This window comes from Shewanella sp. 10N.286.54.B9 (assembly GCF_041468565.1).
In the GTDB taxonomy this organism is placed as follows: domain Bacteria; phylum Pseudomonadota; class Gammaproteobacteria; order Enterobacterales; family Shewanellaceae; genus Shewanella.
This window is the reverse complement of record NZ_JBFRIY010000016.1, coordinates 1-44,055: the sequence shown is the minus strand read 5'-3', so window position 1 is coordinate 44,055 and position 44,055 is coordinate 1. Positions and strand designations below refer to the sequence as shown.

The following is a 44,055-nucleotide window of genomic DNA, read 5'->3' as shown; positions in this document are numbered from 1 at the left end:
ACCTAACACCTAGCATCTAGCACCTAGCACCTAGCACCTAGCACCTAGCACCTAGCACCTAGCACCTAGCACCTAGCACCTAGCACCTAGCAAACATCAACCTTCGGGGAATGATACCTACTGTGTGGCATATCTCTGCCATAAAAATAACAACTCCCCCTTCCCTGGCTCAAACACCTAGATCTATAAATCAGCATTTTTGTGATCTCGCTAACAAAAAGTTCTACACTCAAAGCGCAATATGTTTATTCTAAATACAGACTTAAGAAACATATTAATCACTATATAGGGGTAAATTATGAAATATTCACTAGGAGATCTTGTCTATCAGGGCGAAACATCTGGCGTACATAACTGGGATACCTTAGCCGGCACTTCATTTTACTGGCACCCAGATTGGCTACATATTGCTGAGAATATGACCGGCCATACACCCGCTATCCCGATGGAACCATCAGATAATAAACCAACTAAAGATGATGCAGCAGCCGCTATTGTTAAACATCTAAATAAGTAAAACCAGCGTTGCTACCGGCCTGAGGCGATGGCTTTTTTGGCTATTCTGTCTATCAGGCCAGGGGCAATGATCTTAAAGAACCGCCCTACTCGCCCCCTAAAAGAGGTGATCAATAATCGTTTTCGTTGAGCAATAGCTGGCAACATAAGCTCGACACACTTTTCTGCCGTCATGATTTTTGCTTCTTGCATCGGCGTATCACCCAGTGGTTTACCTTGAGCATCTAATGCTCGTTTGTGAGTTTGTGTTACCACAAAGTCCGGACAAATCACTGTCACAGTTACATTATCATCGCTAAGCTCAATACGTAGCGAATCAAAAAAACCTATCACAGCATGTTTTGAGGCAGCGTAAACCGATCTTGTTGGCACTCCCGTCAACCCCGTTATTGAAGCAACAGCCACAATCTGGCCTTGGCTGTTTTTTAAATGAGGGATAGCTGCGTGCGATAGGTAAGCAGGACCGAGATAATTCACCTGCATGATTTTCGATATTACACTTAAATCTTCAAGCTGATCAAAACGTGACCACATGGTCATGCCCGCATTGTTAACCAAGATATCTAACTGACCAAAGTGTTCGATACAGGCTGTCACCACCTGACTGCATTGCGATGAATCAGATAGATCTGCCACATGAATCAACGCTTCTGAACCGAGCGCCCTTACCTCTTGCTGTAATGAAGCTAAGCGGGATTCATTACGGGCTGTAAGCAATAACCGACAACCAAGCGGAGCCAATGCTAACGCAAGCGCTCGACCGATCCCTTCTGAAGCCCCAGTGACAATAATGACCTTATTCTTGAAGTAATCCATTTTGCAGCTCCCCTGCTCGTTTTCCCATTAAAAAGCCATTGCCTATAAATAGTTGATTATGCAACCACATCTAAAATATACACTTTTCATTATTAAGTACCACTTTGCGCAATTGTTATACTTTTGTGATTATTTGGCGATACTCAGGTGAGATCCGTTTGTCATGCTTAATCTATACAGACAACGGAGATAAATCATGAACATAAATAAACTCACTAAAGCCCTTTTCATCACTAGCCTTATGAGCCTACCTGCATCTGCAGCAGAGCTTGAAATCAGTGTTACTAACTTAACCCATGGTAACTACTTTACACAGTTACTGATTGCCGCACACGATATGGATAGCCATCTTTTCCAAGCGGGTGAAATGGCAACCCCAGCGCTACAAAAAATGGCTGAAGGTGGCGATATCGCCGATCTAGATGCTGCAGTCATGGGCGCAGGCGGAGTGACTGTTGCTAATCCAGCGATGGGGCTTTTAGCTCCTAGCGCTAAAGTTGACAGCATCATGCTAGATTCCGGTGACATGACTCACCTATCTATCACCGCCATGGTGCTGCCAACCAATGATGCCTTCGTTGGTTTAGATGCTTGGAAAATTCCAACTGAAGCAGGAACTTATACCTTTACTCTTAATGCTTACGATGCTGGCACTGAAGCCAATGACGAGATAATCAATGGTGGCGGAGCATCTGGTACTCCGGGGATCCCTGCTGCACCAGGTGGTGACGGCGGTATGAATGCCACAGGCATAATGGATAACAGCAGCAACGAAAAAGTACATATTCATCCAGGCGTATTGGGCGATACCGATATGAACGGTGGCGTGAGTGATCTAGATAGCCGAGTACATCGCTGGTTGAACCCTGTTGCTCGAGTGACTGTTATCGTGAAATAGGAGATAAACCATGAATTATCCAACTGATATTTTTAAACGAAGTGCATTAGCATTAGTCGCGTTTGCGACAATTGGTTTAGCAGGTTGCTCCGACAACGACAATGATTCGCCAGCACCTATAGAGCCGCCTGTTGTTGCACCAGTGATGCAAGATTACAGTGTCACTGTCACTAACCTAACGGCCAACCAACCTATGTCACCGATTGCGGTTGTTGCTCATAGCAATGACAGCACACTCTGGAGCACAGGCATGCCTGCCAGTGTTGCTTTAGAAACGCTTGCAGAGTCAGGCGACAGCAGCGGCTTGGTCGATGAGACTGGAGTCAATGAGTTGCTCAGTGGTGCAGGTATTTTAGTCCCTGGTGGGTCCGAGACTATCTCAGTAAGCCTTGAACAAGATAGTGTTGCCTCTCTGTCTGTAGTGACCATGCTGGTTAATACTAATGATGCATTTGCTGGTACCACGGGTTTTAACCTCGCGGCACTGGCGGTTGATCAAACAGCAGCACTGCGTGTCATCGCTTATGATGCAGGCACAGAAGCAAACTCGGAAGCTAAAGGCACCATTCCTGGGCCCGCTGATGGCGGTGAAGGTTTTAATGCTGCGCGTGATGACAATGACAAAGTTCATGCTCATCCCGGTGTGATCAGTATGGATGATGGCTTGATGGACTCAGTGTTATCCGTTTCTCATCGGTTCGATAACCCTGTTTTATTAATCAAAGTCACTCGTACTAAATAGTGTGAGTTCAAAATTGATTAAAAATTTATCGAAATAAAAGTTCCTAAAGGTAGGTCTTGTTAAAAAGGACCGCCTTTGGGAGCTTGGCATGAATGGATCAAGTAGTCATATTTCCACCATTTCGAACAAAACAATTTTGTTAATCGAAGATGAGCAAGACTTAGCCAAATTAGTCATGCTCAATCTTAAAAGCATGAACCATGCAGTTGTTCACTGCACAACGCTTGAACAAGCAAATCAAGTGATTGCCAGCAAACAAATTGATCTTATTCTTATGGACAGAATGCTACCCGATGGCGATGGCATAACGCTGTGTCAGCAGATCCGCGAAGCGGGTAATGAGCAGCCTTGCATGTTACTGACCGCCAAAGACTCTGAAGCCGATATCGTGCTCGGTCTCGAATCTGGTGCTGATGACTACTTAGTTAAACCATTTAGCGTGTTGGAACTAAGAGCCCGAGTGAAAGCACTGCTTAGACGTGGCAAGCAGATTCAACAGCAAGATGATGCGCTAGAATTTAATGGCATCACAATAAACTGCACCACCCGAGAGGTCATCGCTTTTAACGAAACTTTAGAGTTAACCGCGCGTGAGTTCGACCTGCTACTTTACTTGGCTCAACACCCAAAACAAGTGTTCAGTCGTATGCAACTATTAGAAGCGGTATGGGGTTACTCCTATTCCGGCTATGAACACACAGTAAATAGTCATATCAATCGCTTACGTAATAAGTTAGCTCGCAGCTCATACACCACAGATTTAGTAAAAACAGTCTGGGGTGTGGGTTATAAATTTGCCCCGCCAGCTAATCAGGCAGCCTCTTAAAAAGGAGCTAACCATATAACTGCGACGGATGCAGGAGATAGCAGCATGAAAAGTTTGTTCAGTCGTATATTACTCGCGGCTACCTTAGTTATTTTTATTCTATTTATCGCACTATGGCAGTGGTTACAGTTTAGCCAAGAGTTTAGCCGCAATCAGATCCAACAATCACTGCACCGTGAATTGGCGGAACATATGGCCCATATCAATCCGTTACTTTCTAAAGGCATCACCTCTGATGCAGCATTAAAAGAAGCCTTTCATGACTTCATGTTACTCGGCCCAAGCTTTGAAATTTATACCTTAGATAATCAAGGGCAAGTTATTGCCTACGACGCGAAAGAGGAGAAGATTAAACAACATAAGGTTGATACCAACATTATTGAGCAATTTATCCAGGGGGTTAATTTACCTATTTTGGGTACAGATCCGCGCTCAGAGCACAAAGACAAAATCTTCTCAGCCGCAAAATTACTCACGCCTAACGGACAGCAAACAGGTTATCTCTATGTCATCATTGGCGGCGAGGATTTTGATAGCTGGCAGACCATTGTTAGTGATCACCAAGCACCACAGTTTTGGACCACTGCGATATTGATTGCCATTGGTTTCGCAATTATCTTGTTTGTCCTGCTGCTTAAGCTGTTTACCGCACCGCTAAGTCGACTAGAAAATGATTTGCGTTTAGTCGCTGCCCAGCAACTAAACTCTGGAGTCACACTGCCAGGACAATATACAGGTAGCAGCGAAATCAACCAGCTCAGTAAGCATATCAATACCCTGCTTCAAGCGTTGAGTTTGCAACATCAAGCAATCAACAGGCAGCAAGAGGAGCGGCATGAATTTATGCTGCACTTGTCCCATGACTTGAAAACACCACTCACCTCTTTACAAGGTTATATCGATACTTGGCTACTAATGCCGCCCCATGAACGCAATAGTGACTTAATTGAGATCGCTGCAAATGCTGGCCAACATTTACAACAACTATTAGGACAAATGTTAGAGCTTGCAGCCTTAGAGAACGGTCAAGTTAAACCGCAGTGGCAACAAGTAAACCTTCAAGAAGTATTGGATGAATTGCAGCTGACATTCACACCACGCGCGAGTAAGAAGCGTATTCTGTTAGCTTTTGACGATAGACTAAACCTGTGTATACATACCGACAGGCAGTTGCTATTGCGCATTCTAAATAACCTTGTCGACAATGCGATACGCTACACTCCAGATCAAGGCGTCATCAGTATCAAAACACTCGCAGATAAATCTAACGCAACAACTTGGTTGCAAGTCAGTGATAATGGTTCAGGAATGCACAAGCATGAACTGGCCGCGTTGAAACAGATGACCCAAAAACCCATGGCAATGGCAAGCAAACAAAGTGCATTACCGCAACTTGGGGTAGGGTTGGCGATTGTTAGGCAGTTACTGGCCATTTTAAAATGTGGTATTGAGATTGACAGCCAGCCAGGCAAAGGTAGTCGTTTTAGAATTGAGCTGCAGACGCAACCCTTGCTTGTTGAACAACAAGGCAGTACAAACCGCCCCGTTAAAACCGATGACGGTTTTGAACATAGCGTCCATCAGGGATAGTTATTCACCCAAATAAAAAAGCCGACTGCTGATGGCAATCGGCTATTTAAGCCTTAGGAGCGTAACAGTAAAGCGACTGCCCATCAGTGCCAGAATAACTGTTAGAACACGCCTTTAAATATCTTTTTCAGCTTAGGGAAAGCAAGGCTTATAAACACACCGAACAAACTCATCCACATCAAGATCACCAATACCGCAGTCATATAGATGCCCATTTCAGTGTCGGCATTAGCAACGTAAAAGTAGTGGCTGCCCTGTAGCAAACCAATAAAAATAGCTAAACAGATAGCACTAAAAAGAATAGGTAATTTCATAAATGTCGCCTCTTAACTGTAGGTCTGTAATTGATGGTTCAATAATAAAACACTGCTATCGCGATTTGAAACTAGTAGCTATAGCCAATCCCGATACTTGCTAGCTTTATGATGTTCTTGGTTTAACCTAATGCATTTGGGCGAAGCTTAATAGTACTCAACCAATTTTTGCCAATAAAAAAGCGAGCCATTGGCTCGCTTTATTCAATACAACAAGTAGATTACTTGTGGTACTTACCTGACAACTCATGCACTGAGTTGATAAATGAACCCGCATGCTCTGGGTTCACATGCTGATGGATACCGTGGCCCAAGTTAAATACATGGCCAGTACCTTCACCGTAAGAAGATAGAATTTGATCGACTTCTTGATGGATACGCTCTGGAGAAGCGTAAAGTACAGATGGGTCCATGTTACCTTGCAGCGCAACTTTATTACCTACACGGCGACGTGCATCACCAATATCAACAGTCCAGTCTAGACCTAGTGCGTCACAGCCAGTTTCAGCCATAGACTCAAGCCATAGTCCGCCACCTTTAGTGAACAAAGTAACTGGAACTTGGCGACCGTCTGCATGGCGAGTTAGGCCATCAACGATTTTCTGCATGTAACGTAGCGAGAATTCACGGTATGCGTGGTGAGATAACGCGCCACCCCATGAATCAAAGATCATTAGAGACTGTGCACCGTTTGCAACCTGAGCGTTTAGGTACAAGATAACTGAGTCAGCTAGCTTGTCTAATAGCATGTGTAACGTTGCAGGCTCTTCATAAGCCATCTTCTTAATCTTTTCAAATGTCTTGCTTGAACCGCCTTCAACCATGTAAGTGGCAAGGGTCCAAGGTGAACCAGAGAAACCGATTAATGGTACTTCGCCTTTAAGCTCACGACGAATAGTGCTAACAGCACGCATTACGTAACCAAGTTCATCTTCTGGATCTGGGATACATAGCTTCTTGATTGAATCGATAGTATCTGTTGGACGCTCGAAACGTGGGCCTTCGCCAGTTTCAAAGTACAGACCTAGTCCCATTGCATCTGGAACAGTAAGAATATCAGAGAATAAAATCGCAGCATCTAGGTCATAACGACGTAGTGGCTGCAAAGTCACTTCACAAGCCAAGTCTTGGTTTTTACAAAGCGACATGAAATCACCGGCTTCAGCACGGGTTGCTTTGTACTCTGGAAGATAACGACCAGCTTGACGCATCATCCAGACAGGAGTTCTGTCGACAGGCTGTTTTAATAACGCACGTAAATAACGATCATTCTTTAATTCTGCCATTTGGCTTGATTCCTAAACTTATATTGATATCCGCTTGGGTCAGTAGTTTAGCATTTACGCTAGTAAAGTAACCTCTATCGGTGAAATTATGTGACCAGTAACTCGACAAATAGTCGCAACTAGGACGTAGTTAACACATTTATATTGCTAACAGTCTCATTTCTAAGCCCTTCAATGTCATGCCCATCCGACTTAAATATGCTGGATCCACTAAGAATGGGCGGAAATCTCATATCTTTAATAACTGCGATCTGTAACCATAACTTGACTTAACCTAGGCTGTATAACTCTCAATGTGACAGAAAAAAGTTGCACCTACTGGTCAGCTTTGGTATAAAAAGTCTGCGCTAGCAAGAACAATCAAGAAGCTCGTCGCATCGAGCCCGCAAAACTTTACTCGCCCAGCGATAGAATTCTATCGCTGGGCTTTTTCTTTTTTGGCTTTCTGCCAGCTGGTATGTCCATTTAGCAATTAGCCATAAATCGTCCGAAAACAGTTGATCAAAGTCGCCGTTCTCCCTACATTAGAAGTTAGGGATAGTTTCATAACGGGAAAGATCATGCTAAGAAAATTAGAAAAAGCCGAACAAAAATGGGGCGGTTCAAATACTCTTATAGATCAATGGCTAAACAACCGTCGTAACCTATTGATTAACTACTGCCAGATTGCCGGTATTCCACCTTATGAAATTACCGAAAATTCCTTACCGGCTTTTGACTCCGTCAAAGCATTCTGCGACCAGTTAATGGACTATGTTTCAGAAGGACATTTCGAGATCTATAACCAAGTCGTGACTGCTTGCGAGAAAAATGGCAGCTCAAGCCAAGAGCTTGCTCAACAGTTAGTGCCGCAGATCAGCGAAACCACAGATACCGCACTCGATTTCAATGACAAGTACACCGAAGCTGAAGACGAGAAAGTGCTTTTCCATCTCGATAAAGATCTGTCATCTTTAGGTCATGCGATGGAAACACGCTTTGCGTTAGAAGATAAATTATTAGAAGTGCTACACACTAAACATTCATAGTCAGTACTCGAGATTGCTCTTAGCAAGATGTTCACCTAAATCCCGAAGGTGTAACGTCTTCTGCCAATAGCTTTAGCAAACACAATCAGCGCGAAATACAGACAACAAAAAGGCCAGCTAATTAGCTGGCCTTTTTAGTACATCTCTTAATTACTTACACGGCAGATTGGAAGATAACTTCGTCTGCTTTTTCTGTGTACGAGGCAATTTGATCGAAGTTCAGGTAACGATAAGTGTCAGCTGCAGTTGCATCTAACTCTTTAGCGTATGTCTGATACTCATCAGGCGATGGTAGACGACCCAATAGTGCCGCAACAGCTGCAAGTTCCGCTGATGCTAAGTACACGTTTGCACCTGTACCTAGACGGTTCGGGAAGTTACGCGTAGAAGTTGAAACAACGGTTGAACCTTCAGCAACACGTGCTTGGTTACCCATACACAATGAACAGCCAGGGATCTCGATACGTGCACCGACACGGCCGAAGATGGCGTAGTAACCCTCTTCAGTCAGTTGGTCACGATCCATCTTAGTTGGCGGTGCAATCCACAAACGTGTTGGCAGAGTCGTAGCAAACTTGTCTAGCATCTTACCGGTGGCACGGAAGTGACCGATGTTAGTCATACAAGAACCAACGAAGACTTCGTCAATTTTAGTATCAACTACTGATGAAAGCAGAATCGCATCATCTGGATCGTTTGGCGCACAAAGAATAGGTTCTTTGATATCAGCTAAATCGATTTCGATAACTTCAGCGTACTCAGCATCGCTATCAGCTTCCATAAGCTCAGGGTTGGCCAACCACTCTTGCATAGCAGTAATACGACGCTCAATAGTACGGCGATCGCCATAACCTTCAGCAATCATCCACTTAAGCATGACAATGTTAGAGTTTAGGTATTCGATGATAGGCTCTTTGCCCAGCTTGATAGTACAACCAGCCGCACTACGCTCAGCAGATGCATCAGAAAGCTCAAATGCTTGCTCAACTTTAAGTTGCTCAAGACCTTCGATCTCTAGTACACGGCCAGAGAAAGCGTTGATCTTACCTTTCTTCTCAACCGTTAACAGACCCATTTCGATCGCTTTATGCGGGATAGCATGTACCAAGTCACGTAACGTCATACCTGGTTGTAGCTCGCCTTTAAAGCGCACCAAAATAGATTCAGGCATATCGAGTGGCATAACGCCCGTTGCTGCAGCAAATGCTACTAGGCCAGAACCCGCAGGGAATGAGATACCAATTGGGAAACGCGTATGTGAATCACCACCAGTACCAACAGTATCAGGTAGCAGCATACGGTTTAACCAAGAGTGAATAACACCGTCACCAGGACGCAATGCAACACCGCCACGGTTCATGATGAAATCAGGTAGTGTATGGTGAGTGTTGACATCGATTGGCTTAGGATATGCCGCGGTGTGACAGAATGACTGCATCGTCAAATCAGCACTAAAACCAAGACACGCCAGATCTTTAAGCTCATCACGAGTCATAGGGCCAGTAGTGTCTTGTGAACCAACAGAGGTCATCTTCGGCTCACAGTATTGGCCTGGACGAATACCCGTCACGCCACATGCTTTACCGACCATCTTCTGTGCAAGGGTAAAGCCCTTACCTGTATCAGCCACATCTTGCGGACGAACAAACTCAGCAGATGCTTCAAGGCCTAGTGTTTCACGCGCACGGTCAGTCAAACCACGACCGATGATCAATGGAATACGACCACCAGCACGAACTTCATCCATTAAGACTTCAGTCTTTAACGAGAATTCAGAGATAACTTCATCGCTATCGTGACGCTTAACAACACCTTCATATGGGTAGATATCAATAACATCGCCCATTTCCATCTTGCTAACATCTAGCTCGATTGGCAATGCGCCAGCATCTTCCATAGTGTTAAAGAAGATTGGAGCAATCTTACCACCTAGACAGAAACCGCCCGCACGCTTATTTGGTACATTAGGGATATCATCACCCATGAACCAAAGCACAGAGTTAGTAGCAGACTTACGTGAAGACCCCGTACCAACCACATCACCAACATAAACTAATGGGAAACCTTTAGTTTTAAGTGACTCAATCTCTTTGATTGGACCGATAGTGCCCGCTTCATCAGGCACGATACCGTCACGAGCGTTCTTCAGCATAGCAAGTGCATGTAATGGAATATCTGGACGAGACCATGCATCAGGTGCAGGAGACAAATCATCAGTGTTGGTTTCGCCAGACACTTTAAATACAGTCAGTGAGATCTTCTCAGCAAGCTTAGGACGAGACAGGAACCATTCGCCGTCAGCCCAAGAATGAACAACTTGCTTAGCGTAGTCGTTACCCGCCTGCATTTTTTCCACTACATCATGGAAAGAATCAAACATCAGTAGCGTGTGAGATAGTGCTTTAACAGCAAGTGGAGCTTGTGCGTCGTTATCTAACTGAGCGATTAGCGGCTCAATGTTGTAACCACCTTGCATAGTGCCAAGCAGCTCAACAGCTCGCTCAGATGACAAGATGCTTGAAGATGCTTCGCCTTTTGCGACTGCATCTAGAAAGCCAGCTTTTACATAGGCAGCTTCATCAACACCTGGTGGAATACGGTTTTCTAGCAGATCAAGAAGGAATGCTTCTTCACCTGCTGGTGGGTTCTTAATCAACTCAACTAGCTGCGCCACTTGTTGGGCATCTAATGGCTTAGGGACTACGCCCTCTGAAGCACGTTCTGCGACGTGTTTACGATATGCTTCTAGCACGGCAACATTCCTCTTTGTTTGGCGTTCTAACAGCGAAACTGCTCGTCTTCACATTGAAACTGACAGCTCGGCAGGCTCGACCCTTATTTCGAGGCGTATTATACTACAACTTGGCAAAAGTATGAATCAGATCACACTTGCTCAGATGAGAAATCACGCTCAAGCGACAGGTTGACCACACCTTAGGCGGTTAAGCGAACAAAAAAAACTAGACCATAGTGTTAACCATACACTTATACCTTTAAATTCAAAAACTTAAACCGAACCTTATTTTATACTTTCTCTGTTTAGCTACTAATTTTTGCTGCAAAACGTACAATAATCTCTAGTATTATTTGTAAAAACACTGAAAACAACCACTAATATTCACCAAAGTTATAATGAACATAATTGAGAGTGAGCCCGCAGCCACTCGGAGACGTTAGATTTAAGTGGTCATTTAGTGGGTTTTAATCACCGCTTTGATGGCTACTAATAGTAATTCCCTTTGTGAAATCAATAACACCAAGTAAAGTCCATGATTAATATTAAAAAGCATCTTCAAATTAGGATGAGTATATGAGCAAACCTCAGCTAAAAGCCGTTATTTTCGATATGGATGGCGTATTGATCGACTCCGAACCTGTGTGGCAAATTGCTGAGCACAAGGTGATGACCGAGCTCGGTTTAAACATCTCAGTTGAAGATACTGTTGAAACAACCGGACTTAGAATCGATCAGGTTGTGGCATTCTGGTACGCCCGCTTTCCTTGGCCAAACTATGACAACCAACAAACCGCACAGGCCATTGTTGATCAGGTGGTAAGCCATATCCTTGCCGATGGTAAACCGATGTTAGGTGTCATTACGGCACTTAAAAGCTGCCAAGATCTAGGGCTTAAAATCGGTCTAGCAACCTCTTCGTCGAGCGATATTATCAATGCTGTTTTAAACAAACTGCAAATTAGAGAATACTTTCAAGCGATTAAATCTGCCGAGCACTTAGCCTATGGTAAACCCCATCCGGAAGTTTATTTAAATTGCGCCGTAGCGCTCAATATTGATCCTATCAATTGTTTAGCCATTGAGGATTCATTTAATGGATTGGTCGCCGCACGCGCTGCCAATATGCAAACTATTGCCATTCCAGAGCCTAAATTTTCCCATTTACCTAAGTGGGCTATCGCCCATCAGCAACTTGATGATCTGACTTTTTTGCCTGAGGTATTAGCAGCTAAAGTTTAGCTTGTAGGCTTACCATGCTGCACTTGAGCAAAGCCTTGGCGTTTCGGCAACTCCGATGGAGAATTGGTGTGCTCTACGAGTTTTTTAACTCAATTTTTCCCCAAAATGACTTTCACTGGTAGAAGTTGTTAGTAGCGTAATTAAAGCTTCAGCCTTATGAAGGCTAATGCGGGACACAAGATATAAGACCTGCGTGAACATTGCACTTTATGCAATGATGACAGTTCTTTGTTTCACTCAGGCGGAGAAACAGGAAATCAGTTCTTTTTATGTTCTAACTCATTGTTGATACACTGATTTACTGTTAGTCTTGAGTGATTGAAGTACTGGCGATCTGGTCTTATTAAGACCGTTTTTATTCGGAATTCAGCCTAATATACTGTTAGCCTTATAAGGATATATAAATGAATTTGGGCATTATTAAATCAAGTATTGTAACTATCAGTTGTATTTTACTGATGACAGGTTGTTCATCTAACTCGTTAGAAGAATCAAGCCTTACAGCAAAAGAGCTTGATCAAACTATTGAACTTACTGTTCCTGTCAGTAAAGTTACTTTGTCTATTCCTAAACTAAATTTAGTTAAACAAGATACTAGTAGCAGTCAAAGCTACCGATATTTTAATTACTGGGATACAAACGCACAATTAGGTATTTCAGGTTGGTTTGAACATGAGTCACGCTTTAAAGGTGTGCAATCTCATTGGAGTGAGTTCTTATCAACGTGGAAAGGAAATCAACCAACCAATGTAAGTTTTGAAAAACTAAATGATTGGAATATTGTTAGTTACAATATTGATGTACAGGGCTGCTCTCAATCAAATGTGAAAGCATATTTAGTGCAAAGTGAAACATGGCTAGATATTCATGTTTCATCATTTTGTAATGGAGATATCCCCAAAGCAGATATTCTTAATTATATAAAAAACATTACAGTGGTAAATAAAGTATAAATAAGGCTAACAAATAAGGATAGGCCGCGCGTAGCCGCGTCCTTATCCCAAGTGTTGAACAAGCTCGAGTGATACCTTTATAGTGTAAATATCGGCGTAAGATCTTACGCTTTTTCGATGTGTGCTGAGCAGTAACATTTTTTACTAGCCGCACCTATCCCTTAGCATCGCCAGCTAATTTCGTTACCTCAACATATCAATGCCTTAGCACCTCCTTTTTCTTATTTTTCTCTGTATGTTAAATCTAGATTTTGTAGTCCTTCCGCTTAAACAGTGGCGTTAGGTTCCCTTGTTTTTTGCATGATAAAACTTGTCAGTCGTGCATGCACTCCCATAAATATCATCGGCTGCTGGCAGCAGGGACAAGGTCTTATAGCTTGGGTTTTGGTGGCTTTTTCGAACGGCGCAAACACCGCTCCAGCAACCGCTAGCATAAGCTGTATTTGCAGTCTTAGTTTTCGGCAACGTCCTTGCAGTAATCCATAGTCTCTCACTCGACGTAGTCCCTTCGGTAGCACATGCTGGAGCACTAACCATAGGAAATTCACCGTAGGTAAAGTGCGTATTTCAGTGGCTTTGGTTTGGCTATTTTGATACTCGAAGCTGACCTGTCCGTCGATGTCACTGATGATATTTCTGTCGGGCAATACACCACGATAAAGATAACGGGATAGATATTTTAACGCTGGCAAGCCTTTACCTACATGTTGGCAGTCAACCACCCACTTTTTTGGCAGGTGTTCTGGTAGCTTGATGTTGAGTTTATCCGTTAGGTACTCAAGCAAGCGTGCTCGCCATACGCTGGCAAGATTAAAGACATTAAACAGGTATTTGCCTTTGCTCTTTTGCCACTGTTGTTTGGCTTTGTCGAAACTCCCTGCCGGGATGATGAAATGAATATGAGGATGGTAGTCGCGTCGTCGATTATGAGTATGTAGTACGCCCGTAAAGCCAATCTCGCCACCGAGTTGTTTTGCGTTTTTAGCAAAGTCCTTGAGCACGCTTGCAGCCACCGTAAACATGGCTTGATACATACGTTCAGGTTGATGTTTCGCGGTGGCTCTAAGCTCATAAGGCAGAGTGAAAGTGACCATGTAGTATTCAACTGGAAGTAGTTTAGCCTGCTGTTTAGCAAGCCAACCTTCCGTGGTGTTGTGCTGGCATTGCGGGCAACTTCGATGGCCACAGGAGAGTGGAAAGTCAGCATGATGAGGGCAACTCTGACACGCCCACTGACTCGTTCTCTCAGTATTGGTGCGGCAACTGAGCATGGCGAAAATGGCTTGCCGCATCGATGAGGTAAGTTGCTGCTCGTAAGCCTGATTAAACTTATCAAGGTGGTCGCGTAAAATATCGATGAACTTCATACGTTGCACTCCCACTTCAGGGCTAAATCATTAGTCAGCTGATTAATCGCCTCAACCGTATTTTTACGGGTAATTTGAGTCAGTCGTGTATATCTTGCGGTGGTGTTGAGGCTGTTGTGACCGAGCAGGCTTTGCACTGAGCGCAGATCTAGTCCTTGCTCTAGCAGATGGGTAGCGTAGCTGTGACGCAGATTATGCGGACTGATGGATTTATGAATATTGAGGATAAAGGGGTCGGAGCTAATTAGAGAAATTGCCATACTTTGTCTAATCAAAAACTCATGAGCTAGAGCAGATTATCTAGCTCATTAATATCCAAAAATCAGCTATCGACTATATGCTAGCTATTCATCTAGGTTGAGCTGTGCAAGCTTCTAAATCATGGATGATTTAGCAGAGCCTATAGGGATATATTCACGGCGACTTGCAAAAGCTCAATGTAGTTGAATTGCAATAAAAAGTGCATTTGATTGCCATTTATTCTCTTTACTCCGAAACACATAATAAAAAGCCCATCGAATGATAGGCTTTCAGTATTTAGCGATGGCTAAGCAAAGCTAGCGTTACCAGATCTTAACTCGCTCATCTTCCGTTAGGAACATCTTGTCGCCTTCTTTAAGATCGAACGCTTCATAAAACGCAGGGATATTACGCGGCGTGCCCATCGCGCGGAAATGACTTGGCGAATGAGAGTCGGTCATTAAACGGCGACCTAACTCTTCGTCACGGTAATTACGGCGCCAAACTTGCGACCAGCCGATAAACAAACGTTGCTCACCAGTTAAGCCATCAATCACAGGTGAGGGCTGGCCATTGAGGCTCATCTTATATGAACGTGCAGCAACCGTTAATCCACCCAAATCGCCAATGTTTTCGCCTAAAGTTAAATCACCATTAACGAATCTTCCTGGCATAGCTTCATAACCAGCGTATTGTGCAGATAGCTGCGCACCACGCTTTTGGAACTCTTCACGATCTTTATCAGACCACCAGTCACGTAAATTACCATCACCATCGTACTTAGCACCTTGGTCATCAAACCCATGACTTATCTCGTGGCCAATCACCGCGCCGATACCACCATAGTTAATCGCGTCATCGGCATCCATATTAAAGAATGGCGGTTGTAAAATAGCTGCTGGGAATACAATTTCATTCATCACAGGACTGTAGTACGCATTCACCGTCTGTGGCGTCATGTGCCACTCTGTGCGGTCGATTGGTTTACCCAACTTAGCGAGCATTGCCTTATATTCAAATTGAGCATAACGCTGGTAGTTACCAACAAGATCATTGGCTTCAATATCAAGCGCGCTATAATCTTTCCACTTCTCTGGATAGCCAATCTTATAGGTGAACTTAGCGAGTTTTTCTTGCGCTGCAACCTTAGTTTCCGGCGTCATCCACTCAAGTTCATTAATGCTAACCTCAAAACCTTTAATCAAGTTTTGGATCATCTGTTCCATTTTAGCTTTAGCTTCTGGCTTAAAGTTTTGTTTAACGTACTCTTCACCAACGATTTCACCAATCACTTGATCGGCTGCATCTACCGCCTTCTTCCAACGTGGCTTTTGCTCCTGGATACCCATTAAGGTATTACCGTGAAAAGCAAAGTGCAGATCGACAAAATCTTTACTTAACAGCTCGGCGTAGTCATCCACCAAATGGAAGGCTAAGTAATCTTGCCATTCCGCAACCGTAAACTTATTAAACTGTTGGCCAAACTTTTCAAAGTAGGAAGGCTGGCGAACGATGACTTCGCTCACCTTATCGATATCCGCACCCGCCGAGAACTGCACAAAGTCAAAACCCTTTACTAAATCTTGTAGTTGTTGGCGATCCATCTTGTTATAACTTTTATTGGCATCACGCGACTCAACACGGCTCCACTGACTGGCAGCAATGAATTTCTCAATCTTAGCCACGCTCTTGCTAGCACGTTGCGGATCGCTATAACCTGCCTGCGCCATTAAGTCGGTAACATACTTGTCTAATGCCGCGCGGTTAGCGGTAAACTTCTCATCATCTTTCAGGTAATAGTCACGATCTGGTAGCGTCAGACCTGACTGGTAGAGATAAACTCCATACTGACTCGAGTTTTTCGCATCATTATTGACGTAAAAACCAAATGGCACGGAAGCACCATGAACCAGTAAACCCCCCATTAAGGTCGCAATATCATTGTGAGTAGAAGCGTAGGCAATATCTGACAACTGATCTTTCAGCGGCGAGATCCCAAGCGTTTCAATAGTTTTGACATCCATAAAGCTCGCGTAAAAGTCACCCACTTTCTGCTCACTGCTACCTTTTACCTTATTGGGCTTGGCTGCAGAAGCCTCAATGATCTGTTTCAATGAAGCTTGGCTTTGCTCATACAAAACAGAGAACGAGCCGTAGTTAGATTTATCTGCGGGGATAGGTGTATTGGCTAACCACGTACCATTAACGCTGTAATAAAAATCATCTTGATGACGTACAGCAGGATCGAAATTGGCTATTTCAACACCTGATACTAGCGCAGCTGACGCTTGAGTGGTTTCTTTGTTGGCTTCATTACTGCCACAAGCAGTTAAGCCTAGGCTTAAAGCGACACAAAGTGCTAATTGACTTACTTTATTCATGATTATCCCCGTATATAATCCTTTAAAAGGCTTTTGCTCGTTTATAACAATATTTTGATGCTGCAATACACATTATGTTTTAGACCAAATAACCAGATTTTGTAAATGTAGACACGTTAATTAATTAAGTGACTACCTTTTCGCCGTTGACGCTACCAGTTTTTACCGATGAATAAAAAGATCGTTTTCTCGCCATCATCCGACGCGCCAAAACCAAATGCAGCAGGACCCACCCCGGTATCAATGCCTAAAAACAAACTGCCTGAGTAGATCAGGTCATCGAGTGAAACACTGTCTTTTTGAGTCCACACATTACCCGCTTCAAGGCTGGTACCTAAATACAGAGGGTACTCCGTCATACCTAATACATCTCGACCTAAATCATACTGATAGACGAAAGCTCCAAATATCTTATGCGAGCCATAAAGCGCATTTTTATGGTATCCCGAGAGGTTCAAGAAGCCACCTAACTCAGAAACATTGACGGTAAACACGCCGTCCTTGTCGACTGTTGCTAAGGAAGCGATACCGACAAAGGCATGATTACCAACGCCAACGGCGCCGCGCCAATCGGCTTCGTATTGCATTGAGAAATTTGACGAGTCATCAAAACCTTCAAGATCGTAGTTCTCTTTTCTCATATAAACATTGAAGGTAAATCGGTTACCCGAGGTAGGAAAATTAATACTGTTGAGATCATCATAAGCAAATTTAATATACCCTCCGTAGCCAGAGTAATCTACGGTGCCCAAACCCCACAGATCATTTACAAGATCACCAGTTTCGCCCAAGAGGCCAAACTCAATCATGCCATTTTGGGTATAATTGATGCCAATACCCGCTTCTGCTCGATATGAGGTCTGCCTTAATTCAAATACTCGGCTATTATCTTCAAAAAAGCTCCAATCTTTTAACTCATACTCAACCCGAGTCCGACTGAAGTAATCTTGATCTTTCGATAATGGTTGATAAAACTCTGAAGCAAGTAACTTATCAAACCCTAGCGATATTTCATTACGCCATTCACCACCATTTTCAGTTAAATTGGTCATGGTATAAGCAACATCAAGCGACACCACTGAGTCCAGACTAAAGTCGTCTTCCCAGCTAAAGCCCAAGTCAAAGTAATTTGGTCCCCATGACTTAGCCGTAGTCGTTACCGTTAATACTCTGCCATCTTCCGTATCAGTAAACTCAGCATCGACACGTTCAAACTTATCTAAGGCATAGATCCGTGCAATACCTGCTTCAAGGGACGCTGTGGTGACATGGTCACCAACACTTAGGTCCAAATTATCTGCGAGTAACTTTTCACTGACTTTAGATCCATTCGCATAAATGACTTTAATCAGTGGACGATCTATCTCTTTTAACCACTGCTCACTTTTTTGTCTTTTAGCTGCTAGGTAAATTTGGAAGTCAGCTTCATCAATTGATAGCTTATCTAGTCTTGACGAATTTTCTCTGGCAGCAATTTCTCCTAACGGTAAGGCGATAGGCATAATGCTAAAATCTGTCGTACTCAATTCACCAATATTCGGTCGAATTAAAATATCACTATCCGTTAATAGCGATTTTTGTTTTTCAGAGCTAGCGTTAGTCAAAATTGTCGAAAGCTGATTGAGCACAGCAAGAGTACTATCGAGTTGCTCCTTACCCACCAGCGGTGAACCAATATCAACTGCAATGACGATATCAGCCCCCATATCTTTAACCACATCAATAGGCATATTATTGGCGATACCACCATCGACAAGTAAACGCCCATCGATAACTGCGGGCTGTAATGCTCCAGGCACAGATGCAGATGCCTGCATTGCCGCAACGATACTGCCACTGCTTAATACAACCGGCTCACCGGTAGCCAAATTTGTTGCTACAGCCCTAAAAGGAATTGATAACTCATCAAAATGACCAAGTTGATGAACAAGGTTGGTCGAACTTCTCAATAGCAACGACATACTCTGACCACGAAGCAGACCCGCTGGCATTTTAACTTCTTCATCGCTGTAGCCGATATTGATGGGGATGTTATATTTATCTCTTGTTTCTTTATCCCTAAAGCTAAGCGCTTCACGGGGAATGGTATCTGAATAGCCTTGGTCCCAATTGGTATTCATCATAATGGCTTCAATTTCTGCGGCGCTATAGCCGAGTGCATACATGCCACCCACGTATGAACCTATACTGGTGCCAGTGATGTAATCAATGGGGATATTTTTCTCTTCGAGCACCTTAAGCACGCCAATATGAGCAGCACCTTTAGCGCCTCCACCACTGAGTACCAGACCTATTTTAGGTCTTTCTGTAGCGCTCGCATATGACTGGAAAAACACAAACAAACAAAGAATAATAATTCTATGTATCATAATGACTTATTCAACTCTAATAATGATATTTTAACCTAGGGTATTTAACTAATTAGTGCAAGCTTTAGGGGGTCGGGCTCAGCTATTGCAGAGCTTCAGGCTGTAAACTCAATTCAGATCGAGCGGCCATGTAAACTGCTAAATCAGTCGATGACATCGGCTTGGCAAAGTAATAACCCTGTATAACATAACAGCCACGACTAAAGACCTGCTCTAACTGTTCGTGGGTTTCGACACCTTCAGCCACAACATCGAGCTTTAAGTTTCTTGCCAGCTCAATGATACTACTTGCTATCGCTTGATCAGCCTTATTAGTTGCGATATCAATAAGGAATGAACGATCGATTTTCAACGTGTTCACTTCAAAATGACGCAGATACGCTAGCGATGAGTAGCCAGTACCAAAATCATCAATTGCGACATCAACGCCCAATGCTTTGAGTTCTTTTAGGTGTTGTTTAGCGACTTTAAGCTCTTTCATTAACACGCCTTCGGTGATCTCAAGCGACAAAGCATGATTTGGCATACCTGTTTCAGCTAGACACTTCTGCACCCCTTGAATAAAGTCGCGCTGACGGAAATGCAGTGCTGAGATATTGACTGACACCTCAAGAGGCTCAGACAATGTTTGTGCCCAGTGCGCGCCGTGACGACAAGCTTCTCGCATCACCCAACGGTCAATTTCTACAATCAGCCCACAAGCTTCTGCAACCTTAATAAATATATCGGTACGCACATAGCCATCTTGTGGATGGTTCCAGCGTAACAGCGCTTCAACCCCAACAAGTTTATCGTTCTGTAAAATATCTATCTGAGGCTGAAAATGAAGTTCAAACTCATCTCTTTCAATCGCTTTTCTCAGATCGGCTTCTAGCCTTAGGTGATAAAGTGCTTCCGCATTACGATCTTGAGAATAATATTTGAAGTTTCCTTTGCCTTCTTCTTTGGCATGGTACATTGCTAAGTCAGCGTTTTTAATCAACGTTTCTGGCTGCTTAGCATCTTCAGGCCACAGGCTGACTCCAATACTGGTAGAGATATGAAACTCTCGCCCATACAGGTCAAACGGGCGCTGAATGCTCGCTAACAGCTTTTCGCAAAGCTGATTGATACTGTCTATATCAATATCATCACGCAGCAAGATAACAAACTCATCACCACCAAAGCGGCATAGTACATTTTCTTGAGAAATGAATGTTTGTAACCGATTCGATGCTTCAACCAATAAAGCATCACCCATACTATGGCCATATGAGTCATTCACGTGCTTAAAACGATCTAAATCTAAAAACAGTAAAGCAAGCTTACCGCCCTCTTTTTCCGCTTGATAAATAGATTGCGACAATTTACTGGAAAATAAAGAGCGGTTGGGTAAGCCAGTTAATACATCATAGTTGGCCAATCGGCGTAAGTCGGCCTCAGTGCGTTTACGATCGGTGATATCAGAGAATACCACCACGTAATGAGTAGCCTCGCCATTTGCATTCAAAATTGAAGAGACGTTTAACCACACAGCGCACTGCTGATCGTTGGCGCATGCGACAGTACATTCTCCGGTCCAACTCAACCCATGCTGCAACAGATCTGCAATATGGGTACCTGAGTTTTTGCCGAGCAATACCTCAGAGAAAGATTGGCCTATTAGCTTGCTGGACGTAAAACCTAGAATATCTTGAGCAGCTTTGTTGGTCACCTGGATCAGCTCATCTCGGTCATAAATAAGAACGGCTTCGGTGGTATTTTCAAATGCTTGAGCTAATAGATAAACATCATCTTTAAGCTGACGTTGCTCGGTAATGTCAGTGTAAATGCCCGCAACTCGCTCGATTTCACCATTAAGACGATTACGCTCAACGGGTCGCCCTAATACTCGGATCCAGCCCCAAGTTAGATCATTACGCTGATAACGATACTCCACTTCAAAGCGATCGACTCGCTCTTCGATCATATCTTTCCAGGCTATTAGAACGTTACTTTTATCTTCATTATGAATAGGGATTTGAGCGAGTTTAAAGTAGACATGACTTTCCTTAGCACTCAATAATCCACCCACATTTTCAAGCCTAAAGATATCGGTCTCTAGGTGCCACTCCCACAGCTCGGAGTCACTGCCTTTTAATGCTTGTTTGAGTCGATTCTCACTTTCTGTCAGTGCAGAGTTTATACTTCGAAATGCCATTACCTGTCGTTGCCTAATAAAGATAACCGCTAAACCAATTAGCAAAATCCCTATTAACATTAGGCCTTTAAACCAGCGAGTTTGCCACCAGTACATTTCAACTTCAAAGGAGAATGAAAAAGGTTCAGCTGACCAAACTTCATTCTGTAAGCTGATTATCTCAAGTATATGAGTGCCTGAATCTAAACCAGAAATATTAAGTTGAGATTGACCATCTAAGAAGATAAAACTGCCACCATTTTTATCTTCTGGCCGGCGTAAACGGTACTGAAGTTGTAGCGGTTTTTCATTGAGATAGTTTGAGCGAGCTAATTGGAAACTCACCAATTGCGCGCCAGGTAAAATATGATGTCCCTGTTGTGGAACTAGACTAATTTCAGTTCGAGATTCAAAGTAAACTTCCATCGACTCAAGCAATATCGTGTCTTTTATCGTTCTATTCTTAAGCTTGTCGACATCCAGTAACATCGCACCGTCAGGAGTGCCAATATAAAGCCCTTCTGCTGAAGTGAGCACAGCCCCTTCGTTAAGCTCGTCACTAATAAATCCATCTTCTGGGGCAATGACAACAATATCTTCAGTTAACGTATCAAAGCGAATAATGGATCGCGGACAACCAATCAACCGATAGCGACCAACTTCTTCAATAAAATAAACACTATTACAGTCAACCTTCCAATCACCTGTTAAAGAGCGCGTTAAACCTGTTTTATGGTTGTATTCAACCGCACCACGATTCTTAAGTCCTAACCACCAAAGTTCAGGCTCTACTTCTCTAATAATGCTAACCGAAGCCGCTCCTTGCCCCTCACCAAGCGGCGCAGTGACTGGACGATAGTGATTATCTTTATCCAAATAACCGAATAAACGATCACCACCAAGCCATAAGCGCTGTGAACTATCACGCCCAACCTGTTTAACCTTTTGTATTTGAACAATGCTCTTATCAGCACTTAGACTTACATATTGGGGTTTTGCCAAACCTGGCTCCCAAAAGAACAGCCCACGGTTGGTGGCAAACCAAATCCGCCCTTGGATCAGCGTGTCGAAATAGGTGTTATAAACCGTTTTATTCTCTAGACTGCCTGTTCCTCCCATCCAATCTGCAAATGTCTGCGTATGGAAGGTTTTTGTATTAACAACTGAAAGCCCACTGGTGCTAGAGAGCAATATATTTTGCTCATCGAGTGCATCGATATTATAAATACTGTCATTGAGATCGATATTCTGCGGAGTAATGAAATAGGGGTGTTTAGTTTGTCTGTCGATAAGCAAAAGTCCAGCGTCAGTGCCAAGCCACAAATCTTCATCATCAGAATAGATAGACCAAATCACTTCATCTGGCATATTGTAAGGCACTGATTTACTAAACTGCTCAAGCAAGAAATCTGGTGTATCTGCCAGCACTGCAACACCATCACCCGAACCACCGACCCAAATAAGACCAGTATTATCTACAGCGAGATCATGGATATAATCGATATTAGAATTCTGCTTAACTTCATTACCGTATGGTTCTACAAGTTGGGAGTCAGGTTGCCACTTAAGTAAACCGGCACGGCTCGCCAACCAAAGAAACCCATTTTTGTCCTCGGCAATATGAGTAATGTAATAGGGTAGTTGTTCAACCTGTTTGAGGGATAAATCTTGTTCAACTAGCTCAAAGAAACCTTTGCTAGAACTAATCCAGACTCGATTGTTGGAATCTCTAAGTATTTGCTCAATGCGTCCATAAGTTTCTTGCCAAGCAAGTACCGCGACTCTTTCACCAACCTTATCTCGGACCTCAATTCTTGCTTCGGTCGCCACCACGATTCGATCATCCGAGATCGCCGACATTGCTCGCCAAGGGTAATCTTGATTACTGGTTAGGAAATTTAGTCGTGCTAATGACATTTTGCTGTAGTTAAAACGTAACAGCTCTCCCTCTTCGGTGAGAATGATCCGATTGCCTTGATCATCTTCAATCTGTGAGGTGATGCCCATTCCTGCGAACTCAGGGAAAAGCGTAGGGCTACCAAAAGCGGTAAAAGTATTGGTGAATATGTCATACAGGTAAATGTCGTAGAAGCTACTCACCAGCAAGTGACGTTTACTAAGAGGAGAGACCATTTTAATATGGTTATCAGTGAGCTTAGAGTCTAAGCCAACCTGATCCAGTCTTCTAATTTTGCTACTACCGACACGATAAAGCCCCTCCTCGGTTGCTAACCAAGTAAAGCCATGCTCATCAAAACTGATATCCCATACTGTGCCGTTAATTAGGCCATCACTGGCAGTAAAAATGCGTTGTACCACGCCACTGGCAAATACCGATGTCGAACAGATAAGCAACAAAATGACAAAACCAAACCACTTTTTTATAATTTTTATTCTCATTTGCATATACCCAATTTTGCTTGGATATAGAGGTTTTAAGCCTTAACTTGAATGTATCATTTAGATAACACAGAATCACGCATTGATTAGCACAAATCCCATATTTACGGGATTTAGAGCATAAAAAAAGCGCTCATTTGAGCGCTTGATTTATTAGAAAAGTCTTACTTTTTCTTCTTCTTTGCCTTTGGGTTTGGCAAATCAGTAATTGAGCCTTCATACATCTCTGCAGCAAGACCAACTGACTCATGTAATGTTGGATGAGCATGAATGGTTAATGCTAAATCTTCTGCATCACAACCCATTTCAATGGCTAGACCAATTTCACCAAGCAATTCGCCACCATTAACACCCACAATAGCACCACCGATAACACGATGAGTCTCTTTATCGAAGATAAGCTTAGTCATACCTTCGCTCGCATCTGATGCGATAGCACGGCCACTTGCAGCCCAAGGGAAAGTTGCAGTTTCGTAAGATACGCCCTGCTCTTTGGCTTCTTTCTCAGTTAGGCCAACCCACGCGACTTCTGGATCTGTGTAAGCAATTGATGGAATAACTTTAGGGTCGAAGAAGTGCTTAAGACCAGAGATAACTTCAGCAGCAACATGACCTTCATGCACACCTTTATGCGCAAGCATTGGTTGACCAACGATGTCACCGATAGCAAAGATATTAGGCACGTTAGTACGCATCTGCTTATCAACATTAATGAAACCACGCTCATCAACATTAACACCCGCTTTCTCAGCGTCTAGGCCTTTACCATTTGGCGTACGACCAATAGCAACCAGCACTGCATCGTAACGCACAGGCTCGCTTGGTGCTTTCTTGCCTTCCATAGTAACGTAAATGCCGTCTTCTTTAGCTTCAACTGCGGTCACTTTAGTTTGCAAAATTAAGTTGAATTTCTTCTTAATTTGCTTAGTGAAAACACGCACAACATCTTTATCAGCCGCTGGAATAACTTGATCGAACATCTCTACAACATCGATCTCGCTACCTAGAGACGAGTATACAGTCCCCATTTCTAGACCGATAATACCACCGCCCATAACCAATAACTTACCAGGTACTTCTTTAAGCTCTAGTGCGTCAGTTGAATCCCAGATACGTGGATCTTCATGCGGGATAAACGGTAGTTGAATTGGACGAGAACCTGCAGCAATAATTGCATGTTCAAAATGGACCACTTTAACGCCGTCTTCGCCTTGAACTTCTAGCGTGTTAGGGCCAGTGAACTTACCAAGACCATTAACCACATCAACTTTACGCATTTTAGACATTCCGCCTAATCCGCCAGTAAGCTGACCAATTACTTTCTCTTTAAAGCCACGAAGCTTATCAAGATCAATCTTTGGCTCACCAAAAACAACACCGTGATCGGCAACAGCTTTAGCTTCTTCAATCACCTTAGATACATGAAGCAATGCTTTAGATGGGATACAACCAACGTTCAAACAAACGCCGCCCAATGTGCTGAAGCGTTCAACGATGACAGTATCTAGACCTAGATCCGCAGCACGGAATGCCGCTGAATAGCCCGCAGGGCCTGCGCCTAGTACAACTACCTGAGTTTTGATTTCGTTACTCATGTTTTCCTCTATTCTTTTTATTTCGTTGGCGGAAGCACCGTCTCAACGATAAAGTGTGGCCAAATTAGGATAGATCCTTTGTAGGTGGCCGCATTTTAACCTTTGTTTGATACTGATCACAATCCTAGTCGTAACAGAAAAAAGGCCGCTCAACATGAGCAGCCTTCAACTTTACAAAATAAGCGTACGAATATCGCTGAGGATGCTGGAAAGCGTGACGCTGAATCGCGCCGCCATAGCACCATCAATAACACGGTGATCGTAAGATAATGACAGTGGTAGCATTAACTTAGGCTCAAAGTCTTTACCATTCCACTTAGGCTTCATTTCAGATTTAGACACACCTAAAATAGCCACGTCAGGATAGTTAACGATAGGCGTAAATGCCGTACCACCAATACCACCTAGACTTGAGATAGTGAAGCAGCTGCCCTGCATATCGGCAGACTTCAATTTGCCATCACGAGCACGAACAGAGATATCCATCAATTCACGTGAAAGCTCCACAATGCCTTTCTTATCGACATCACGTACCACTGGCACCATTAAACCATTTGGCGTATCAACAGCGACACCAATATGGAAGTACTTTTTCTGGATCAGTGACTCACCGTCAGCACTTAAACTTGAGTTAAATACTGGGAATTCAGCTAACGCTTTGGCAACCGCTTTCATCATAAATACTAGCGGCGTGATCTTGTAATCCGCTTTCTTCTTAGCAGCCAAAGTGTTCTGGTCTTTACGGAACGCTTCAAGCTCAGTGATATCTGCTTCATCAAACTGCGTCACGTGCGGTATGGTTACCCAGTTACGATGCAGGTTAGGGCCAGAGATCTTCTGGATACGGCTTAGCGGTATCTCTTCGACTTCACCAAACTTGGCGAAATCAACTTTTGGTGCAGCAATCACGTTCAAACCACCCGCACCACCCGCAACAGCGGTAGCAGCAGAGGCTTTAGGGCGACTCAGCTCATATTTAATAAAGGCTTGAACATCTTCTTTTAGAATACGTCCTTTACGGCCTGTACCTTTAACAAGCGTTAAGTCAGCACCAAACTCACGTGCTAAACGGCGTACTGCTGGTGATGCATGTACCGCGCCTGTTTTAGGTTGGCTGCCGGCACTTGGATGATGCGGCACCGGTGGCTTACTTGCCGCCGGCGCAGCTGGTGCTACCGGAGCAGGTGCACTTGCTACCGGAGCAGGTGCTGCGACTGGAGCAGGTGCACTTGCTGCTGGAGCAGGTGCTGCGACTGGAGCCGTTGCTACCGTTTCAATGCTAGCGATTACGCTACCTTGAGACACTTTATCACCAAGCTTAACAGTCAATCCAACCACTTTACCGGCAACAGGTGCAGGGACTTCCATGGTCGCTTTGTCAGTTTCTAGCGTGATAAGGCCTTGATCAAGCGTGACTTCATCGCCAATAGCAACGAGTACTTCAATCACGTCAACATCCGCTGCATCACCAATGTCTGGCACAGCAATTTCTTGCACTGCACTCACACTCGCTGTCGGCGCTGGTGCAACAGGCGCTTCAGGTGCAGCCACAGGGGCTGATGCTGGAGCGGCAGCGCCAACTTCTAGCATCAATACTAATGAGCCCATAGACACTTTATCGCCAACATTCACTTTAAGTTCTTTAACGATACCTGCTGAAGGTGCTGGCACCTCCATAGTGGCTTTGTCTGTCTCAAGCGTAATCAAACCTGTATCCGCTTCAATCTTATCGCCTACGGCAACTAAGACTTCAATCACATCAACATCTGCTGCATCACCGATATCAGGCACTGCAACTTCAATTACTTGGGTACTTGTCGCTACTGGTGCTGGAGCAGCTGGAGCGACTTGAGCAGGAGCAGAAGGTGCTGGAGTCGCTACAGGAGCAGGAGCTTCTGCAGCAGGCGCTTCGCTTGCCGCTGCCGACATCATCGCAATCAACTTACCTTCTGACACGGTATCGCCTACAGCCACTTTAAGCTCGCTCAATACACCAGCAAAAGGCGCTGGGATATCCATAGTTGCTTTGTCACTTTCAACCGTAATGATTGATTCTTCTGCTGCAAGCGTATCGCCTACAGCAACACAGATTTCAATAACCTGAACTTCATCACCACCGATATCAGGAACCAAAACTTCTTTTAATTCAGCCATTTTGTTTCCCTCTTACGCGTACTGTGGGTTGATCTTGTCAACGTCGATACCATACTCTTTGATGGCTTTAGTTAGCACATCAACAGGTAGCTCGTTACGGTCAACAAGGGCTTTCAGAGAAGCAATTACAATGAACTTAGCGTCAACTTCAAAGTGGTGACGTAGGTTTTCACGGCTGTCACTGCGGCCGAAACCGTCTGTACCAAGTACTTTGTAGTCAGTTGGTACGTAAGCACGTAGTTGCTCACCGTATATCTTCATGTAGTCAGTCGCCACAATCGCTGGCGCATCTTTCGATAACACTTCACTGATATATGGCACTTTTGGTGTTTCAGTTGGGTGCAGCATGTTGTAACGTTCTGCAGCCTGACCATCACGAGTTAGCTCGTTAAAGCTCGTGACGCTGAATACGTCTGTGGTGATCCCAAAATCTTTTGAAAGAGCAATAGCCGCTTTGCGAACTTGCTCTAAGATGGTGCCACTACCCATTAATTGCACAGAACCTTTACCACTACCTTGCAGGGTTTCAAGCTTGTAGATACCTTTAACGATACCTTCTTCGCTGCCTTCTGGCATAGCTGGCTGCTCGTAGTTCTCGTTCATCGTCGTTAGGTAGTAGAAAACATCTTCCTGCTCACCATACATACGACGAATACCGTCTTGTACCACAACTGCGATTTCGTAACCGTAAGTTGGGTCGTAAGAGATACAGTTTGGAATAGTGTTAGCCAACACATGACTGTGACCATCTTGATGCTGCAGACCTTCACCGTTTAGGGTTGTACGACCTGACGTACCACCAACCATGAAGCCACGTGCACGCATATCACCCGCTGCCCAAGCCATGTCACCAATACGTTGGAAACCAAACATTGAATAGTAGATGTAGAACGGGATCATTGGGGTATCGTTAACTGAGTAACTGGTCGCCGCAGCAACCCAAGATGACATTGCACCTAACTCATTAATACCTTCTTGCAATACCTGACCGGTTTTATCTTCGCGGTAGTAGGCAACTTGATCAGAATCTTGTGGTTCGTACTTTTGCCCTTCGTGAGCGTATATACCGACTTGGCGGAATAGACCTTCCATACCAAAAGTACGCGCTTCATCAGGAATAATAGGAACAATCTGCTTACCAATCTTCTTGTCTTTAAGTAGTGCAGTCAAAATACGCACAAATGCCATGGTGCTTGAGATCTGACGACCGTTTGAACCTTTAAGCACTGAATCAAAGATCTTCAATGATGGCACTTCAATCTCTTGTGAGAACTTCTCACGACGAGCAGGCATTGCACCGTGTAGTTCGGCGCGGCGCGCTTTTAGATACTGAACTTCTTCAGAATCTGCACCTGGATGATAGAAAGGAATATCCTCTAACTGATCATCGCTAATTGGGATATTGAAACGATCGCGGAAGTATTTAAGTGATTCAACACCCATCTTCTTCACGTTATGCGCGATGTTCTTACCTTCGCCCGCATCACCCATACCGTAACCTTTAACAGTTTTAGCTAGGATTACAGTTGGACGACCTTTAGTGTTTTTAGCATGCTGTAGTGCAGCAAAAATCTTAACTGGATCATGACCGCCACGGTTTAGACGCCAGATGTCATCATCTGACATGTTAGCAACCATCTCGGCAGTTTCAGGGTACTTACCAAAGAAGTGCTCACGGGTGTATGCACCGCCTTTAGCTTTACAGTTCTGGTATTCACCATCGACGGTTTCTTCCATCAATTGCAGTAACTTGCCGCTAGTGTCACGTGCAAGTAGTGGATCCCAGTAACGACCCCAAATCACTTTAACCGCTTCCCAGCCTGCGCCGCGGAATTCGCCTTCAAGTTCTTGGATAATCTTACCGTTACCGCGAACAGGGCCGTCAAGACGCTGCAAGTTACAGTTAACGATAAAGCATAAGTTATCTAACTCTTCGCGGGCAGCAAGACCGATAGCACCTAATGTTTCAGGCTCATCACATTCACCGTCACCTAAGAAACAGTAAACCGTTTGCTCTGAGCAATCTTTTAGACCACGATCGGTTAGATACTTAAGGAAACGTGCTTGGTAAATGGCTTGGATTGGACCAAGACCCATAGATACCGTCGGGAACTGCCAGTAGTCAGGCATCAATTTAGGGTGCGGGTACGAAGATAAACCTTTGCCATCAACTTCTTGACGGAAACCATTCATCTGATCTTCGCTAATGCGGCCTTCAAGGAAAGAGCGCGAGTAGATACCCGGTGCAATATGGCCTTGGAAGTAAACCAAATCGCCGCCGTCTTTTTCATTTGGACCGCGGAAGAAGTGGTTAAAACAGACGTCATAAATCGTTGCACTTGATGCAAAGCTAGAGATGTGACCACCTAGCTCTAGATCTTTCTTAGAACCACGTAGAACCATCGCCAATGCATTCCAACGAACGATAGCGCGAATTCGACGCTCCATCTCTTGGTTGCCTGGCATATGAGGCTCTTGGCCTGAAGGGATTGTGTTCAAGTAAGCGGTAGTCGCTTTGTAAGGTAGATGAGTACCATTACGACGCGCTTTATCAATCAACTTCTCTAATAGGTAGTGCGCGCGTTCAGGGCCTTCTTGCTCTAATACCGCTTGCAGTGAATCTACCCATTCCTGAGTTTCTAGTGGATCTAAATCTTGTAGCATATGTTCAGACATGACGCTGTCCTTCCCTATATACATTAATAATAAATGAAAAATATGGATAAAACGGTGTTGGCTTGTGCCTAATCACCGCTCTTTAAACGGCGCAGACTACGCTGCAACCGGCTATCTTCTTCCCTTACAGACAACATGACCTCTTCAATGTAACTTAAGTGTTCATTGGAGGCCTCTCTTGCTGCTTCTGGGTCACGGCGTACGATGGCAGCAAGCAATGCTCGTCTGTGATCGTTTGCCATGGTAGAGGCTTCTTCGCGTCGGCTTAAAAGCTCTAAGTTCTGTGCCACGTTTTTATGCAGCACAGGAGATAAACTTAAAACAAGATGTAGCATCGCCACATTATGTGATGCTTCAGCCACTGCACGGTAAAAACGTACAATCGCGTTAGCTTGATTTTCAACACCTGTCGCCGCTTCCACTTCGAGTATGGTGCGCTTGATATTTTGCATATCGGCATCATTACCACGCAATGCAGCAAAATAGGCCATCATGCCTTCAGTTGCATGACGAAACTCCAGCAAGTCATATTGACTTTCAGAGTCTGAATGCATGAGTTCAACGATAGGGTCGGCAAGACTTTGCCAAAGTTGTTCTTTTACATAGGTACCGCCACCTTGGCGGCGCATCAACAAGCCTTTTGCTTCTAGCTTTTGAATAGCTTCACGCAGTGATGGCCGTGACACTTCAAACTGCAGCGCCAATTCACGCTCAGGCGGAAGCTTTTGTCCTGGTTGAATACTGCCTTCCAGAATCATCTGTTCTAGCTGACCCATAATGACGTCAGATATTTTTGGCTGGTTTATTTTGCTATAAGCCATGTGGCCCTCAGCTCCTATTGTAAATTGGTCTTACCAATTTAATTGACTGAGCGCACTTTATCAAATCACACTTTAGATGTCTAGTTCGTGATCTGCATCATATGCATGCGCGATGTGTGAGCATAGCTGATTTTTTTCAACATGGGGTCAGACCAATGTTCCAATTGATATGTTTATCGTTGAAAAGTCTCTTAACAGCCTGCATTAGTAACGATTAAAAATTCTAGCGATACAAAAAGAGGGTCGCTTATTCACAGCAGACCCTCACATTTGGTTAAAGCGTTAGTGTGATTAACTCACCACCCCAAAAATTGTCATCAGCGACAGTACAGTAATCAGTAAGATAAAGTTACGTTTACTCAGCTGTAAAAGTGCAATCGTCGACTGCACACACACTGGCGCCGAAGAAGCTTCAGGTAGCTCCTCCGCTTCAATAGCGACTGTAGTAATAATATCTCGAGCCTGTGCTTTAGGATTAAGCGCTAACCCCATCCAAGATGAAATAGACTGCCTAAACTGGCCACTTAGTACATAACCAAAGGCAAAAATACGGCTTGGGAGCCAATCGAGTATAAAGAGTAGGGTATCAACCAATGGCAGTGAAAGCTCACGCTTACGACTATCTTCACTATAAAAGCGTACGGTACAATACAGCACTGCGCCAACAGGTCCGAAAATGATTAGGTATAAGGCAATGGCGCCATAATAACGATAATTAATCCAAGCAACGCTCTGCCCCACATGCTCACCTAGCTCCTGCTCAGTTACAGACTCAAGGCATTTGCTAGAGTCCAACTCAGCGGCATAGTTAAAACATGCTTGAGAGTCTCCACGACATGCCGCTTGAATATAGCGTTTAAAAGCTTGTCTTTGCTGGTTATGGCTAAAGCATAAAACTGCGACTGCAACCCACAAAACTAGGCTTACAGCTCCCCAAACCATGCCAGATACAAACCAAGAGACAATATTGATCGACAGTGCTGGTAATAGGAGCGCTAACGCCATCATCAATGTCGAACGCACTTGTTTATCACCAAACAACGCCTGATGATACTTAGCCAGCAGCACATCAAATTGCCAAGCGTCGGGCAGTAAACGCATGCGCTCAACAAAAATTGCGATTAATAACGAAAATAAAGCCATCGGATTCCATCCTCTATCTTCTAACTCAAAATAAGATCAGCGGCGCTAAAGTAATCCTTTAAAGCGTTGCCAATCAAAACTATCACCAGGATCGGTTTTTCGCCCAGGTGCAATATCACAATGACCCACAATCCTATCAGGTGTTAACGCCGGATAATGAGTAATCAATGTATTGGTTAATTCAGCTAAGCAGGCATACTGCTCATCGGTGTAGTCAATGTCATCAGAGCCTTCAAGCTCAACCCCTAAGGCAAAATCATTACAACCCGTTCTACCATCAAATACAGACACACCGGCATGCCAAGCTCTATCATCGCACGACACATACTGCACCAGCTCGCCGTCACGTCGAATAAGGAAATGCGCCGAAACTTGCAAGCCATCCAACTCTTTAAAACTTGGGTCTGCAGTGACATCTAAACAACCTTGGAACAGCTGATCAATGTAAGGTAAGCCAAAGCGACCCGCCGGCAAACTAATGTTATGTACAACTAACAAGCTGACTTCTTTTAACGGCCGCAAATTAAAATGCGGCGATAAACAAAAGCGTGCTTGAGTGAACCAGCCATCAATAACAGTGAATGACAATTTAAGCCTATAAATCTATATAGATAGTAGCACCACTTTATCAGGTTTAACCCTATGAATATAGTTGATGTTGAAGCTGACAAGCCCATAGATTTAAAACATTAAAATCGATAATACTAGGCTTTATGTTAAGATAAATACCCTATAAAATTACCCGTAAACTATGACGACTTAAAGTCAGTAAGGACAGCACATCATGCTTGAAAATGACATTCGACTCTCAGTCAAAGCCGCACTTGACGAAGATTTAGGTCATCAAGATGCTCACTCTTCGGTTTCACTGTCACAGCGCTGCGACGCGGATATTACTGCTCAACTTATTCCAGCAGATAGAATCGCACAAGCAACATTAATTACCCGCGAAGAGGGTGTTTTTTGTGGTAAGGCTTGGGCCGAGCAAGTATTTAATCAGCTCGGTGGCGAAGTTGCGCTGCATTGGCATGTGGATGATGGTGACTTAGTCGTACCGAACCAACTACTGTGTGAATTAGAAGGCCCTGCACGCGCAATTCTAACTGGCGAGCGCACGGCAATGAACTTCATTCAAACACTTTCCGGCGTAGCCACGCTAACCAAGCATTACGTTGACCGTTTATCAGGCACTCATACACAGTTGTTAGATACTCGAAAAACCATTCCTGGCCTGAGAACCGCGCAGAAATATGCGGTAACTTGTGGTGGTGGCAAAAACCATCGCATCGGGTTATTTGATGCATTCTTGATAAAAGAGAATCACATCATGGCTTGTGGCAGTATCGCCTTAGCCATTGCAGCAGCTCGAGCGCTACATGCAGACAAGCCAGTAGAAGTGGAAGTTGAGAGTATTGCAGAGCTGACCCAAGCACTCGATGCAGAGTCAGATATTGTGATGCTAGATAACTTTGATATCACCATGATGCTAGACGCAGTTGAGCTTAATAAGCAGTATAAAGCCAAAGGCAAGGGCGTAAAGCTTGAAGTATCCGGTGACGTCACCCTTGAAACCATTGCTGATTTCGCAAAAACTGGCGTCGATTATATTTCAGTCGGTGCGCTAACTAAGCATGTACGGGCATTGGATCTATCTCTAAGACTTAAATAGCCGTATTAAATAGCACTATATCTAGCAAAGGTTTTATTGGTCATTTAAAGCCTTTGCCAACTTCCCCGCGCAAGTTGAACTTAGCCCGCAATAAATACTTTCATTCACTGCTTATAATTCAATCGCCAAATATTTGATCATTGTTATTCTGGCTTATCTATTACCCTCTTTGCTTAAACATTCATCACTCTGGTTCATTTACCGTCGCAACAATAAACAGTGAACGCTCAAATAACAACCAAGCAAAAGTAATTAGCTCTTTTTATAAAATTGTCGCCGTTTATACCAAGCTCACAGATCAGCATTAAAGTTGTTAATAAGGCAATAATAAGCAAAGTGATAAGCCAAACTGCCATATTCAGCACTAAGCTCTAACTTGCCTTGGCACATGTTATGCCACCGCCTAGATGTTACAAGTTTGTAAGGAAATAATCCTAAACGGCAAAGATACTCGCCAAGATCAAGCTTACTTCAAACCAAGTTAATGGACTCTCAAACTTCGCATTAAAATGCACAAAAAACAGCCAGCAGCAGTACCAACCGAAACTGTGAACAAGTTAACAAAAACAGCGCTGCACTGGCGAAACATGCAAAATATTTCAGGATTGAAGCTTTAGACGGCGCTAATCTATTCATCTAACGGTAAGCGCCTTAAAAATGACACAACAGCATTAATCGTCAATATCTCCCGCAGTGACAATATATTGCTAGAACTTTTTGATACTACAAACACTACTTTTAGATGAATTGGCCATTAGTTTGCAACTTTGTGCTCATTTGCTATTCCAATTTATTTAACTTTGTACTAACTTTGCCTGTAGCCGAGACAGTTACTAGACAACCTCGGGCTTTATGGTTATTAACTTGAGTTTTTAGCAGTGCAAAGCTAAGTCGATTTCAATTTGCGTTATAGCATTCAATTTATTCAAGGCTATATCTAAAATGGGAATAACCGCTGGTAAATATGTATGCTAAATAGGCTATAGATATTTAACATGTAACATGAGGCAAAAGTAGTTTAGTTATCTCTTAATGTTTTATAAAAGAGAGCCCCAAAATATCTACCGATACGTTGGGACTAACTTTTAAAACCACTTGAAGCGATGAATGATTAAACTAACTGTTGTAATGGCTGCTGAACTAACTGTTAAAGTGGCTATAGCAACGTAAATGCTAGACCTTATATTTATAAAAAGTACAACCAATTAAAAACAAAGATAGACACTGACACCTTAGGTCGCGCTAAGCGTCTTATCGGGTAGTAAGCAGCAACTTTAGTGCTTAACCCGCTGACAATTAGCTTTGGATTTGGCGACATGCTAGCGCAGGAGCATCAAGCAAGGTTGAAGCACTATTAAACTAAGTAGTGGTATGTGCATCAATATGTGACCTCATTAAACTACGGCACATAGCACTCACTTGAAGCTTTCTAATGGAGATAGACATGACTATGATTTCAAATAGAGCAATGATGAACAAATCACAAATGAGCAAAGCTAAGGGCTTCACCCTAATTGAATTGATGATCGTTGTAGCGATTATCGGTATTTTGGCAGCGATCGCGATTCCTGCATATCAAGATTACACCAAGAAAGGTGCTGAAAATGCTTGTGGCATGGAGCTAAAAGCTTATGCCAATGCAGCGCAAATTACTTTGCATGAAGGTGGTACGCCTAAACCAGCCCCAACTACTGGCTCTTGCTTATCAATTACTACAGCAACTTCCATCGGGCAAACATTGACAGGTAAGCCAAGAAGTCCTGGTAAAGATGACCAAATACTTGTGCTGGGTTACACTGTTGGCAGCTAAGAGTTAAGGCTGTGAAAATAAACAAACCGCTCAATTGAGCGGTTTTTTATTCAATAACAAAGGCTTCGACGCTTCCTCTCCATCCTATCAAATAATGTCCACAAACACTATGTCAACGAATGATAAGTTCATATCCTCTGGGGTTAAGTTATAATCAACATATTTTGACTATAAATCAACTAAATCCACTGCACACGTGCACGCTTGCTCTTAATCACCCAACAGCTAAAAGCCAATGCGGTCACGAACATGCCAAATTTTCGAGAGCAGCAATAAAGCGCTGCAAAATTAATAGCTAATTAGGCCGTTAAACCAAATACGCGGCATAAATGCTGCTTTAAGCTCTTCGCTTTGATATGTTCCCAATACCATATATGTAACAACAATCGTCAAAATACATAGCTGTAAACGGTGTAACAGAGTTAACTTGTAATGCTGAAAGCTCAGAGTTTGCACTGACAGTGCAAGCATCACGACCAGCAGTAATTGCGCCATTGGCATAACCACTACACCACTAAATAAAGAATAAATCAGCGCTGCTACCGTTGCATAGATAATCGGTACTGATTGACTGTTTGCGCTATTTTTCAATGTCGCTAAAAACTGATATATCCAATACATAACCCAAGCCGTCAATACAACACAAGCAATCACGCCATACTCATAAAGCTGCTGCATCACAGAGTTGTGTGGATGAGCACTTGCTAAAGGCTTATTTTCCGCCCAGCTGAAACTCATCGGGCCAAAGCCAGTCCATGGTCGCTCAGGAATTGCATGCAACACATAAAGCCATAGATCGATTCGCCCAGATGACGTGGTTCTTATTTCAAAACTTGTTGTATCCATCAACCAGGTTGGTATAAGAAAAATTAAAACAAACCAAAGGATAATTCCAAGCAACATAGACTTCAATGAGGCTACAATAATCCTATTACGAATCTCTTTAGGCGAGAACAATGCAATAACTGCAAGTGCCAATACTAGCGATAGTATTGCTCCGCGCGCTTCAGTTTGTAACAGTGCCAACCAATGCAGAGCAATCAATGCTATAGATATTTTTTTAAACCTTGCTAATAAAGGCAAAACAAAAGGCAAGAAAAGCAGCGGTAGCAGCATCACCTGCAGTTGATTAAAAAATCGCACGTTAACATAACCCAATAATAAGCCATGAATATTGAAGCTTTGTGCATCTAAATAGGAGAACAGCAGAAACAGAATATATTTGTAAAATGTTAGCAGAGAAAACAGCAAGCTAAAGCCATAAATAAGGCCAAGCAGCTTATCTTGCTCAACCACTCTCATACAGGCTGACAAAAGATAAAACGCAACGATTAGCAAGACGATACTTGCAATCTCGACCAAGCCCCAATAGGGATGTTTGCTAACTAATGCAGAATAAGCAGCTAAACAAATAAATCCAGCTGTAACGAATTGAGTCGCTCTTGAAACTACTGGCAGATGCACATCTCTGACTACAAGCAGGCCTAGCGAAAAAATGCCTATAAAACCAACCGCAATCACACGCTTTAAATCATACTCACTACCTATTTCTAACACACCAATTAGGTTATAAGAAAAGACAGTGCTGAGCATAAAACATATAACAAATAGTATAAGCACTGCCCAAGAATAGGTTTTCAACGACACTCTTTTATCTCCAAACATGAATATTGTGAACGTTTACTGTTCTCGGGTAGTCATTACTCATTACAAGCCAGTGGTATGGCTACGACTTTAACCAAACATTCGCCAGATTAGTTCATTTTTAATTAGTAATTCAACTATATAAAACGTCAATTTCAAGGCACTAGCACGACATCTTTTAAGTAAAATTAAAAACAGCCTGCGAAACAAATATAAACCTTTGTTTTTAAAATAAATAACCACCACCTTTAAAACAACTTTTTTCTGTCACTCCGACAATTATTTTTATAAAAACATTCATGACAAAACCTATAAAAAACGTTATGATTTTTATACTTGTGTGCAACGGAAACGCCTATGCCATCCACTGGCCTACATTTGGGATTATCGACACTTTTTATTCGTAAAGGACTGCTTAGCGAAGAACAGTTGGCGCAAGCAATTGCGCAATCCCGAAAACACAAACAGTCTCTGGTGCGAACCATAGTAACCATTAAATTACTTTCAGCGCGTGAAGTTGCCGATCTTTGCTATGAAGAATATGGTACACCGCTACTCGATCTAAATGAATTTGATATTGCGGCTATTCCTGAAGATTTCCTCAATAAAAAGTTAATCGATAAGCACAAATGCTTACCGCTATTTAAGCGCGGTAATCGCCTCTATATCGCCACTTCAGATCCGACCAACATTGCCGCATTAGAGGATTTTCAATTCAGCGCAGGCTTACACGCCGAAGCGATCTTAGTTGAAGACGATAAACTCACTAAAGCACTAGAGAGCGTACTCGAAGAGGATATTAGCGCCCTAGATCTAAGCGCTATCGATGAAGAGGCACTCGCAGGTATTGAAGTTAGCGATACCGACAAGCGCGATGAGGAGCAAAACGACGGTAAAGATGACGCCCCAATCGTCATCTATATTAATAAAATCCTCACCGACGCCATCCGTAAAGGCGCATCAGATCTGCACTTTGAACCTTATGAGAAGCGCTACCGTATTCGCTTTCGCATCGATGGTATTTTACAAGAGGTGTCTGAGCCGCCAGTCAATTTATCGGCTCGTATATCGGCGCGCTTAAAAGTGATGTCAAAACTTGATATCGCCGAGCGCCGCGTACCGCAAGATGGCCGTATCAAGATGAAGATGTCCCGTACAAAATCCATCGATTTTCGAGTCAGCACTTTGCCCACTATTTGGGGTGAAAAAATCGTAATGCGTATTTTGGATTCATCTTCTGCGCAGCTAGGTATTGAAAAACTCGGTTATGAAGATGACCAAAGACTGATGTATGAAGAGATGCTAGCTAAGCCCCAAGGGATGATATTAGTGACCGGCCCTACCGGTTCTGGTAAAACCGTATCGCTTTATACTGGACTTAATATTCTTAATACTGCCGAGCGTAATATCTCCACCGCCGAAGATCCGGTTGAGATAAATCTTGAAGGCGTTAACCAAGTTCATATTAACCTTAAAGCGGGTTTAACCTTTGCCTCAGCGCTGCGCTCATTTCTACGCCAAGATCCCGATGTAGTGATGGTCGGTGAAATTCGCGACTTAGAAACCGCCGAAATTGCTATTAAGGCAGCGCAAACCGGTCATTTAGTATTATCGACCTTGCATACTAACTCTGCTGCAGAAACCTTAACTCGCCTAATCAATATGGGCGTACCAGGCTATAACATTGCCAGCTCGGTTAACCTTATTATTGCTCAACGCCTGTCTAGGCGTCTATGCCAACACTGTAAAGCCCCAGAAGATATACCCGCTGATGAGTTGCTAAAACTGGGTTTTAGCCAGCAGCAAATAGACACCGGAATAACGCCCTATAAACCTGTTGGCTGTGAGCACTGTACAGGTGGTTACAAAGGCCGTGTTGGTATCTATGAGGTGATGAAGATGTCAGATGAGATTGCTCGCACCATTATGGAAGGCGGTAATTCACTGCAAATCCTTAAGCAAGCTAAAACGCAAGGGATGCGAGATCTAAGGGATTCTGGTCTGCTAAAGGTTACTCAAGGTGTAACTAGTATCGCTGAAATAAACCGGGTTACTAGCTTCTAATGCTGATAAAAACAGTGGCTAACGACAATAAAAAGGGCACCGATGGCTATCGCAACCAGACAATCTAAGCAAAATAGAGAAAAGAAAAAAACTCAGAAAAGCCAACCCAAGGTTGTGACTTATTCATGGAAAGGGGTCAGCCGTGATGGTCGTCGCACCTCCGGCGAGCTCAGAGGCGTGTCTAGCGCTGAAATCAGGGCACAACTGAAAGCCCAAGGCGTTATCCCAAAAGCTGTGCGCAAAAAGTCTGCACCGCTGTTTGCCTCTGAGAAAAAAATCAAACCCATGGATATCGCCATGGTCACTCGCCAAATCGCCACCATGCTGGCAGCGGGAGTGCCGATTGTAACGACCTTAGAGCTATTAGGTAAAGGTCACGAAAAACCGAAAGTTCGTGAACTACTGGCAACGATTGTGAATGATGTGCAAGCAGGTATTCCGTTATCGGAAGCATTAAGACCCCACCGACTCTATTTTGATGACCTGTATGTTGATTTAGTTGCTGCGGGTGAGCACTCAGGCTCGTTAGATGCAGTATTTGATCGTATTGCGACTTACCGTGAAAAATCGGAAGCACTTAAATCAAAAATCAAAAAGGCGATGTTTTACCCCATTGCTGTAATAATCGTGGCGATCATGGTTACCGCTCTTTTATTATTATTTGTTGTGCCACAGTTTGAATCTATTTTTCAGGGCTTTGGCGCCGAACTGCCCGCTTTTACTCAGTTAATTGTAAACCTCTCTCGCTGGCTACAAGCCTCTTGGTATATCTTTGTGATTGCTATTGTCAGTAGTATTTGGTTATTTAGACGAACTCACCGTAATTCACAACTGTTTCGCGATAAAGTAGATGTATTTCTGCTTAAAATCCCAATCGTTGGCGAAATTTTACATAAAGGGGCGATGGCAAAATTCGCTCGAACCTTGGCGACCACCTTTGCCGCCGGCGTGCCACTGATTGATGGCTTGGAATCGGCAGCTGGCGCTTCTGGCAATGCGGTTTATAAGAAAGCGGTACTCAATATTCGCACCGAAGTGATGTCGGGCATGCAGATGAATGTTGCTATGCGCACCACAGGGCTATTTCCCGACATGATGATCCAGATGGTGATGATAGGTGAAGAGTCTGGCTCGCTGGACTCAATGCTCAACAAAGTGGCTAACATCTATGAGATGCAGGTGGATGATGCGGTAGATGGCTTATCCAGCTTAATTGAACCGATTATGATGGTGGTCATAGGCACTCTAGTTGGCGGTTTGATTGTCGGTATGTATTTACCTATTTTCCAACTCGGTAATGTTATTGGCGGCTAGACAGCCCCCTAATCTTTAGAAAGAAAATAAAAGAAGAATAATGACTGAATTAATAACTATTTTTGACCAAAACCTTTGGTTGTTTGTCTCGCTGAGCTTCGTGTTTGCTGCGGTTATTGGCAGCTTTTTGAATGTGGTGGTACACCGCTTGCCAGTAATGATGAAAAGAGACTGGCAACAGGAGTGTAATCACTATCTTGCCGAATATAAGCAGCCTGTGTTTGAGCAAAACCAAAAAGCACTTACTGCGCCAATCGATGAGTTTCCTGAAAAGTATAACTTGGTGGTGCCGGGCTCAGCTTGCCCAAAATGTAAAACCAATATCAAGCCGATACATAACTTGCCGATTATTGGCTGGCTGATGCTAGGCGGCAAATGCGCCGCTTGTAAAAACCCTATATCGGCGCGCTATCCAATAGTAGAGCTTATCACCGGCGCTTTAGTGGCTTTTCTAGCTTGGCATTTTGGTCCGACTATAGAGTTTGTCTTCTGCACCATTTTGACCTTTGCTTTAGTGGTGCTGACAGGTATAGATCTTGATGAGATGTTATTGCCCGATCAAATTACTTTGCCACTTTTATGGTTAGGTTTAATCTTAAATCTAAGTGGCACATTTGTGTCGATGTCAGATGCGATAGTGGGCGCCGCCGCCGGTTACTTAAGCCTTTGGAGCGTGTTCTGGGCATTTAAGCTATTAACCGGCAAGGAAGGCATGGGCTATGGCGACTTCAAGCTGTTAGCAGTATTTGGCGCATGGTTTGGCTGGCAAGTGTTACCTTTGGTAATTCTACTTTCATCACTGGTTGGCGCTATTGTTGGCATAACTTTGATCGCATTTAAAAAGCTTAACCAAGGTAACCCTATTCCGTTTGGTCCTTATATTGCTGCAGCAGGTTGGATAGCCATGATATGGGGCGAGTCGATCACTCATTGGTATCTGTCGACGCTTTAATTCTAGGTTCTAGCAAAGACGGTAAAGCCTTAAGCGAACGGTGAAAACTAAAAAAGTGACGGCATAAATGCCGACCTACTTTAAAAGAAGGTGCTGCAACACATGGAATCACCATCGAAAGCTAAATGGTGGTTGCTGTTGATTTGCTAACAGGACGTAGTCCGTCCTAACAGTGAGCTAGCGAACGTCCTAGTACCTAGGAACTTCTAAACTTTTACAATTAATTACTTTTGAGGAACTATGGCTGACTTCATTGTAGGCTTAACGGGCGGGATCGGCAGCGGTAAAACCACCGTCGCCAACCTTTTTGCCGATCTTGGCGTGGTGTTAGTCGATGCCGATATCGTCGCCCGTGAAGTGGTGAGTCCAGGCTCTGAAGGCTTAGCGGCTATCGTTGAACATTTCGGCGCAGACATCCTGCTCACCGATGGAAGCCTAGATCGCTCAAAGCTCAGAGAGCGTATCTTTGACAACGATGAACAACGCTTATGGCTAAATGGCTTACTGCATCCGTTAATCAGAGAAACCATGCTGAAAAACTGTAAAGAAGCTCAATCAAATTATGTAATTATGGTTGTGCCCTTGCTATTTGAGAATGGGTTAGATAGGTTAGTACAACGTACGCTTTTGGTTGATATTTCACCACAGCTGCAACAACAAAGAACAATGGCTAGAGATGATGTCTCCGCCAATCAAGTTCAAAATATAATAGGCAGTCAGGCCACACGCGCCGAGAAACTGTCAAAAGCTGATGATGTCATAGACAATCAAGGAGAGATATCGGCGTTAAAGTGCAAGGTAGACGCACTAAATTCACTTTATTTGAAGATATGCGGTAATACTTAAGCAACGCCATGACTGATTTAATCTATGAACAACCGCTCAATGAAAAAATACGTAGCTATTTAAGGCTAGAGTATTTGGCTGAGCAATTGCAGGCTAATTTAGATCACGATCACCAGCACCGTTGCTTTTACCCGTTATTTTCCCTATGTGAACTCACTGAGCGCTGCGATTACCGTGGTGAAGTGTTGAAAGATTTAGACAGACAACTATTTGCACTCTCTAAATGGCAATCTCTCCCGGCAATCAATAGCGAAGAAGTAGAAACTTATATCGCCAAACTTAGTGTTGCTAGGGAAGTCCTGCAGGTCTCAGAACGTCCGGGACAACAGATAAAACAAGACCGCTTTCTTGCAGCCCTTAGACAACGCTTTAACATGCCTGGAGCAAGTTGTAATTTTGACCTACCACAACTGCATTTTTGGCTGGCTAAATCATGGGAAGTGCGCCAAGCAGAATACCAAGAATGGATGAGTCAGTTTGCCTGCCTACTCTCGCCAATTAATCTGTTACTCGATCTGACACGCCAAACCACTGAGTACACAGAACATCAAGCTGCTGCCGGTTTTTATCAGGGAAACAGCGAGCAAGCTCTGTCACTTATCCGTGTAAAACTCACGCCGGAGCAAGGTTGTTACCCCACGATTAGCGGTCATAAAAATCGTTATGCTATTCACTTTGTACAATTTGATAAGCAGAAACATTCAGACCAATCGATTCAGTTTGAGTTGGCAACCTGCCCTTAAAAACGCTAATATCGTGCCACTGTCACTCAAGCACTAGCTAAATCAATTATGCCTCTTACTGTAAAATGCCCGACCTGCCAAACCGAAGTTACTTGGGATGATACCTCTAAATTCAAACCTTTCTGCAGCGACCGCTGCAAGTTAATCGATCTGGGGGATTGGGCCGCAGAGAAGAACGCCATTCCGGTTAAACCTGAATTCGATCCAGAGATGTTAGATCAACTCGGTTATGATGAAGCGGACTTTTTTATCGATGACGGTTCCATGGATGATAGAAAGCAATGAGCAAACAAGTACATGTTGCAGTAGGTGTCATTGAAAATAGCGCCCAAGAGATTTTACTAGCAAAACGCCATGAACACTTGCATCAAGGCGGTAAGTGGGAGTTTCCAGGCGGTAAAGTTGAATCAGCAGAAACCACTGCTCAAGCCCTTATCAGGGAGCTTAAAGAGGAGGTGGGTTTAGATGTGCTTAACACAACACCTATGATGGAGATCCACCATGATTACGGCGACAAAAAGGTGATACTTGATATCCACTGGGTCAAAGATTTCTCTGGCACTGCACAAGGGCTAGAGGGCCAAGCTGTACAGTGGGTCGCCAAGCAAGATCTAGTTAACTTTGAGTTTCCTGCTGCTAATAAAACAATTGTCGATAAGATTCTAGCAACGATTTAAGCGTAATTAGATAATTGTTAGACATAACACGTAAGCTATCCCCCCATGGGCTTAACAGACATAAATGTTCCAGACATTAAGCCCTAA

Annotated in this window: 33 protein-coding genes; 17 read left to right on the top strand and 16 right to left on the bottom strand. The window is 43.6% G+C overall.

Annotated elements, in window-relative coordinates; translation table 11 throughout:
- Positions 1-298: 298 nt before the first annotated feature.
- Positions 299-517 carry a hypothetical protein gene (locus AB4135_RS05840; protein ID WP_220735528.1) on the top strand — a complete coding sequence of 73 codons (219 nt, stop codon included), beginning with the start codon at positions 299-301 and terminating at the stop codon, positions 515-517.
- 11 nt (positions 518-528) lie between these two features.
- Here the strand turns inward: AB4135_RS05840 and AB4135_RS05835 are convergent, their stop codons facing one another.
- Positions 529-1,332, bottom strand: coding sequence for an SDR family oxidoreductase (locus tag AB4135_RS05835; RefSeq protein ID WP_371991132.1), 804 nt, complete (start codon positions 1,330-1,332; stop codon positions 529-531).
- 196 nt (positions 1,333-1,528) lie between these two features.
- On the opposite strand from AB4135_RS05835, the gene AB4135_RS05830 reads away from it, so the two are divergent.
- The 4 genes from AB4135_RS05830 (at position 1,529) to AB4135_RS05815 (ending at position 5,388) form a co-directional block, all read left to right on the top strand.
- Positions 1,529-2,230 (top strand): spondin domain-containing protein, encoded by a 702-nt coding sequence (locus AB4135_RS05830; protein WP_371991130.1) that lies wholly within the window; start codon positions 1,529-1,531, stop codon positions 2,228-2,230.
- 10 nt (positions 2,231-2,240) lie between these two features.
- The gene (locus AB4135_RS05825; RefSeq protein ID WP_371991128.1) at positions 2,241-2,972 is read left to right on the top strand and encodes a spondin domain-containing protein; all 732 of its coding nucleotides are present in this window, start codon (positions 2,241-2,243) and stop codon (positions 2,970-2,972) included.
- 88 nt (positions 2,973-3,060) lie between these two features.
- Complete coding sequence (locus tag AB4135_RS05820; RefSeq protein WP_371991126.1) at positions 3,061-3,798, top strand: response regulator transcription factor; 738 nt, start codon at positions 3,061-3,063, stop codon at positions 3,796-3,798.
- 45 nt (positions 3,799-3,843) lie between these two features.
- A complete protein-coding gene (locus tag AB4135_RS05815) occupies positions 3,844-5,388 on the top strand; it encodes a sensor histidine kinase (RefSeq protein ID WP_371991124.1) in 1,545 nt (514 codons plus the stop codon).
- A 101-nt stretch (positions 5,389-5,489) separates the two neighbouring features.
- On the opposite strand, the gene AB4135_RS05810 is transcribed toward AB4135_RS05815, so the two are convergent.
- Positions 5,490-5,702 carry a hypothetical protein gene (locus tag AB4135_RS05810; protein WP_371991122.1) on the bottom strand — a complete coding sequence of 71 codons (213 nt, stop codon included), beginning with the start codon at positions 5,700-5,702 and terminating at the stop codon, positions 5,490-5,492.
- Positions 5,703-5,923: 221 nt separating this feature from the next.
- On the bottom strand, positions 5,924-6,988 hold the full coding sequence (gene hemE, locus AB4135_RS05805) for a uroporphyrinogen decarboxylase (protein ID WP_371991120.1): 1,065 nt from the start codon (positions 6,986-6,988) through the stop codon (positions 5,924-5,926).
- 560 nt (positions 6,989-7,548) lie between these two features.
- Here hemE and rsd point away from each other — a divergent pair.
- Positions 7,549-8,016, top strand: coding sequence for a sigma D regulator (gene rsd / locus AB4135_RS05800; protein ID WP_371991118.1), 468 nt, complete (start codon positions 7,549-7,551; stop codon positions 8,014-8,016).
- A gap of 154 nt (positions 8,017-8,170) precedes the next feature.
- Here the strand turns inward: rsd and acnB are convergent, their stop codons facing one another.
- Positions 8,171-10,768, bottom strand: coding sequence for a bifunctional aconitate hydratase 2/2-methylisocitrate dehydratase (gene acnB / locus AB4135_RS05795; protein WP_371991116.1), 2,598 nt, complete (start codon positions 10,766-10,768; stop codon positions 8,171-8,173).
- A gap of 558 nt (positions 10,769-11,326) precedes the next feature.
- Between acnB and hxpB the strand changes: the two genes are divergently transcribed.
- Positions 11,327-11,992 carry a hexitol phosphatase HxpB gene (gene hxpB, locus AB4135_RS05790; RefSeq protein WP_371991114.1) on the top strand — a complete coding sequence of 222 codons (666 nt, stop codon included), beginning with the start codon at positions 11,327-11,329 and terminating at the stop codon, positions 11,990-11,992.
- 404 nt (positions 11,993-12,396) lie between these two features.
- The gene (locus tag AB4135_RS05785) at positions 12,397-12,945 is read left to right on the top strand and encodes a hypothetical protein (RefSeq protein WP_371991112.1); all 549 of its coding nucleotides are present in this window, start codon (positions 12,397-12,399) and stop codon (positions 12,943-12,945) included.
- Positions 12,946-13,211: 266 nt separating this feature from the next.
- Here the strand turns inward: AB4135_RS05785 and AB4135_RS05780 are convergent, their stop codons facing one another.
- From AB4135_RS05780 to ampD, 11 genes are all read right to left on the bottom strand, one after another.
- A complete protein-coding gene (locus AB4135_RS05780; RefSeq protein ID WP_371991111.1) occupies positions 13,212-14,312 on the bottom strand; it encodes an IS91 family transposase in 1,101 nt (366 codons plus the stop codon).
- Positions 14,309-14,572 (bottom strand): tyrosine-type recombinase/integrase, encoded by a 264-nt coding sequence (locus tag AB4135_RS05775; RefSeq protein WP_371991109.1) that lies wholly within the window; start codon positions 14,570-14,572, stop codon positions 14,309-14,311. Before AB4135_RS05775 ends, AB4135_RS05780 begins: the two co-directional genes overlap by 4 nt.
- Positions 14,573-14,875: 303 nt before the next feature.
- Positions 14,876-16,933: a M13 family metallopeptidase gene (locus AB4135_RS05770; RefSeq protein WP_371991107.1), complete on the bottom strand. Its 2,058-nt coding sequence runs from the start codon at positions 16,931-16,933 to the stop codon at positions 14,876-14,878.
- Positions 16,934-17,085: 152 nt separating this feature from the next.
- Positions 17,086-19,302 carry a patatin-like phospholipase family protein gene (locus AB4135_RS05765; RefSeq protein ID WP_371991105.1) on the bottom strand — a complete coding sequence of 739 codons (2,217 nt, stop codon included), beginning with the start codon at positions 19,300-19,302 and terminating at the stop codon, positions 17,086-17,088.
- Between the two features lie 82 nt (positions 19,303-19,384).
- Positions 19,385-23,860 carry an EAL domain-containing protein gene (locus tag AB4135_RS05760; protein ID WP_371991103.1) on the bottom strand — a complete coding sequence of 1,492 codons (4,476 nt, stop codon included), beginning with the start codon at positions 23,858-23,860 and terminating at the stop codon, positions 19,385-19,387.
- Positions 23,861-24,024: 164 nt separating this feature from the next.
- Complete coding sequence (gene lpdA, locus AB4135_RS05755; RefSeq protein WP_371991101.1) at positions 24,025-25,455, bottom strand: dihydrolipoyl dehydrogenase; 1,431 nt, start codon at positions 25,453-25,455, stop codon at positions 24,025-24,027.
- Between the two features lie 171 nt (positions 25,456-25,626).
- The gene (aceF, locus tag AB4135_RS05750; RefSeq protein WP_371991099.1) at positions 25,627-27,609 is read right to left on the bottom strand and encodes a dihydrolipoyllysine-residue acetyltransferase; all 1,983 of its coding nucleotides are present in this window, start codon (positions 27,607-27,609) and stop codon (positions 25,627-25,629) included.
- A 12-nt stretch (positions 27,610-27,621) separates the two neighbouring features.
- Complete coding sequence (aceE, locus tag AB4135_RS05745) at positions 27,622-30,285, bottom strand: pyruvate dehydrogenase (acetyl-transferring), homodimeric type (protein WP_371991097.1); 2,664 nt, start codon at positions 30,283-30,285, stop codon at positions 27,622-27,624.
- A gap of 68 nt (positions 30,286-30,353) precedes the next feature.
- Positions 30,354-31,106 carry a pyruvate dehydrogenase complex transcriptional repressor PdhR gene (gene pdhR / locus AB4135_RS05740; protein ID WP_020914714.1) on the bottom strand — a complete coding sequence of 251 codons (753 nt, stop codon included), beginning with the start codon at positions 31,104-31,106 and terminating at the stop codon, positions 30,354-30,356.
- 291 nt (positions 31,107-31,397) lie between these two features.
- Complete coding sequence (ampE, locus tag AB4135_RS05735; RefSeq protein WP_371991095.1) at positions 31,398-32,249, bottom strand: beta-lactamase regulator AmpE; 852 nt, start codon at positions 32,247-32,249, stop codon at positions 31,398-31,400.
- A gap of 45 nt (positions 32,250-32,294) precedes the next feature.
- On the bottom strand, positions 32,295-32,837 hold the full coding sequence (gene ampD, locus AB4135_RS05730) for a 1,6-anhydro-N-acetylmuramyl-L-alanine amidase AmpD (RefSeq protein WP_371991093.1): 543 nt from the start codon (positions 32,835-32,837) through the stop codon (positions 32,295-32,297).
- Between the two features lie 196 nt (positions 32,838-33,033).
- Here ampD and nadC point away from each other — a divergent pair, with 196 nt between their 5' ends.
- Both nadC and AB4135_RS05720 read left to right on the top strand, forming a co-directional pair.
- Entirely contained in the window at positions 33,034-33,918 is an 885-nt protein-coding gene (gene nadC, locus AB4135_RS05725; protein WP_371991091.1) for a carboxylating nicotinate-nucleotide diphosphorylase, read from the top strand.
- Positions 33,919-35,362: 1,444 nt separating this feature from the next.
- Positions 35,363-35,728 (top strand): type IV pilin protein, encoded by a 366-nt coding sequence (locus tag AB4135_RS05720; RefSeq protein WP_371991089.1) that lies wholly within the window; start codon positions 35,363-35,365, stop codon positions 35,726-35,728.
- A 288-nt stretch (positions 35,729-36,016) separates the two neighbouring features.
- Here AB4135_RS05720 and AB4135_RS05715 read toward each other — a convergent pair whose 3' ends face one another.
- Complete coding sequence (locus AB4135_RS05715) at positions 36,017-37,375, bottom strand: O-antigen ligase family protein (protein ID WP_371991087.1); 1,359 nt, start codon at positions 37,373-37,375, stop codon at positions 36,017-36,019.
- Positions 37,376-37,729: 354 nt separating this feature from the next.
- On the opposite strand from AB4135_RS05715, the gene pilB reads away from it, so the two are divergent.
- From pilB to mutT, 7 genes are all read left to right on the top strand, one after another.
- The gene (gene pilB / locus AB4135_RS05710) at positions 37,730-39,436 is read left to right on the top strand and encodes a type IV-A pilus assembly ATPase PilB (protein WP_371991085.1); all 1,707 of its coding nucleotides are present in this window, start codon (positions 37,730-37,732) and stop codon (positions 39,434-39,436) included.
- Positions 39,437-39,478: 42 nt separating this feature from the next.
- Positions 39,479-40,750 carry a type II secretion system F family protein gene (locus AB4135_RS05705; protein ID WP_371991083.1) on the top strand — a complete coding sequence of 424 codons (1,272 nt, stop codon included), beginning with the start codon at positions 39,479-39,481 and terminating at the stop codon, positions 40,748-40,750.
- A 40-nt stretch (positions 40,751-40,790) separates the two neighbouring features.
- Entirely contained in the window at positions 40,791-41,702 is a 912-nt protein-coding gene (locus AB4135_RS05700; RefSeq protein WP_371991080.1) for an A24 family peptidase, read from the top strand.
- A 240-nt stretch (positions 41,703-41,942) separates the two neighbouring features.
- Positions 41,943-42,548: a dephospho-CoA kinase gene (gene coaE / locus AB4135_RS05695; protein ID WP_371991078.1), complete on the top strand. Its 606-nt coding sequence runs from the start codon at positions 41,943-41,945 to the stop codon at positions 42,546-42,548.
- 8 nt (positions 42,549-42,556) lie between these two features.
- Positions 42,557-43,291 (top strand): cell division protein ZapD, encoded by a 735-nt coding sequence (gene zapD / locus AB4135_RS05690; protein ID WP_371991076.1) that lies wholly within the window; start codon positions 42,557-42,559, stop codon positions 43,289-43,291.
- A gap of 48 nt (positions 43,292-43,339) precedes the next feature.
- The gene (yacG, locus tag AB4135_RS05685) at positions 43,340-43,576 is read left to right on the top strand and encodes a DNA gyrase inhibitor YacG (protein ID WP_371991074.1); all 237 of its coding nucleotides are present in this window, start codon (positions 43,340-43,342) and stop codon (positions 43,574-43,576) included.
- A complete protein-coding gene (mutT, locus tag AB4135_RS05680) occupies positions 43,573-43,968 on the top strand; it encodes an 8-oxo-dGTP diphosphatase MutT (RefSeq protein ID WP_371991072.1) in 396 nt (131 codons plus the stop codon). Before yacG ends, mutT begins: the two co-directional genes overlap by 4 nt.
- Positions 43,969-44,055: the final 87 nt, after the last annotated feature.

Coding starts and splice junctions, on each gene's coding strand:
- AB4135_RS05840 (WP_220735528.1), top strand. CDS start 299: ATGAAATATTCACTAGGAGATCTTGTCTATCAGGGCGAAACATCTGGC.
- AB4135_RS05835 (WP_371991132.1), bottom strand. CDS start 1,332: ATGGATTACTTCAAGAATAAGGTCATTATTGTCACTGGGGCTTCAGAA.
- AB4135_RS05830 (WP_371991130.1), top strand. CDS start 1,529: ATGAACATAAATAAACTCACTAAAGCCCTTTTCATCACTAGCCTTATG.
- AB4135_RS05825 (WP_371991128.1), top strand. CDS start 2,241: ATGAATTATCCAACTGATATTTTTAAACGAAGTGCATTAGCATTAGTC.
- AB4135_RS05820 (WP_371991126.1), top strand. CDS start 3,061: ATGAATGGATCAAGTAGTCATATTTCCACCATTTCGAACAAAACAATT.
- AB4135_RS05815 (WP_371991124.1), top strand. CDS start 3,844: ATGAAAAGTTTGTTCAGTCGTATATTACTCGCGGCTACCTTAGTTATT.
- AB4135_RS05810 (WP_371991122.1), bottom strand. CDS start 5,702: ATGAAATTACCTATTCTTTTTAGTGCTATCTGTTTAGCTATTTTTATT.
- hemE (WP_371991120.1), bottom strand. CDS start 6,988: ATGGCAGAATTAAAGAATGATCGTTATTTACGTGCGTTATTAAAACAG.
- rsd (WP_371991118.1), top strand. CDS start 7,549: ATGCTAAGAAAATTAGAAAAAGCCGAACAAAAATGGGGCGGTTCAAAT.
- hxpB (WP_371991114.1), top strand. CDS start 11,327: ATGAGCAAACCTCAGCTAAAAGCCGTTATTTTCGATATGGATGGCGTA.
- AB4135_RS05785 (WP_371991112.1), top strand. CDS start 12,397: ATGAATTTGGGCATTATTAAATCAAGTATTGTAACTATCAGTTGTATT.
- AB4135_RS05780 (WP_371991111.1), bottom strand. CDS start 14,312: ATGAAGTTCATCGATATTTTACGCGACCACCTTGATAAGTTTAATCAG.
- AB4135_RS05775 (WP_371991109.1), bottom strand. CDS start 14,572: ATGGCAATTTCTCTAATTAGCTCCGACCCCTTTATCCTCAATATTCAT.
- AB4135_RS05770 (WP_371991107.1), bottom strand. CDS start 16,933: ATGAATAAAGTAAGTCAATTAGCACTTTGTGTCGCTTTAAGCCTAGGC.
- AB4135_RS05765 (WP_371991105.1), bottom strand. CDS start 19,302: ATGATACATAGAATTATTATTCTTTGTTTGTTTGTGTTTTTCCAGTCA.
- AB4135_RS05760 (WP_371991103.1), bottom strand. CDS start 23,860: ATGAGAATAAAAATTATAAAAAAGTGGTTTGGTTTTGTCATTTTGTTG.
- lpdA (WP_371991101.1), bottom strand. CDS start 25,455: ATGAGTAACGAAATCAAAACTCAGGTAGTTGTACTAGGCGCAGGCCCT.
- aceF (WP_371991099.1), bottom strand. CDS start 27,609: ATGGCTGAATTAAAAGAAGTTTTGGTTCCTGATATCGGTGGTGATGAA.
- aceE (WP_371991097.1), bottom strand. CDS start 30,285: ATGTCTGAACATATGCTACAAGATTTAGATCCACTAGAAACTCAGGAA.
- pdhR (WP_020914714.1), bottom strand. CDS start 31,106: ATGGCTTATAGCAAAATAAACCAGCCAAAAATATCTGACGTCATTATG.
- ampE (WP_371991095.1), bottom strand. CDS start 32,249: ATGGCTTTATTTTCGTTATTAATCGCAATTTTTGTTGAGCGCATGCGT.
- nadC (WP_371991091.1), top strand. CDS start 33,034: ATGCTTGAAAATGACATTCGACTCTCAGTCAAAGCCGCACTTGACGAA.
- AB4135_RS05720 (WP_371991089.1), top strand. CDS start 35,363: ATGACTATGATTTCAAATAGAGCAATGATGAACAAATCACAAATGAGC.
- pilB (WP_371991085.1), top strand. CDS start 37,730: ATGCCATCCACTGGCCTACATTTGGGATTATCGACACTTTTTATTCGT.
- AB4135_RS05705 (WP_371991083.1), top strand. CDS start 39,479: ATGGCTATCGCAACCAGACAATCTAAGCAAAATAGAGAAAAGAAAAAA.
- AB4135_RS05700 (WP_371991080.1), top strand. CDS start 40,791: ATGACTGAATTAATAACTATTTTTGACCAAAACCTTTGGTTGTTTGTC.
- coaE (WP_371991078.1), top strand. CDS start 41,943: ATGGCTGACTTCATTGTAGGCTTAACGGGCGGGATCGGCAGCGGTAAA.
- zapD (WP_371991076.1), top strand. CDS start 42,557: ATGACTGATTTAATCTATGAACAACCGCTCAATGAAAAAATACGTAGC.
- yacG (WP_371991074.1), top strand. CDS start 43,340: ATGCCTCTTACTGTAAAATGCCCGACCTGCCAAACCGAAGTTACTTGG.
- mutT (WP_371991072.1), top strand. CDS start 43,573: ATGAGCAAACAAGTACATGTTGCAGTAGGTGTCATTGAAAATAGCGCC.